At 67.3% G+C, this 55853-nt stretch carries 56 protein-coding genes and 2 tRNA genes (1 of these 58 running past the window's edge); 28 read left to right on the top strand and 30 right to left on the bottom strand.

What is annotated here, in order from left to right:
* The first annotated feature begins 148 nt into the window (after window positions 1-148).
* Both ACZYY4_RS13215 and ACZYY4_RS13220 read left to right on the top strand, forming a co-directional pair.
* A complete protein-coding gene (locus ACZYY4_RS13215) occupies window positions 149-1180 on the top strand; it encodes an ATP-dependent 6-phosphofructokinase (protein WP_463810447.1) in 1032 nt (343 codons plus the stop codon).
* Between the two features lie 104 nt (window positions 1181-1284).
* Window positions 1285-1602: a hypothetical protein gene (locus ACZYY4_RS13220; protein ID WP_463810448.1), complete on the top strand. Its 318-nt coding sequence runs from the start codon at window positions 1285-1287 to the stop codon at window positions 1600-1602.
* 39 nt (window positions 1603-1641) lie between these two features.
* On the opposite strand, the gene ACZYY4_RS13225 is transcribed toward ACZYY4_RS13220, so the two are convergent.
* Complete coding sequence (locus ACZYY4_RS13225) at window positions 1642-2028, bottom strand: DUF2237 family protein (protein ID WP_463810449.1); 387 nt, start codon at window positions 2026-2028, stop codon at window positions 1642-1644.
* A 32-nt stretch (window positions 2029-2060) separates the two neighbouring features.
* On the opposite strand from ACZYY4_RS13225, the gene tenA reads away from it, so the two are divergent.
* Both tenA and gatB read left to right on the top strand, forming a co-directional pair.
* A complete protein-coding gene (tenA, locus tag ACZYY4_RS13230) occupies window positions 2061-2732 on the top strand; it encodes a thiaminase II (RefSeq protein ID WP_463810450.1) in 672 nt (223 codons plus the stop codon).
* Between the two features lie 24 nt (window positions 2733-2756).
* Window positions 2757-4259 carry an Asp-tRNA(Asn)/Glu-tRNA(Gln) amidotransferase subunit GatB gene (gene gatB, locus ACZYY4_RS13235; RefSeq protein WP_463810451.1) on the top strand — a complete coding sequence of 501 codons (1503 nt, stop codon included), beginning with the start codon at window positions 2757-2759 and terminating at the stop codon, window positions 4257-4259.
* 312 nt (window positions 4260-4571) lie between these two features.
* Here gatB and gjpA read toward each other — a convergent pair whose 3' ends face one another.
* Together gjpA and ACZYY4_RS13245 are read right to left on the bottom strand one after the other, a co-directional pair.
* The gene (gjpA, locus tag ACZYY4_RS13240; RefSeq protein ID WP_463810452.1) at window positions 4572-5621 is read right to left on the bottom strand and encodes an outer membrane porin GjpA; all 1050 of its coding nucleotides are present in this window, start codon (window positions 5619-5621) and stop codon (window positions 4572-4574) included.
* 244 nt (window positions 5622-5865) lie between these two features.
* Window positions 5866-6987 carry a PQQ-dependent sugar dehydrogenase gene (locus tag ACZYY4_RS13245; RefSeq protein WP_463810453.1) on the bottom strand — a complete coding sequence of 374 codons (1122 nt, stop codon included), beginning with the start codon at window positions 6985-6987 and terminating at the stop codon, window positions 5866-5868.
* A gap of 147 nt (window positions 6988-7134) precedes the next feature.
* On the opposite strand from ACZYY4_RS13245, the gene ACZYY4_RS13250 reads away from it, so the two are divergent.
* Window positions 7135-7947, top strand: coding sequence for a DoxX family membrane protein (locus ACZYY4_RS13250; protein ID WP_463810454.1), 813 nt, complete (start codon window positions 7135-7137; stop codon window positions 7945-7947).
* Between the two features lie 57 nt (window positions 7948-8004).
* Here the strand turns inward: ACZYY4_RS13250 and ACZYY4_RS13255 are convergent, their stop codons facing one another.
* Complete coding sequence (locus ACZYY4_RS13255; protein ID WP_463810649.1) at window positions 8005-8343, bottom strand: PH domain-containing protein; 339 nt, start codon at window positions 8341-8343, stop codon at window positions 8005-8007.
* 155 nt (window positions 8344-8498) lie between these two features.
* Here ACZYY4_RS13255 and ACZYY4_RS13260 point away from each other — a divergent pair, with 155 nt between their 5' ends.
* The 5 genes from ACZYY4_RS13260 to ilvC all read left to right on the top strand — a co-directional run bounded on the left by ACZYY4_RS13260 (window position 8499) and on the right by ilvC (window position 13666).
* Window positions 8499-9149 carry a TetR/AcrR family transcriptional regulator gene (locus ACZYY4_RS13260; RefSeq protein ID WP_463810455.1) on the top strand — a complete coding sequence of 217 codons (651 nt, stop codon included), beginning with the start codon at window positions 8499-8501 and terminating at the stop codon, window positions 9147-9149.
* Window positions 9146-10021, top strand: a complete 876-nt coding sequence (locus ACZYY4_RS13265) for a metal-dependent hydrolase (RefSeq protein ID WP_463810456.1) — start codon at window positions 9146-9148, stop codon at window positions 10019-10021. Before ACZYY4_RS13260 ends, ACZYY4_RS13265 begins: the two co-directional genes overlap by 4 nt.
* A gap of 211 nt (window positions 10022-10232) precedes the next feature.
* Complete coding sequence (locus ACZYY4_RS13270) at window positions 10233-12098, top strand: acetolactate synthase large subunit (protein ID WP_463810457.1); 1866 nt, start codon at window positions 10233-10235, stop codon at window positions 12096-12098.
* On the top strand, window positions 12098-12604 hold the full coding sequence (ilvN, locus tag ACZYY4_RS13275) for an acetolactate synthase small subunit (RefSeq protein ID WP_463810458.1): 507 nt from the start codon (window positions 12098-12100) through the stop codon (window positions 12602-12604). Before ACZYY4_RS13270 ends, ilvN begins: the two co-directional genes overlap by 1 nt.
* A gap of 60 nt (window positions 12605-12664) precedes the next feature.
* The gene (gene ilvC / locus ACZYY4_RS13280; RefSeq protein ID WP_463810650.1) at window positions 12665-13666 is read left to right on the top strand and encodes a ketol-acid reductoisomerase; all 1002 of its coding nucleotides are present in this window, start codon (window positions 12665-12667) and stop codon (window positions 13664-13666) included.
* Window positions 13667-13839: 173 nt separating this feature from the next.
* Here the strand turns inward: ilvC and ACZYY4_RS13285 are convergent, their stop codons facing one another.
* Entirely contained in the window at window positions 13840-15492 is a 1653-nt protein-coding gene (locus ACZYY4_RS13285) for a hypothetical protein (RefSeq protein WP_463810459.1), read from the bottom strand.
* A 496-nt stretch (window positions 15493-15988) separates the two neighbouring features.
* On the opposite strand from ACZYY4_RS13285, the gene serA reads away from it, so the two are divergent.
* Entirely contained in the window at window positions 15989-17575 is a 1587-nt protein-coding gene (gene serA, locus ACZYY4_RS13290; RefSeq protein ID WP_463810460.1) for a phosphoglycerate dehydrogenase, read from the top strand.
* 2 nt (window positions 17576-17577) lie between these two features.
* Window positions 17578-18588 carry a 3-isopropylmalate dehydrogenase gene (locus ACZYY4_RS13295; RefSeq protein WP_463810651.1) on the top strand — a complete coding sequence of 337 codons (1011 nt, stop codon included), beginning with the start codon at window positions 17578-17580 and terminating at the stop codon, window positions 18586-18588.
* 39 nt (window positions 18589-18627) lie between these two features.
* Here the strand turns inward: ACZYY4_RS13295 and pcaDC are convergent, their stop codons facing one another.
* Genes pcaDC through ACZYY4_RS13340 form a run of 9 tightly spaced genes read right to left on the bottom strand, consistent with a single transcriptional unit; the run spans window position 18628 to window position 26137 of the window.
* Window positions 18628-19791, bottom strand: coding sequence for a bifunctional 3-oxoadipate enol-lactonase/4-carboxymuconolactone decarboxylase PcaDC (gene pcaDC, locus ACZYY4_RS13300; RefSeq protein WP_463810461.1), 1164 nt, complete (start codon window positions 19789-19791; stop codon window positions 18628-18630).
* Window positions 19788-20984: a 3-carboxy-cis,cis-muconate cycloisomerase gene (gene pcaB / locus ACZYY4_RS13305; protein WP_463810462.1), complete on the bottom strand. Its 1197-nt coding sequence runs from the start codon at window positions 20982-20984 to the stop codon at window positions 19788-19790. Before pcaB ends, pcaDC begins: the two co-directional genes overlap by 4 nt.
* The gene (gene pcaG, locus ACZYY4_RS13310; protein WP_463810463.1) at window positions 20981-21532 is read right to left on the bottom strand and encodes a protocatechuate 3,4-dioxygenase subunit alpha; all 552 of its coding nucleotides are present in this window, start codon (window positions 21530-21532) and stop codon (window positions 20981-20983) included. The genes pcaB and pcaG overlap by 4 nt, the downstream gene beginning before the upstream one ends.
* Window positions 21529-22275: a protocatechuate 3,4-dioxygenase subunit beta gene (gene pcaH / locus ACZYY4_RS13315; RefSeq protein WP_463810464.1), complete on the bottom strand. Its 747-nt coding sequence runs from the start codon at window positions 22273-22275 to the stop codon at window positions 21529-21531. The genes pcaG and pcaH overlap by 4 nt, the downstream gene beginning before the upstream one ends.
* The gene (gene phtC / locus ACZYY4_RS13320; RefSeq protein ID WP_463810465.1) at window positions 22272-22997 is read right to left on the bottom strand and encodes a 3,4-dihydroxyphthalate decarboxylase; all 726 of its coding nucleotides are present in this window, start codon (window positions 22995-22997) and stop codon (window positions 22272-22274) included. Before phtC ends, pcaH begins: the two co-directional genes overlap by 4 nt.
* On the bottom strand, window positions 22994-23809 hold the full coding sequence (hcaB, locus tag ACZYY4_RS13325) for a 3-(cis-5,6-dihydroxycyclohexa-1,3-dien-1-yl)propanoate dehydrogenase (protein WP_463810466.1): 816 nt from the start codon (window positions 23807-23809) through the stop codon (window positions 22994-22996). The genes phtC and hcaB overlap by 4 nt, the downstream gene beginning before the upstream one ends.
* The gene (locus ACZYY4_RS13330; protein ID WP_463810467.1) at window positions 23806-24066 is read right to left on the bottom strand and encodes a dihydrodiol dehydrogenase; all 261 of its coding nucleotides are present in this window, start codon (window positions 24064-24066) and stop codon (window positions 23806-23808) included. The genes hcaB and ACZYY4_RS13330 overlap by 4 nt, the downstream gene beginning before the upstream one ends.
* Window positions 24063-24701, bottom strand: coding sequence for a 3-phenylpropionate/cinnamic acid dioxygenase subunit beta (locus ACZYY4_RS13335; protein ID WP_463810468.1), 639 nt, complete (start codon window positions 24699-24701; stop codon window positions 24063-24065). Before ACZYY4_RS13335 ends, ACZYY4_RS13330 begins: the two co-directional genes overlap by 4 nt.
* A complete protein-coding gene (locus tag ACZYY4_RS13340; protein ID WP_463810469.1) occupies window positions 24698-26137 on the bottom strand; it encodes a Rieske 2Fe-2S domain-containing protein in 1440 nt (479 codons plus the stop codon). The genes ACZYY4_RS13335 and ACZYY4_RS13340 overlap by 4 nt, the downstream gene beginning before the upstream one ends.
* Before the next feature lie 111 nt (window positions 26138-26248).
* Between ACZYY4_RS13340 and ACZYY4_RS13345 the strand changes: the two genes are divergently transcribed.
* Window positions 26249-27067: an IclR family transcriptional regulator gene (locus ACZYY4_RS13345; RefSeq protein ID WP_463810470.1), complete on the top strand. Its 819-nt coding sequence runs from the start codon at window positions 26249-26251 to the stop codon at window positions 27065-27067.
* 20 nt (window positions 27068-27087) lie between these two features.
* On the opposite strand, the gene ACZYY4_RS13350 is transcribed toward ACZYY4_RS13345, so the two are convergent.
* The 3 genes from ACZYY4_RS13350 to ACZYY4_RS13360 are packed head-to-tail and all read right to left on the bottom strand — an operon-like array spanning window position 27088 to window position 29251.
* Window positions 27088-27771: a GntR family transcriptional regulator gene (locus ACZYY4_RS13350; RefSeq protein WP_463810471.1), complete on the bottom strand. Its 684-nt coding sequence runs from the start codon at window positions 27769-27771 to the stop codon at window positions 27088-27090.
* On the bottom strand, window positions 27768-28487 hold the full coding sequence (locus tag ACZYY4_RS13355) for a maleate cis-trans isomerase family protein (RefSeq protein ID WP_463810472.1): 720 nt from the start codon (window positions 28485-28487) through the stop codon (window positions 27768-27770). Before ACZYY4_RS13355 ends, ACZYY4_RS13350 begins: the two co-directional genes overlap by 4 nt.
* Complete coding sequence (locus ACZYY4_RS13360) at window positions 28484-29251, bottom strand: maleate cis-trans isomerase family protein (RefSeq protein WP_463810473.1); 768 nt, start codon at window positions 29249-29251, stop codon at window positions 28484-28486. The genes ACZYY4_RS13355 and ACZYY4_RS13360 overlap by 4 nt, the downstream gene beginning before the upstream one ends.
* Before the next feature lie 82 nt (window positions 29252-29333).
* Between ACZYY4_RS13360 and ACZYY4_RS13365 the strand changes: the two genes are divergently transcribed.
* Both ACZYY4_RS13365 and ACZYY4_RS13370 read left to right on the top strand, forming a co-directional pair.
* The gene (locus ACZYY4_RS13365; RefSeq protein WP_463810474.1) at window positions 29334-30326 is read left to right on the top strand and encodes a D-2-hydroxyacid dehydrogenase; all 993 of its coding nucleotides are present in this window, start codon (window positions 29334-29336) and stop codon (window positions 30324-30326) included.
* Window position 30327: 1 nt separating this feature from the next.
* Complete coding sequence (locus ACZYY4_RS13370; protein WP_463810475.1) at window positions 30328-31701, top strand: amidase; 1374 nt, start codon at window positions 30328-30330, stop codon at window positions 31699-31701.
* Window positions 31702-31713: 12 nt separating this feature from the next.
* Here ACZYY4_RS13370 and ACZYY4_RS13375 read toward each other — a convergent pair whose 3' ends face one another.
* From ACZYY4_RS13375 to ACZYY4_RS13400, 6 genes are all read right to left on the bottom strand, one after another.
* Window positions 31714-32205 carry a DUF3830 family protein gene (locus tag ACZYY4_RS13375; protein ID WP_463810476.1) on the bottom strand — a complete coding sequence of 164 codons (492 nt, stop codon included), beginning with the start codon at window positions 32203-32205 and terminating at the stop codon, window positions 31714-31716.
* 27 nt (window positions 32206-32232) lie between these two features.
* A complete protein-coding gene (gene thpD, locus ACZYY4_RS13380; RefSeq protein WP_463810477.1) occupies window positions 32233-33135 on the bottom strand; it encodes an ectoine hydroxylase in 903 nt (300 codons plus the stop codon).
* Window positions 33132-33539, bottom strand: a complete 408-nt coding sequence (locus tag ACZYY4_RS13385) for an ectoine synthase (protein WP_463810478.1) — start codon at window positions 33537-33539, stop codon at window positions 33132-33134. The genes thpD and ACZYY4_RS13385 overlap by 4 nt, the downstream gene beginning before the upstream one ends.
* The gene (gene ectB / locus ACZYY4_RS13390) at window positions 33536-34813 is read right to left on the bottom strand and encodes a diaminobutyrate--2-oxoglutarate transaminase (RefSeq protein WP_463810479.1); all 1278 of its coding nucleotides are present in this window, start codon (window positions 34811-34813) and stop codon (window positions 33536-33538) included. Before ectB ends, ACZYY4_RS13385 begins: the two co-directional genes overlap by 4 nt.
* A gap of 190 nt (window positions 34814-35003) precedes the next feature.
* The gene (ectA, locus tag ACZYY4_RS13395) at window positions 35004-35510 is read right to left on the bottom strand and encodes a diaminobutyrate acetyltransferase (RefSeq protein ID WP_463810480.1); all 507 of its coding nucleotides are present in this window, start codon (window positions 35508-35510) and stop codon (window positions 35004-35006) included.
* A gap of 26 nt (window positions 35511-35536) precedes the next feature.
* A complete protein-coding gene (locus tag ACZYY4_RS13400) occupies window positions 35537-36793 on the bottom strand; it encodes an MFS transporter (protein WP_463810481.1) in 1257 nt (418 codons plus the stop codon).
* Between the two features lie 73 nt (window positions 36794-36866).
* On the opposite strand from ACZYY4_RS13400, the gene ACZYY4_RS13405 reads away from it, so the two are divergent.
* The 4 genes from ACZYY4_RS13405 (at window position 36867) to ACZYY4_RS13420 (ending at window position 39466) form a co-directional block, all read left to right on the top strand.
* The gene (locus ACZYY4_RS13405) at window positions 36867-37655 is read left to right on the top strand and encodes a fumarylacetoacetate hydrolase family protein (protein WP_463810482.1); all 789 of its coding nucleotides are present in this window, start codon (window positions 36867-36869) and stop codon (window positions 37653-37655) included.
* Window positions 37652-39130 (top strand): glutamate--tRNA ligase, encoded by a 1479-nt coding sequence (gltX, locus tag ACZYY4_RS13410; RefSeq protein ID WP_463810483.1) that lies wholly within the window; start codon window positions 37652-37654, stop codon window positions 39128-39130. The genes ACZYY4_RS13405 and gltX overlap by 4 nt, the downstream gene beginning before the upstream one ends.
* A gap of 118 nt (window positions 39131-39248) precedes the next feature.
* A tRNA-Gln gene (locus ACZYY4_RS13415) sits at window positions 39249-39320 on the top strand.
* 73 nt (window positions 39321-39393) lie between these two features.
* A tRNA-Glu gene (locus tag ACZYY4_RS13420) sits at window positions 39394-39466 on the top strand.
* 61 nt (window positions 39467-39527) lie between these two features.
* Here the strand turns inward: ACZYY4_RS13420 and ACZYY4_RS13425 are convergent.
* Both ACZYY4_RS13425 and ACZYY4_RS13430 read right to left on the bottom strand, forming a co-directional pair.
* Window positions 39528-40028 carry a pyridoxamine 5'-phosphate oxidase family protein gene (locus ACZYY4_RS13425; RefSeq protein WP_463810484.1) on the bottom strand — a complete coding sequence of 167 codons (501 nt, stop codon included), beginning with the start codon at window positions 40026-40028 and terminating at the stop codon, window positions 39528-39530.
* Window positions 40029-40072: 44 nt separating this feature from the next.
* Entirely contained in the window at window positions 40073-40774 is a 702-nt protein-coding gene (locus ACZYY4_RS13430) for an IclR family transcriptional regulator (protein ID WP_463810485.1), read from the bottom strand.
* Window positions 40775-40829: 55 nt separating this feature from the next.
* Between ACZYY4_RS13430 and leuC the strand changes: the two genes are divergently transcribed.
* From leuC to ACZYY4_RS13445, 3 genes are all read left to right on the top strand, one after another.
* On the top strand, window positions 40830-42248 hold the full coding sequence (leuC, locus tag ACZYY4_RS13435) for a 3-isopropylmalate dehydratase large subunit (RefSeq protein WP_463810652.1): 1419 nt from the start codon (window positions 40830-40832) through the stop codon (window positions 42246-42248).
* Between the two features lie 28 nt (window positions 42249-42276).
* On the top strand, window positions 42277-42873 hold the full coding sequence (leuD, locus tag ACZYY4_RS13440; RefSeq protein WP_463810486.1) for a 3-isopropylmalate dehydratase small subunit: 597 nt from the start codon (window positions 42277-42279) through the stop codon (window positions 42871-42873).
* 188 nt (window positions 42874-43061) lie between these two features.
* Window positions 43062-43745, top strand: a complete 684-nt coding sequence (locus ACZYY4_RS13445; RefSeq protein WP_463810487.1) for an HU family DNA-binding protein — start codon at window positions 43062-43064, stop codon at window positions 43743-43745.
* A gap of 48 nt (window positions 43746-43793) precedes the next feature.
* Here ACZYY4_RS13445 and mutT1 read toward each other — a convergent pair whose 3' ends face one another.
* From mutT1 to cofC, 3 genes are all read right to left on the bottom strand, one after another.
* Window positions 43794-44726, bottom strand: a complete 933-nt coding sequence (mutT1, locus tag ACZYY4_RS13450) for an 8-oxo-(d)GTP phosphatase MutT1 (protein WP_463810488.1) — start codon at window positions 44724-44726, stop codon at window positions 43794-43796.
* Between the two features lie 62 nt (window positions 44727-44788).
* Window positions 44789-47002, bottom strand: a complete 2214-nt coding sequence (locus tag ACZYY4_RS13455) for an RNA degradosome polyphosphate kinase (RefSeq protein ID WP_463810489.1) — start codon at window positions 47000-47002, stop codon at window positions 44789-44791.
* The gene (gene cofC / locus ACZYY4_RS13460) at window positions 46999-47676 is read right to left on the bottom strand and encodes a 2-phospho-L-lactate guanylyltransferase (protein ID WP_463810490.1); all 678 of its coding nucleotides are present in this window, start codon (window positions 47674-47676) and stop codon (window positions 46999-47001) included. The genes ACZYY4_RS13455 and cofC overlap by 4 nt, the downstream gene beginning before the upstream one ends.
* 112 nt (window positions 47677-47788) lie before the next feature.
* Between cofC and ACZYY4_RS13465 the strand changes: the two genes are divergently transcribed.
* Both ACZYY4_RS13465 and ACZYY4_RS13470 read left to right on the top strand, forming a co-directional pair.
* Window positions 47789-48787, top strand: a complete 999-nt coding sequence (locus ACZYY4_RS13465; RefSeq protein WP_463810653.1) for an NAD(P)H-dependent glycerol-3-phosphate dehydrogenase — start codon at window positions 47789-47791, stop codon at window positions 48785-48787.
* Between the two features lie 27 nt (window positions 48788-48814).
* Window positions 48815-49930 carry a D-alanine--D-alanine ligase family protein gene (locus tag ACZYY4_RS13470; RefSeq protein ID WP_463810491.1) on the top strand — a complete coding sequence of 372 codons (1116 nt, stop codon included), beginning with the start codon at window positions 48815-48817 and terminating at the stop codon, window positions 49928-49930.
* A 26-nt stretch (window positions 49931-49956) separates the two neighbouring features.
* Here the strand turns inward: ACZYY4_RS13470 and ACZYY4_RS13475 are convergent, their stop codons facing one another.
* Window positions 49957-50502, bottom strand: coding sequence for a DUF3515 domain-containing protein (locus ACZYY4_RS13475; RefSeq protein WP_463810492.1), 546 nt, complete (start codon window positions 50500-50502; stop codon window positions 49957-49959).
* Between the two features lie 39 nt (window positions 50503-50541).
* Between ACZYY4_RS13475 and ACZYY4_RS13480 the strand changes: the two genes are divergently transcribed.
* Entirely contained in the window at window positions 50542-51522 is a 981-nt protein-coding gene (locus ACZYY4_RS13480; RefSeq protein ID WP_463810493.1) for a thiamine-phosphate kinase, read from the top strand.
* Between the two features lie 6 nt (window positions 51523-51528).
* Complete coding sequence (locus tag ACZYY4_RS13485; protein ID WP_463810494.1) at window positions 51529-52209, top strand: uracil-DNA glycosylase; 681 nt, start codon at window positions 51529-51531, stop codon at window positions 52207-52209.
* A gap of 83 nt (window positions 52210-52292) precedes the next feature.
* On the opposite strand, the gene rpmB is transcribed toward ACZYY4_RS13485, so the two are convergent.
* The gene (rpmB, locus tag ACZYY4_RS13490) at window positions 52293-52484 is read right to left on the bottom strand and encodes a 50S ribosomal protein L28 (protein WP_085266574.1); all 192 of its coding nucleotides are present in this window, start codon (window positions 52482-52484) and stop codon (window positions 52293-52295) included.
* A gap of 302 nt (window positions 52485-52786) precedes the next feature.
* Here rpmB and ACZYY4_RS13495 point away from each other — a divergent pair, with 302 nt between their 5' ends.
* Together ACZYY4_RS13495 and recG are read left to right on the top strand one after the other, a co-directional pair.
* A complete protein-coding gene (locus tag ACZYY4_RS13495; RefSeq protein WP_463810495.1) occupies window positions 52787-54442 on the top strand; it encodes a DAK2 domain-containing protein in 1656 nt (551 codons plus the stop codon).
* Between the two features lie 2 nt (window positions 54443-54444).
* Window positions 54445-55853, top strand: partial view of an ATP-dependent DNA helicase RecG gene (gene recG / locus ACZYY4_RS13500; RefSeq protein WP_463810496.1) — the 5' portion only. The gene runs 820 nt beyond the window's last position; only the first 1409 of its 2229 coding nucleotides appear in the window; the start codon lies at window positions 54445-54447; its stop codon lies off the right edge, out of view.

Raw genomic sequence — 55853 nt, forward strand, 5'->3', positions numbered from 1 at the left:
CCCTGCACTGATCGACAACGACCACTCCCTCCACTGAATGCGAGCCGACTGACTCACAACCAGACTGGCAAAGAGGGGATGCGGCCCATTTTGGGGGCTTTTGCGTCTGCTCGCCGCGGGAAGGCGACCCGCCCGGCAAGATGGGGGCATGCGGATCGGAGTGCTCACCGGCGGCGGTGACTGTCCCGGGCTGAACGCGGTGATCAGGGCGGTGGTGCGCACCTGTGATTCCCGCTACGGCTCGACGGTGGTCGGATTTGAGGACGGTTGGCGCGGCCTGCTGGAGAATCGGCGCGTCCAGTTGGCCAACGACGACCGCAACGACCGGCTGCTGGCCAAGGGCGGCACCATGCTGGGCACCGCTCGGGTCAACCCGGACAAGCTGCGCGCCGGCCTGGACCAGGTCAAGGCGACCCTCGATGACAACGGCATCGACGTGCTCATCCCGATCGGCGGGGAGGGCACCCTGACCGCGGCGCACTGGCTGTCGCAGGAGAACGTCCCGGTGGTCGGGGTGCCCAAGACCATCGACAACGACATCGATTGCACCGACGTCACTTTCGGCCACGACACCGCGCTGCAGGTCGCCACCGAGGCGATCGACCGGTTGCATTCCACTGCCGAATCCCACCAGCGGGTCATGCTGGTCGAGGTGATGGGCCGTCACGCCGGCTGGATCGCACTGAACGCCGGCCTGGCCAGCGGTGCGCACATGACGCTGATCCCCGAGCAGCCGTTCGACGTCGAAGAGGTGTGTCGGCTGGTCAAGCAGCGCTTCCAGCACGGTTCGTCGCACTTCATCTGCGTCGTCGCTGAAGGGGCCAAGCCCGCGGCCGGGTCGATGGAGCTGCGGTCGGGCGGTATCGACGAGTTCGGCCACGAACGATTCACCGGGGTAGCCGCCCAACTGGCCGTCGAGATCGAGCGGCGGGTCAAAAAGGATGTGCGCACCACCGTGCTGGGCCACGTGCAGCGTGGCGGCACCCCGACCGCCTACGATCGGGTGCTGGCCACCCGGTTCGGCGTGAACGCCGCCGATGCCGCCCACGCCGGCGAATACGGCATGATGGTGTCGCTGCGCGGCCAGGAGATCGGCAGGGTGGCGCTGGCCGACGCGGTGCGCCAGCTCAAGGTGGTGCCGCAGAGCCGCTACGACGATGCGGCGGCATTCTTCGGCTAGCTCGCGTTTGTACACGGCGAATTCGGGCAATAGTCACCGATGGTCGACGCACGTTCGGCGGACTGCGGTTCGCTTGCCGAGTAGACGAAGGTTGGGGGGCGGGAATGGGAAAGCTGTCACGATCGGCCGCGGCGCTGTGCGCTCTGCCGATTGGCCTTGTTCTCGCCGGACCGGCCCACGGTAGCGGCGACGCGGTCAGCGATTACGTCGCCGATCACGGCGGCGAGGTCTGCGCTTTCATGAGCGACCAGCCGAATCTTGCCGGGGTCAAACACGCGGTCAACCACATCCTGGCTACCAGCGGCCTGCCGGAAGATCAGACCGGACGACTGCTGGCCGGTTCGGTCACCGCAGACTGCCCCGAATACGGTGCACTGGTCGAGGAATTCGTTCGCTACGTCCATCACCGCCAGCAGCCGTAGAACGGCGGTGTCGGCGCCGTGCTCGGCTCGTAGCCGTCGTCACAGCTCGCTCGCGTCATCGGGCACGTCGACGGCGTAGTCCGCCAGCACCTCCAGGCTCACCACATCCAGGGTGCGTTCATGGGTGGCGGCCAGTACCACCGGAGCCGCACACCCGTCGCGGTGTGCCCGCACCCAGTTCACCGCGGTGACACACCAGCGGTCACCGGGGGTCAGCCCGGGGAACCGGTAGGCCGGCATCGGCGTGGAAAGGTCGTTGCCGATCGAGCGCTGATGCTCAAGGAATTCGCCGGTGACCACCGCGCAGATGGTGTGCAGTCCGATGTCCTCAGGCCCGGACGAACAACAGCCATCGCGATAGAAGCCGGTCACGGGGTCGCTGCCGCACGGCTGCAGTGGGCCGCCCAGTACGTTGCGCTCAGCCATGGCCAAACGGTACCGCCCGGTTAGCCTGGGGCATGGCAGACGGTATGCGCGATGTGCTCTGGGCTGATATCGCGGCGATCTACCGGCGGATCTGCGAACACCCGTTCATCACCGGACTGACCGACGGTTCGTTGGGGCACGACCGATTTCGCCATTACATCGCTCAGGACGCCCACTACCTGCGGGCCTATGCGCGGGCGTTGGCGGGTTGCGCGGCCAAGGCGCCGGTAGAGGCCGAGCTGACGATGTTCATCGAGCATGCCGGTGTGGCGATCGGCGCCGAAGCCGAACTGCACGCCGGGCTGCTCACCGATCTGGGACTGGGCGCCCACCAAGCCGCGGCGCTGCCGATCACCCCGACAACGCAGGCTTACGCCAGTTACCTGCTGGCCGTCACCGCATCCGGTTCCTACGCCGAAGCCGTCGCCGCGGTGCTGCCGTGCTACTGGATCTACGCCAGGGTCGGCGAACATCTGCAGCGCCATGGTTCACCGGAGCCGCTGTTCCAACGCTGGATCGACACCTATGCCGGCGCGGACTACCAGGCGGTGGTCGATGCGGTGCTTGCGGTGGCTGACCGGGTCGGTGAGCGCGCGTCGCCGGGCGAGCGGGAATTGATGCGCCGGCATTTCCACGCCACCGCACGCTATGAGTGGATGTTCTTCGACGCCGCCTACCGGATGGAGGACTGGCCGGTGGAGTAGGGCGGTCACCTAGAATTTGCTCCCATGACCGCTGCTGTCGCCGAACTGCTCGACTACGACGACGTTCTTGCCCGCTTCGACCCTGTATTGGGCCTGGAGGTGCACGTAGAACTGTCCACGGCCACCAAGATGTTCTGCGGCTGCTCGACTGAGTTCGGCGCCGAACCCAACACCCAGGTGTGCCCGGTCTGCCTCGGGCTGCCCGGTTCGCTGCCGGTGCTCAACGCGGTCGCGGTGGAGTCGGCGATCCGGATCGGTTTGGCGCTCAACTGTGAGATCGCCTCCTGGTGCCGGTTCGCCCGCAAGAACTACTTCTACCCCGACCAGCCGAAGAACTACCAGATCTCCCAGTATGACGAGCCGATCGCGTTCAACGGCTACTTGGACGTGCCACTGGACGACGGGAGCACCTGGCGGGTCGACATCGAACGCGCCCACATGGAGGAGGACACCGGCAAACTCACCCACGTGGGCAGCGACACCGGCCGCATCGAGGGCGCCGTGGAATCCCTGGTCGACTACAACCGTGCCGGCGTTCCGCTGATCGAGATCGTCACCAAACCGATCATCGGCACCGGCGAGCGTGCCCCGCAGATCGCGCGGGCGTATGTCACCGCGCTGCGCGATCTGCTGCGCTCCCTGGATGTCTCCGACGTGCGGATGGATCAGGGATCGATGCGCTGCGACGCCAACGTATCGCTGAAGCCTACCGGCGCAACCGAATTCGGCACCCGCACCGAGACCAAGAACGTCAACTCTCTCAAAAGCGTCGAGGTGGCGGTCACCTACGAGATGCGCCGCCAGGGCGCGGTGCTCACCGGCGGCGGTACCGTGACCCAGGAGACCCGGCACTTCCACGAGGCCGGTTACACCAGCCCGGGGCGGGTCAAGGAGACCGCCGAGGATTACCGCTATTTTCCCGAACCCGATCTGGAGCCGGTGGCGCCGAGTGCCGAGCTGGTGGAGCGGCTGCGTGGCACCATCCCCGAGCTTCCGTGGTTGACCCGCAAGAAGATCCAAGACGAATGGGCCGTCTCCGACGAGGTGATGCGCGACCTGGTCAACGCGGGTGCGGTCGAGCTGGTCGCGGCCACCGTGACGGCCGGAGCATCCAGCGAGGCGGCCCGGGCCTGGTGGGGAAACTTCTTGGTGCAGAAGGCCAACGAGGCAGGCGTCGAACTCGACGCCCTGGCGATCACGCCCAAGCAGGTCGCCGAGGTGGTGGCGCTGGTCGACTCGGGCGAGCTGTCCAACAAGCTGGCCCGTCAGGTGATCGACGGGGTGCTCGCAGGCGAGGGGGAGCCCGCCCAGGTGATGGCCGACCGCGGTTTGGTCATGGTGCGTGACGACTCGGTGATCCAAGCCGCAATCGACGAAGCGCTGGCCGCCAATCCCGATGTGGCCGAGAAGATCCGGGGCGGCAAGCTACAGGCCGCGGGTGCCATTGTGGGTGCGGTGATGAAAGCCACCAAGGGTCAGGCCGACGCCGCCCGGGTACGTGAGCTGGTGCTGGCCGCCTGCGAGTAGCTCGCCCGGCTCAGCCGGAGGCGGCGCCGTGAATCTGCGGGAGGCGTCGGGCTTGCTGGTGGCCCCAGTGGTCGAGCACGAACTGCAGCCACCGAACGTCGATCAACATCGTGTCGTCATCTCTTTTCGCTCAGCGGTCGCGGTCACTGCTGCCGGCCTCTTGATCCGAGTTCCAAGGTAAGCCGCATATCTAAGGCGGTCGGGCGGAGTCGGTAATGCTTCTGTGAGAACCCGTTGCCGACCGGCAGCGCCGGAGACGACAGTGACCCCCTTCGCCAAGCGAAGGGGGTCACCTCGTGATCTGCGGACGGGTTACGCGCCGAGCGAACCCACCAGCTCGGCGAGCAAGTCGCCGGCGGCGGCGCCGCCGCTGCCGGCCACGTCGTCCAGCGGGTTGCCCACACCATCCCAGCCGAGGGTCATGGCGATGATCTCCTGCAGGCTCTCCCACGCACCCAGCAGTCCGACACCCTGGCCGTCAATCTCCAACGGGAAGCCCATGAGACCGGTGGTCAGCCCCAGCCCGTTGAGGATCGAGCCGCCGATGCCCGGGGTGCTGCCATCGGCGATGCCGTTGACAAAGCCCTCGACGTCGTTTCCGGTGAGACCCGGCGACAGCAGCCCACCGAAGGTGTAGCTCAGCGCGGTGACGTCCATACTCTCGGGCAGCAGGCCGGCGTCCGTCAGCGTCGGGATCAGGCCGGCCAGGTCGAGGGTGGCACCGTTGAGGAACCCGCCGAGCATGTTGGCCGGGATGTTGGCCATCTCCTGCAGCGCCGTCGTCCAGTCCGCATTGTCGCCGGACAGCGCGTCGCCGATCTCGCCGAAGCTGTTGCTCAGCGCGACCAAGGGCGCGATGGACGGGCCCAGCGCGCCCATCATGACACCGCTCAGTGGCGACGCCAGGAACGACAGGATCGGGGTGAGCTGGTCGGTGGTGAGAGGGAAGTCGTCGGGCAGATACTGCGGCAGCACCAGCGCGACCAGTGTCTGCAGGCCGTCGTTGCTCAGCGTCAGCGGAGAGGGCGAGAGGATGGAGTCGGTGTCGGGCTGTGCGATGGCATCGATAACCGCCTTCGGATCGACCGACTCACCGTTCATCAGGTTCGCGATCAGCTGCTGCATTGCCACCATGGGGGTGGCGGACATCGAGTCCCACAGCGTGGTGGCGTTGGTCTTGGCGGTGTCGAACACGTCCTGCCATGCGCCGAACGGGTCGAAGTCGGCGGTCAGCGCGACAGCGGACGAGGCCGCGGCCGGCAGGCCCGGGAGCGGCGCGACGACCGGGGTGGCGGCGATGGCTCCGGCGCCGACGAGTGCGACACCAGCGGCAATCCAGGGGCGGGGGGCGATCTGTTGCATTGGTCTCCTTATTACGTAACCGTGGCGGGAGCCACCGGCGCGGGTAATGTTACCTGACAGTAGGTTAGGAGTCCATAAGTCAACTTATCGCGGCGAAACCGCAGGTCGTCTCGATTGTTTGGACATCTGACGGGGTGTTGTCCAGCCGGGATAGCCACGGTGTTGCGGCATTCGCTCAGCGTCCTCGTCGGAGACTTCCGACCGCACTCGGGCGGCGACGCCGGCCGGCGGGTTACCGACGCACTCAGTCCTTGTCGTCGTTGGCGCGCGGGAACCCGCCGCCGGATGGGAACAGCGGGAACACCACGTCGTCGAGTTTCTCGGCATCACCGGCGGTCTTGTTCACGGTGGCGCCCCACACGTTGCCGTCCGGCGACATCTTGACGGCCCAGACGTGGCCGTGGGTGTCCTGGCGCATCACTTCGGGTTCACTGGTGACCGAACCGGTACCGGCGGCCAGCCGAACGGCCACGGTCTGCTTGGTGTTGACCAGGTTGACCAGGACGATCCCATCCATGGCGGCGCAACCGGCGACTCCCGGCTTGTCCGGCCAGGTCCACACCGTAGAAACCTGCGAGTCCTTGGTGATGCGCTGCAGGCGGTCGCCGCTCGGGCTCCGGTCGGTGACGTAGAGCGAGCCGTCGACATGGTCGATGCACAGCCCGCCGCCGGCCCCCAGCCCGCTCAGCGCGGTGGTGGGGGCGGCCTGCCCGATCGTCGTCGGTTGCTCGATGCGCAGCACCTTGCCGGCCGTCGATCCGGGGTCCGCGGCCGCGGCCGGGTTCCCGGCGTCGCCGGTCAGTACCACCAGCGTGGTGGGGCTGGTGAAGATCAGCGCGCCGGTGTTGCCGGTTGCGCCCTTGGGGATCCCGGTGAGGATGTCCTTCGGCACGTCGCCGTCGGCGACCCGGATCACCCGGTTGTCGGTGGGGGTGCTGATGTAGGCGTACATCAGCCGGTCCTGGGTGTAGGTCGGCGACAGCACGATGTCCATCAGCCCCCCGTCGCCGGCCGGATCGACGCCGATGACGGTCTTCACCTTGGGCTCGGCGCTCAGTGAAACCTCCTTGACCGCGCCGGTGGTCCGCTCGGCGACCAGCGCCGATTTACTGTCGCCATGCATGATCAGGCCGCTGGTGCTCTCGAGGCAGCCCTGCATCACCCCGGGGGCCGGGCATTGCTTGGGGAACGGGTTGGCCGGCAGCGGCGGGGGAGGCGGGGGCGTCGTCGTGGGTGCCATCCCACGGCGCGGCACGGTGGTGAAGGGCTGTGACTGAGCATCGTTGAAGTGCGCGCAGCCCGTCAGAACCAGTAGGGCCGCGCACAGCACGACAGGCACCCGGTGAATCGCCCCGCGCATCCGCATGCCCGTCAGGTTACGGACACCGGGTTCGGTTTCGCCACGATGCCCGCTGCGGCGCGGCTCGTTGCGGGCTGCACCGGGCCGGAATCGATTCGCTAACGAAGCCATTCAAATCCCCAATCCCGCCGATGTTGCCCTTACCCTTGCAGGGTGAAGAGTCAAGGTGAGGGCTCACACTGGCGTCGGCCGGGTGATGCTGGCGACGCAGGCAAAGGACGTCCCAAATCGGCACGTCTGGTAGATCCGGAGGACGACATGCCATCGCCGACCTATACCGGTGATTTCGAGACTGCTGCAATCCCGCCCTACGACCCGACCGGTTCCCGCGCCGCGGGCGACTACAACCCGCTGCCGTATGCCGAACCGCAGGCCACCGGCGGGCGCCTGGCCGTGCCCGTCGGTGCTGACGCGGACGCCGACGACCCGTTCCGGACCGTGGACCGGCGCGGCACCCAGGATCTGGGGTTGCTGATTCTGCGACTGGGTCTGGGCGTGTCGTTGGTGGCCCATGGGCTGCGCCAGCTGTTCGGATGGTGGGGTGGTCAAGGCCTGACCGGATTCAAGAGCTCGATTTCCGACGCCGGCTACCAGCACGCGGACATCCTGACCTACGCCGCCGGCGGTGGGCAGATCGCCGCCGGCCTGCTGTTGGTGCTCGGGCTGTTCACCCCGCTGGCTGCCGCCGGAGCATTGGCCTACCTGATCAACGGCGTGCTCGCCGGTGTCTCGTCGCAGAGCCAGGGCCGCTTCGACTACTTCCTGCCGGACGGCCACGAGTACCACATCATGCTGATCGTGGTGGCGGTGACGATCGTGCTGGTCGGGCCCGGCCGCTACGGGCTCGACGGCGACCGCGGCTGGGCCCGGCGCCCCTTCATCGGGTCGGTTGCGGCATTGCTGCTCGGAATCGCCGGCGGCGTGGCGATGTGGGTGTTCCTCAACGGGGCCAACCCGCTCGGCTGAGCGGCGATCGCAAGCGCGGCGGAGCCGGGCGCAGTGGGTCGCAGTTAGGGACACCGATCAGCGATACGGGTTGGGCACCCGCCCCCCGCTCGCCTCGGTGAGCAGCGGCAGGGTGGCGAAGCTGACCGCGGGCAGGCGCAGCCGCTCACCGTCGTGCAGGTGCGCCCGCGCCCACGATCCTCGACTGAATCCCAGGCCGGCGATCTCGTCCCAGCCCACCGAGCGGCTGCCGAGCAGGGTCCGCACCGTGACCTGCCGCGCGTCGGCGACCGTCCGCCACCGGACGATCAGCGCCGAGAGCAGCACCGGCAGCGCCAACAGCGGCGTGGTGAGCGGCCAGGCCAGCGCTGGAATCAGCAAGCCCAACGCCAGGAAGCCGACCGCGATGTGGGCCATCGGCGAGATTCGGATCACCAGCGGTGCGGGATCGGGGGAGTGGGAGGCCACCCTCAAATGATGTCACCGCCGGTACCGTCGCCGTGGATCGGCGGGTGCCAGAAGCCGCCACAAAAAATATTGACTACTTATTTTAAGTAGCCCATCATGGGTGCATGCCCTCGACCAAACTCCGCCGCACCCAGGCGGAGCGGACCGCGGAGACGCGGCATGCGCTGTTGAACGCGACGCTTGGCGCACTGGTCGAGGTCGGCTTCAAGGGGACCACCACTACCGAGGTGGCCCGTCGCGCCGGCGTGTCGGTGGGGGCGCTACAAGGTCATTTCCCGACGAAGATCGGGCTGCTGACCGCCGCTGTCGAGTTCTCGCTGAACCGCCGCATCGAGGAGTTCGAGGTGTTGATGGCGGGACTCGATCCATCCGCCGACAAGCTGGACGAGGCCTTCGACCTGCTGTGGTCGATGTTTTCCGGCCCGACTTTCACCGCAACGCACGAACTGTGGGTGGCGGCGCGCACCGACCCGGACTTGGCGCCGGCCGTCATCGAAACGGATCGGCAGTTCGCGGATGCCTGCGAGCGGGTCTACGACCAGTTGCTCGGCCCGGCCGGCCCGGCTGGCGCCGCCACCGGGCACCCGCGCATCGGTCTGCAGATGGCTTTCGTGCTGATGAACGGCCTGGCGATGTCGCGGTCGATCGAGGGCTACGAACCGGTGGCCACCAACGACATCCTCGACACTTTCAAGACCATGGCCCGGCCGCTGGTGACCGACCCGGCGGATCAACAACCAGAGGGGACGCAATGACTGCCGGCGAAAATGGAGTGAACGGCCACCCTCTCGCGCAGCCGCCGGTGCAGCCGCGTCGCATCCGGTTCAACTATCCGGTGGCCGCACTGCAACGCCACTTCGTCGAGGGCGATCTGGTGATGAGCCACATGATCGCGCACCTGTCTGCGGTGTTCCCCGAGGGCGAGGACTTCTTCATCCGGTCGGTGCGCCACTACGCCGGCCAGATCACCGACCCCGTCTTGAAGGACCAGGTCAAGGGGTTCATCGGTCAGGAGGTCACCCACGGCCGCGAGCACCGTGCGCTCAATGAGCGCCTGCAGCAGATGAGCTACCCAACCCGCAAAATCGACCGACTCGTGCACCGCCGCCTGAAGGCAGCCGAACGACGCTTCTCCCCGCTGACCTGCCTTGCCATCACGGCCGCACTCGAACATTTCACCGCGGTGTTCGCCGAGACGCTGCTCACTGATGAGCGGGCGCAGGCATTGCTCGGCACGACGGAGGTGCGCTCCATGCTGCTGTGGCATGCGATCGAGGAGTCCGAGCACCGTTCGGTGGCGTTCGACGTCTACCGTGCGGTCGGCGGTGACGAGATCCGGCGCATCCGCACGATGCGTGTCATCCGATTCAGCTTTCCCTTCGCCGTCTTGCTCAACACCATCGTCTCCCTCTTCGGGGACCGGGCTGCCTACCATCCGGTGCGCCTGGCCCGCAGCTTTGCCGCCCTGCGGCGTTCGCCGTTTTTGACCCGCGCGGTGTTCCGCCGGCTTGGCGACTACCTCCGGCCGGGCTTTCACCCCGACGACCACGACAACGCGGCGCTGCTGGAGCACTGGGAGTCAGAGCTTTTCGGCGAACAGGGTTCGTTGGTCGATCACCTGCACTGAGGATCCCGACCTGTCATTTGACCCTGGTCGGTCCAGCGACTACCGTCATTCGCTATGGACAACGGCATGCTCGTAGTAATCTCCTGCGCGTTGGTTGTTGCCTGAGCTTTCAACCACCAACGCGCAACCCTCGTACAGCAGCTGAGCTGGCGGGGGTTTTTTGTTGCCACCAGTCCCCAAAGACACAGTCGTCGAAGACAAAGAGGAAACAGTGAGCGCACCCACCACGCGACCGCCCGAGCGGCCGGCCTCAACAGACGGCCCGCAGCCGGCCAATGGGGCCCCCGCCGACGAAAAGGCCAAACCGGCCGCGAAGCGCGTCGCACCCGAGCAGGTGACCGGTGCCCAGTCGGTGATCCGGTCGCTGGAGGAGCTTGACGTCGACGTCATCTTCGGCATCCCCGGCGGTGCAGTGCTGCCGGTCTATGACCCGCTGTTCGACTCGAAGAAGCTGCGCCACGTGCTGGTCCGCCATGAGCAGGGCGCCGGGCACGCCGCCAGCGGGTACGCGCATGCCACCGGGCGGGTGGGAGTGTGCATGGCCACCTCCGGTCCCGGTGCCACCAACCTGGTCACCCCGCTGGCCGACGCGCAGATGGACTCCATCCCGGTGGTCGCGATCACCGGGCAGGTCGGTCGGGCGCTGATCGGCACCGATGCCTTCCAAGAGGCCGACATCTCCGGCATCACCATGCCGATCACCAAGCACAACTTCCTGGTTCGCAACGGCGACGACATCCCGCGGGTGATGGCCGAGGCGTTCCACATCGCGGCAAGCGGACGGCCGGGAGCAGTTCTTGTTGATATCCCCAAGGACATTTTGCAGGGCCAGTGCACCTTCGCCTGGCCGCCGAAGCTGGACCTGCCCGGCTATAAGCCGACCACCAAACCGCACAGCCGGCAGATCCGCGAGGCCGCCAAACTGATCGCCGCGGCGCGCAGGCCGGTGCTCTACACCGGCGGCGGTGTGATCCGCGGCGACGCTTGCGAGGAGCTGGCCGAGCTGGCCGAACTGACCGGCATCCCGGTGGTCACCACGTTGATGGCCCGCGGTGCGTTCCCGGACAGTCACCGTCAGCACCTGGGCATGCCCGGCATGCACGGCACCGTCGCGGCGGTCGCCGGCCTGCAGCGATCCGATCTGCTGATCACCCTGGGCGCCCGCTTCGACGACCGGGTCACCGGTCAGCTGGACTCGTTCGCCCCGGACGCCAAGATCATCCACGCCGACATCGACCCGGCCGAGATCGGCAAGAACCGGCACGCCGACGTGCCGATCGTCGGCGATGTCAAGGCCGTCATCACCGAGCTGATCGGCGCGCTGCGCCAAGAGAAGCTCTCGCTTGATCTGGCTGACTGGTGGACCTACCTCGACGACGTGCGCTCGACCTACCCGCTGAGCTACGGCCCGCAAAGCGACGGCAGCCTGTCCCCGGAATTCGTGATCGAGACCCTGGGCCGAATCGCCGGACCAGACGCGGTGTATGTCGCCGGCGTGGGCCAGCACCAGATGTGGGCCGCGCAGTTCGTCCACTACGAGAAGCCGCGCACCTGGCTGAACTCGGGCGGTCTGGGCACCATGGGCTTCGCGATCCCGGCGGCGATGGGCGCCAAGATGGGCCGCCCGGACGCCGAGGTGTGGGCGATCGATGGCGATGGCTGTTTTCAGATGACCAATCAGGAACTGGCCACCTGTGCCATCGAGGGCATGCCGATCAAGGTCGCGCTGATCAACAACGGCAACCTGGGCATGGTGCGCCAGTGGCAGACCCTGTTCTACGGGGAGCGTTACTCGCAGACCGACCTGTCCACCCACTCCCACCGAATTCCCGATTTCGTCATGCTCGCCGAGGCGCTGGGCTGTGTCGGATTGCGTTGCGAGCGTGAGGAAGACGTCGAAGACGTGATCAACCAGGCGCGGGCGGTCACCGACCGTCCGGTGGTGATCGACTTCATCGTCGGCGCGGACGCGCAGGTGTGGCCGATGGTGGCCGCCGGCACCAGCAACGACGAGATCCAGGCCGCCCACGGCATCCGGCCGCTGTTCGACGACGACAACAACGAGGGGCACGCCTGATGTCTTGGAAGACCCATACGCTCTCGGTGCTCGTCGAGGACAAGCCGGGTGTGCTGGCCCGGGTGGCGGCGCTGTTCTCCCGGCGCGGCTTCAACATCGAGTCGCTGGCCGTCGGCGCCACCGAGACCAAGAACATGTCGCGGATGACGATCGTCGTCTCGGTGGAGGACACCCCGCTCGAGCAGATCACCAAGCAGCTCAACAAACTGATCAACGTCATCAAGATCGTCGAGCAGGAGGACGACAACTCGGTCTCGCGTGAGATCGCGCTGATCAAAGTCCGCGCCGACGCCGGCACCCGCGGCCAGATCGTCGAGGCGGTGAACCTGTTCCGCGCCAGGGTGATCGACGTCTCGCCGGAGTCGCTGATCATCGAGGCCACCGGCACCCCGGCCAAGTTCGAGGCGCTGCTGCGGGTGCTGGAGCCCTATGGCATCCGCGAGATCGTTCAATCGGGTCTCGTATCGTTGTCGCGCGGTCCGCGCGGCATCGGCACGGCCAAGTAACCACCGCAAATACTTCATCGAAGATCGAATAGAAAGAAGTGACACAAAGTGGCAATTGAGATGTTCTACGACGACGACGCCGACCTGTCGATCATCCAGGGCCGCAAGGTCGGCGTGATCGGCTACGGCAGCCAGGGGCATGCACACTCGCTGAGCCTGCGTGACTCCGGCGTGCAGGTGAAGGTGGGCCTCAAGGAGGGCTCGAAGTCGCGCGCCAAGGTGACCGAGCAGGGCCTCGAGGTCGACACGCCCGCCGAGGTCGCCAAGTGGGCCGACGTGATCATGCTGCTGGCGCCCGACACCGCGCAGGCCGAGATCTTCACAGGCGACATCGAGCCGAACCTGGTCGCGGGCAACGCGTTGTTCTTCGGCCACGGCCTCAACATCCACTTCGGCCTGATCAAGCCGGCCGCCGACATCACCGTCGGGATGGTGGCGCCCAAGGGCCCGGGGCACCTGGTGCGCCGCCAGTTCGTCGACGGCAAGGGCGTGCCCGCGCTGATCGCGGTCGCCCAGGACCCGCGCGGCGAGGGGGAGGCGCTGGCGCTCTCGTACGCCAAGGGCATCGGCGGCGCCCGGGCCGGCGTCATCAAGACCACCTTCAAAGAGGAGACCGAGACCGACCTGTTCGGTGAGCAGGCCGTGTTGTGCGGTGGCACCGAGGAACTGGTCAAGGCCGGCTTCGAGGTCATGGTCGAGGCCGGCTACGCCCCGGAGATGGCCTACTTCGAGGTGCTGCACGAGCTCAAGCTGATCGTGGACCTGATGTATGAGGGCGGCATCGCCCGGATGAACTACTCGGTTTCCGACACCGCGGAGTTCGGCGGCTACCTGTCCGGGCCGCGGGTGATCGACGCCGACACCAAGCAGCGCATGCGCGACATCCTGTCCGACATCCAGGACGGGACCTTCGTCAAGCGCCTGGTCGCCAACGTCGAGGGCGGCAACAAGGAACTCGAGGGGCTGCGCAAGGAGAACGCCGAGCACCCCATCGAGGTCACCGGCAAGAAGCTGCGCGACCTGATGAGCTGGGTGGACCGGCCCATCACCGAGACGGCTTAGCCTGCGTCACCTACCTCTCGCGCGAGCGTGCGCGTCCCCGGTCGCCACGCCGGTGAAATTCCCGGGACTACGCACGCTCGCGCGCACTAGGTGACCGGCACGAAAAACCCCCTGGCGGATTTCCCGCCAGGGGGTTTTTCGTTGCCGAGGCGTTCAGCCCGGCCCGGGACCGCTCACAGGTCGCCGAGGTCGAGACCGGCGAGGATGTCGCCCGGGTCGAAGGCCGCCGTGGCGTCAAAGCCACTGAACATCCAGCTCAGATCCATGTTGCCGAACGGGGTCGCCAACACATCGGAGATGGTCGCCGCACCGCCGTCGACGCCCGGGATGGCCTGGTAGATGTTCGTCAAGCCGAAGAGGTCGGTCACCGAGTAGACCGTGCCCTCTCCCGGCAGCCCGGCGTCCACACCGTCGGCGATCTCGCCACTGGTGATGGTGAACTGGGTGGTCTCAATCATGCCGAACAAGTTCGTGACGTTCATCGAGGTCTCGACCGACCCGAGCAGGCTGCCGGTGCTGCCATATACGTCGAGATCCTGAGGCGCCAACGGAACGCCGGCAAGGGTGCCGCCGCCGATCGCCAGCAACGGCGCGACACCGAACATCGGGCTGATGCCGGCGAAGCCGTCGGCACCCGGGTCGAAGGTGACGCCGTTGATGGTGAAGGCGTCTTCGCCGAGGTCTCCGGCACCGCCGTCCAGGCCCGACAGAGCCGCGCCCGGGTCGAGGGGCGCGGTGGCGTCGAAGCCGGCGAACGCCGAACTCAGGTCGGTGTTGCCCCACGGTGTCACCAAGGTGTCGGTAATGGTGGCGGGCCCGCCGTCGGCGCCGGGGGTGGCGGTATAGATGTTCATGATTCCGGCACCGAGATTGGCGACGGAATAGACCGTCCCGTTTGCCGGCAGCAGGTCCACGTCACCACCGGTGACAACTTTGCTGCCGGTCACGGCGAACTGGGTGGCGTCGATGCCCAGAATGTTCAGGGTGTTGACCGAGGTGTGCACCGTCCCGAGTTCGTTGCCGTCGGCGCCGAACATGGCGAGGTCCTGCTTGTACAGCGGGAGCTGGAAACTGCCCAACACGGCGACGCCGCCGCCGAGGTTCATCAACGGCGCGATCCCGAAGAGCTCGTTGGCGTCGGCGAACCCGGTGGCGCCGGGGTCGAAGGTCGCGCCGTCGATGGTGAAGGCGTGCTCGCTGAAGTCGCCGGTGCCCGCGCCGAGCCCGGCGAAGGCGTCGCCGGGGTTGAGCCCGTGGGTGGCGTCATAGCCCCCGAAGAGTGAGTCCAGGTTGATGTGGCCCAGCGGTGTCACCAAGGTGTCGGTGATGGTGGCATTGCCGCCGTCGACGCCGGGGGTGGCGATGTAGACGTTCTGGATGCCGCCGCCGAGGTCGGTGACGCTGTAGACCGTCCCGACTGCCGGCAGGCCCGCGGCGCCGGCGCCGCCGTCGGCTTCGATGACCCGGAGTTGGATCGACTCGATGCCCAGCAGGTTCTGGACGTTGACGTTGGTGTTGACGGTTCCCAGTTCGGTGCCGTCCTTGCCGTATACGTCGAACTCTTGCCGGGCAAGTCCGGCCGCGGTCAGCGCTTTGCTGATCGACGCGCCACCGATGCTCAGCAGCGGTGCGGAGCCAGACAGCGCGTCGATCGGCGTGAATCCGTCGGCGCCCGGGTCGAAAGTGAAGTTGCCGATGGTGAAGGCATTGTCGGTGGTAGCGCTGTCGGTGACGGTATCGGCGACGGCGACAGCCGCCGACAGGAACGCGGTGGCCAGCAGACCCCCGCTGGTGGCGCCTGCCGCCCAAAGGGTGCGACGTTGCATTTCGGAACTCCTCTTCCGGTCTGTCATAAACTTGGATACATTGCTTGGAGTGGCTCAGGGGGAACCTAACATACCCGTGGGTAACTTAGGAATAGAATTATGAAATTTCGTCACCGTTAGAAAACGGGTCGAGTGTCTGGAGCCCCGAATTCGGAGCGGCGACGGGCACCTGCTGTCCTCTCAATGCCGACAAAAAGCGGGATGTGCCAGTGCAAAACCGGCCATCGGTCAGTCCGGCGCGCCCTCGCTGCAAGCGACGGACGCTGCCGTTGCTGAGCGCGGGGCGCCATGATCGAGATGCTCGCCTGAACCCACGGTCACAGCTTCCAGCCAGATCCCATGATGTATTCGCCAGGCATCGGTCGTCCGGCACTCCTCGACGGTGCCGGTGCCCCCGCGCCCGGCTACGCCGCCCCGGCGGCCGCTGCGGCTCTGATTGCGGCGACCCGCAGCGCCCGGCTCCGTCGCGCTGATCAATGCCCACTACGCTGTTCGCGTGACTCTGCCCGTGGTTCTGATCGCTGACAAACTCGCTCAATCCACCGTCGCGGCCCTGGGTGACCAGGTCGAAGTTCGCTGGGTGGACGGCCCGGACCGGGAGAAGCTGCTGGCCGCGGTCCCGGACGCGGACGCACTGCTCGTGCGCTCGGCCACCACCGTCGACGCCGAGGTGCTCGCGGCGGGGACCAAGCTCAAGATCGTGGCCCGCGCCGGGGTCGGCCTGGACAACGTCGATGTCGATGCCGCCACCGCGCGGGGGGTGCTGGTGGTCAACGCCCCGACCTCGAACATCCACAGCGCCGCCGAGCACGCGATCGCGCTGATGCTCGCCGCAGCGCGGGAGATCCCGGCCGCCGACGCCTCGCTGCACGGCAAGGAGTGGAAGCGCTCGTCGTTCTCCGGCACCGAGATCTTCGACCACACCGTCGGCGTGGTGGGGTTGGGCCGCATCGGCCAACTGGTCGCGGCGCGCCTGGCCGCTTTCGGCGCCCACATCGTCGCCTATGACCCGTACGTGTCGGCGGCCCGGGCCGCGCAGCTGGGCATCGAGCTGCTGTCCCTCGACGAGCTGCTGGGGCGCGCCGACTTCATCTCGGTGCACCTGCCGAAGACCCCCGAGACCGCGGGGCTGATCGGCAAGGACGCATTGGCCAAGACCAAGCCGGGCGTGATCATCGTCAATGCGGCCCGCGGCGGTCTGATCGACGAGGCGGCGCTGGCCGACGCGATCACCAGCGGCCATGTCCGGGCCGCCGGGCTCGACGTGTTCGCCACCGAACCGTGCACCGACTCCCCGCTGTTCGATCTGCCGCAGGTGGTGGTGACCCCACACCTGGGCGCCTCGACCGCCGAGGCTCAAGACCGGGCCGGCACCGACGTCGCCAAGAGCGTGAAGCTGGCGCTGGCCGGCGAATTCGTGCCCGACGCGGTCAATGTGGGCGGCGGCGCGGTCAACGAGGAAGTCGCGCCCTGGCTGGACCTGGTGCGCAAACTCGGCCTGCTGGCCGGCGTGCTCTCCGACGGGCTGCCGGTCTCGTTGTCGGTGCAGGTGCTCGGCGAGCTTGCCGCTGAAGACGTGGAGATCCTGCGGCTCTCGGCGTTGCGCGGCCTGTTCTCGGCTGTCATCGAAGACCCGGTGACCTTCGTCAACGCGCCGGCGCTGGCTGCTGATCGCGGGGTGGCCGCCGAGATCGGCACCGCCACCGAAAGTCCCAACCACCGCAGTGTCGTCGAACTCCGGGCTGTCACCGCCGACGGGGCGGTCGTCACGGTGGCTGGCACCCTGTCCGGCCCGCACCAGGTGGAGAAGATCGTCACGATCAACGGCCGGAACTTCGACCTGCGGGCCGAGGGCGTCAACCTGATCATCAACTACTCCGACCAGCCCGGCGCGCTGGGCAAGATCGGCACCCTGCTGGGGTCGGCCGGCATCAACATCCACGCCGCGCAACTCTCCGAAGACGCCGAGGGTCCCGCGGCGACGGTCCTGCTGCGGGTGGACCGCCCGGTGCCCGCGGACGTGCAGTCGGCGATCAGCGCAGCGGTCAACGCCAACAAGATTGAAGAGGTCGACCTCGCATGAGCCTGAAACTCGCGGTAATCCCCGGCGACGGCATCGGCCCGGAGGTCATCGCCGAAGCCGTCAAGGTGCTCGACGCGGTGCTGCCCGGCACCGAGAAGACCGCCTATGACCTAGGGGCCAAGCGCTATCACGCCACCGGCGAGGTCCTGCCGGATTCGGTGCTCGACGAAATCCGCGGCCACGACGTGATCCTGCTCGGCGCGATCGGCGACCCGTCGGTGCCGTCCGGCGTACTCGAACGCGGCCTGCTACTCAAAGCGCGCTTCGAGCTGGATCACCACGTCAATCTGCGCCCCGCCCGGCTGTATCCCGGGGTCAGCGGCCCGCTCGTCGGCAACCCGCAGATCGACCTGGTGGTGGTGCGTGAAGGCACCGAGGGGCCCTACGCCGGAACCGGTGGTTTCTTGCGGCGCGGTACTCCGCACGAGATCGCTTCCGAGGTCAGCGTCAATACCGCATACGGGGTGCGCCGCGTCGTGCACGATGCGTTCGGCCGGGCCCAGCGCCGACGCAAACACCTGACCTTGTTGCACAAGACCAACGTGCTCAACTTCGCCGGGGATCTGTGGTGGCGCACGGTGCAGGAGATTGCGACCGAATACCCCGATGTCGAGATCGCTTACTGTCACACCGACGCCGCGACCATCTATCTGGTCACCGACCCCGGCCGGTTCGATGTGATCGTCACCGACAACCTGTTCGGTGACATCGTCACCGACCTGGCTGCCGCGGTGTGCGGCGGTATCGGATTGGCGGCCAGCGGCAACATCGACGCCACTCACACCAACCCGTCGATGTTCGAGCCGGTGCACGGCAGCGCTCCCGATATCGCGGGCCAGGGCGTCGCCGACCCGACCGCGGCGATCATGTCGGTGGCGTTGCTGCTGGCCCACGTCGGCGAGGCCGCCGCAGCCGAGAAGGTCGATGAGGCCGTCGCCCAGCACCTGGCCACCCGGGGGGAGCAGAAGCTGTCCACGGTCGCGACCGGCGATCGGATTCTGGGCCTGCTCTGACGCTGGGGAAGCGGCCTGATCCCGTTGGGCCGCTTCAGGTTATCGGCAGAATCCGTCCGGAGTGCTGTCGTGGTCGGCGAGCACCTGCGCGGCGATGCGGAACGCGGCATTGGCATCGGGCACGCCGCAATAGATGGCGGTCTGCAACAGCACCTCTTTGATCTCCTCGTTGCTGAGGCCGTTGCGGCGCGCCGCGTGCAGATGCATTGCCAACTCTTCATGGTGGCCTCGGGCCACCAGGGCGGTCAGCGTGACGATCGACCGGCTGCGTCGGTCGAGGCCGTCTCGAGTCCAGATGTTGCCCCACGCGTAGCGAGTGATCAGGTCCTGGAAGTCGGCGCTGAACTCGGTGGTGTGCGCGACCGCGCGGTCGACGTGTGCGTCGCCGAGAACCTGTCGTCGCATCGACATGCCCGCGGTGTAGTCCGGATCCCGCACCATCAGATGGTCGAGAATCAGGTTGACGGTCGACCTGGGCGCCTCGACAGGGGCAAGGTGCCCTACGTCGTCGAGTACCACCAGCCGGCCGTGTTGAACACCGGAAGCGATGCGCCTCAGCGATTCTGGCGGAGTGGCGACATCTTGGGAGCCGGCAATGGCGAGCACGGGCGCAGCGATTTCAGCGAGTCGTGCGGTGACGTCGAAATCGGCCAGCGCCTCACAAGCCTGGGCATACGATTCGTCGTCGGTGAGACGCAGCGCATCCACCAGCGCGGCGACGAGTTCCGGCCGGCGGTCGACGAAGCCGGGCGCGAACCAGCGCCGGGTGGAAAGCTCGATGATCGCGCCGGTGCCCGATGTGCGCACCGTGGTGGCACGGGTGGCCCAGTCCTCGGTCCGGCCGATGGTGGCGCCGGTGCACAGGAGTATGGCGCTCGACAACCGCTCGGGGGCGTCGAGCAGCAGCTGCAAACCGACCGCACCGCCGATGGAGTCACCGGCGTAGTGGAAGGCAGTCCCCGGCACGATGTCATCGGCCAGGGCCAGCACGCCTGCCGCCAGGTCCGCTATCGCGAACGGTTCTGCCGGACTGCGACCGTGGCCGGGAAGATCCCACCCGATGACGCGCAGATGCTCGGCGAGTTGTTCAGCGGCCGGACCCCAGAGGGCGGTTGCCGAGGTGCCCAGGGATGGCCCGAGCAGCAGTAGGTCTGCGTCCGGCGGCCCGCCGAAATCGGTGCCGACAAGCCGCGGCACGCTCATGTCGCCTCCATTTTGTGGGCTCGTCGCAGCGCAGCATCGATGAGATGGCCTGCCGCGCCGGTGTAGTCAGGGCGCGCTGTACGGCCGGTCAACTCGGTCATCGACCGCTGCTCACCGAGCAGGTCACCGGCGGCAGCCAGGTTCGCCGCGGCGCGATCGGTATCGACGGTCAGCCTGGCGAGCAGTTCGGTGGTCTGGGCTGCGGCCACCACGGTGTGACGGGACAGTGTTCGCAGCGTGGTCCATTCGGCGTGCCAGCCGCCGTCGGAGCGCTCATCGACACTGGCGGCCGACGCGGCGTGCAGGGCCGCGCCCAGCGACGGCGTGACGAACGCCGCGCGGCGGATCAGCACGGATAACACCGGGTTGTTCTTGTGCGGCATCGTCGACGAACTGCCGCCGCGGCCTTCGGTCAATTCCCCGATCTCGGGTCTGCTGCTCACGGCAATGTCGGTGGCGATGTGGCCCCACGCGTCGCAGCATGTCACCAACGTGTCGCCCACGCGGGTGATGACCGACCGGGTGGTGTGCCACGGTGGGCTGTCGGCGAGATCGAGCACTGCGGCCAGTCGCCCGGCCAGGGTGACGGCATCGGTCGGCGTTCCGGTCAATTCGGTGGCAGCGGCCATAGTTCCTGCGGCACCGCCGGCCTGCACCGGAAGTGCCGGCAAGGCGGCGATGCAGTCGGCGCCGTCCAGAAGCCCGGTAAGCCAGTGTGCGATCTTCATGCCGATCGTTGTGGGCAGGGCGGGTTGGGTCAAAGTACGGGCAAGCATCGGGCTGTCACGGTGGGCCTCGGCCAGCACGGTCAATGTGCCTACCTGCGTGCTGAGTTCGCGGCGAATGCGGTCCAGTGTGTCGCGCAGGCAGAGCATCAGCGCGGTGTCGATAACGTCCTGGCTGGTCAGGCCGCGGTGCATCCAGCGCGCCGGTTCGCCGCCGGTGCGTTCACGGAGCAATTCGAGCACGCCGAGCACCGGGTTGCCGGTCGCCTCTGCCGCTACCGCCACCGCTTCGGCGTCAGTTGCCGAGAGCACCGCGGTCAGGTCGGCTCGCGCCGAAGCCGGAGCGATGCCGGCGTCGACAAGCACACCGAGCCAAGCGTTTTCAACCCCCACCATTGCGGTCAGGTACGCCGCATCGCTGAAGGTGGGCCCTGCCCGGTGGTCGCCGGGCCACAACAAGTCGGTCACGGTTGCCCCCGGTAACGCAGGAATACCGTCTCCTCGGCACCCTGCAGCCTGATGTCGAAGCGAAACCCCTGTTCGTCAGCCACTGCGACGAGCGTATGTCGACGGTCAGCAGGAACGGAGCTCAGCAGCCGGTCGGGGTAGAGGTGATCGCCGGGAAGGTAGGCCCGGGTGAACAACCGGTTCAGCAGGCCGCGCGCGAACACGGTGACGGCGATGAATGGCGTCGACGGCCGGGGCGCTCCAGGTTTCACGGTCGTGAAGCGGTAATGGCCGTGCGCGTCGGTCTCGGCGCGTCCCCAGCCGGTGAAGGGCGCGCCGTCGCGGCGAAATGATCCGGTGGCCGTTGGTAGGGCGCCGTCCGTGTCGGCCTGCCAGATCTCCAGCAGCGCATCGGGAACGGGCGCCCCGGCGCCGTCGGTGACGGTGCCGTGCAGCCGGATGGCATCAGGTGAGGTGGGGGAGACGAGTTCATCGCCACCGACGAACGGCAGAGCGTAACCGAAGAAGGGACCGATGGTCTGCCCCGGCGTGGCCGTCAGCTTGTTCATCGAGGCTCCTCGAATGGTGTTGCGGCGCCGCCGGTGAGCACGACATCCCACCGGTAGCCGGTTGCCCATTCGGGACTGGTGATGTCGTGGTCGTAGACCGCGACGAGCCGGTCGCGGGCCTTCTGGTCGGTGATCGACTGGTAGATCGGGTCCAATGCGAACAGTGGGTCGCCTGGAAAATACATCTGGGTGATCATCCGTTGGGTGAAATCGTTGCCGAACAAGGAAAAATGGATATGCGCGGGGCGCCATGCGTTGTGGTGGTTGCGCCAGGGGTAGGGGCCAGGTTTGATCGTGGTGAACCGGTAGAACCCGTCGTCGTCGGTGAGACAACGCCCCACACCGGTGAAATTGGGGTCCAACGGCGCAGGGTGTTGATCCCGCTGGTGGATGTAGCGCCCGCTGGCGTTGGCTTGCCAGATCTCGACGAGTTGCCGGCGCACCGGCCTGCCATCACCGTCGACGACGCGCCCGGTCACCACTGTGCGCTCACCGATCGGCGAGCCCGCGTGCTGGGCAGTCAGATCAGCGTCGAGTGCAGCGACGTCGGCCTCGCCGAAACGGGGAGCCCGTAGCTCGACGGCCTCTGGATCGGTGAGCTGCAATGCGCTCCGGGGATGGCGAAGCACGCTGCTGCGGTACGGCGGATAGTCCAGCTTCGGCTGGCTTTCCTCGCGGTCTGCCCGCCAGTACTCGGCCTGGATTGCCGTGATCTCTGCGCTGATCTCCGCCTGGCCGGTCATCGCCACGCCAACCGGGCGAGTTCATGGCGCCAGGCGGCGTCCGCTGTGAAGGATGGACCGAGGTCAGGCAGATCCTGCCAATCTGATTCGTCGATCGGCTTGCACGTGCCGCCCGCGGAGCGGATCCGCAGCGACAGGGAAGCCAATTGGTCGAGGCTCATCGCTTGCAGGACAGTCTGGGCCACCGTGGCAGCGGCGCTGGTGATTCCATGCCCGCGGCAGATCACCACCGGCTTCCCCTGCATGGCGGCGACCATCTCTTTGCCGAGTTCCGCAGTGCGGATCAGCACGGCCCTCTTGTACACCGGAACACCATGTCGTGCCAGCCAGGCGCCCGGGATGTCGAAGGCACCGTAGATGGGTTCGAGAGTGATACCGGCGAGGTCGGCTGCCACCACGGCCGGCGGATGCAGGTGGGCTACGGCGCGGTGCTCGGGATGTGCCAGCAGTGTCTCGACGTGGATCGGCAACTCGTTGGGTACCCGATATCCGTCCAATTGCCCAGCCGTCCCCGTTCCGTCGAAGTGGATGAGCCGGATGTCGTCGGGACGAGTGAATGCCACACCGTTGTCGGAGTCGCTGCGGCACCGCACGAGTAGGTGTTCGTCGTCGACGCGGGCACTGATGTGTCCGAGAATTCCGTCCACCAGGCCACGGGCTGCGGCGACTCGGCACGCTTGGGCCACCTCGGCCCGCAATACCGCCAGCGCGTCTGTGTTCACGCGTCATCCCCGGTTGGCGCTGCCGCTGTACCCATGCCGAACCCGCCGTCGGGGCGGGTGCTTTCGCCGGTGATTCCGCGGGACCGGTCTGATGCCAGGAAGACGTAGCTCCAGGCGTGGTCCTGCGGGGTGAGTGCGACATTCAGCGGGGTGCGTGCCGCAAGGTCGCGTGCACGGTCGGGGGTGTCGTCAAGGCGGATGTCGTCGAGCGACAGGCTGTGCAGGCCGCGCAGGTCGGTGTTCAGGGTTCCACCCGGTGCAACGCCGTTGACACGGATATGAGGGGCGAGTTCATAGGCGAGGGTGGTGACCAGACCGCGGACCGCGAACTTCGACGCGACGTAGAGTACGCCGCCGCGGCCGGGATAGAACGACGATGCAGACTCCGTGAGAACAATGGAGGACCGCTCCTGGGCTCGTAGAGCGGGCACAGCGGCTTTCACCGACTGCAGATGACTCAACACATTCGTCTTGAACATTTCGTCGAAAGCCGGTGTCAGCTCGTCGGTCGAGATGTCGGTGATTCCCTTGTAGAAGTCGAAGATCCCGACGCAGTTGACCAAGGTGTCGAGGCCGCCGTAAGCCGCTACGGCTGCTGCGACAGCGAGTTCGTTCGCCTCGGCGGTCGTCGCGTCGCCCTGCGTGACCGGCAGCCCCGGCAGTTGGCTCTCCAGGGCAGCGCATTTCGACCGATCGCGCTCCAGGACCGCGACTTGCGCACCCTCTTCGAGGAATGCGTCGACGACTGCTCGGCCGATGCCCGAGCCGGCACCGACGATCAGCGCCCGTTTGCCGTCGAGCCATCGTGTCATGGCAGCTCGCTGTCGTCTGAAAGCAGTGGTTCACGCATTTTGCCGACCATAGCGGCCAGTGTGTAGGCGTTCTGCCACGTCAATGCTTCAACCTCCAGGGCGTCGAGACTGATCCACTGTCCCGATTTGGGTGAGGTGATAAGCAGCCGCGAACCGTTGCGGGTGTCAACCCGGCGCAATGTTATTTCGGTGAATTCGTTTGCGATAGTTATGGGTTCACCCACCGATCGGGCGATGAGGTCGTCGAGTTCGCTCACAGGAATACCGCCAGGTTTTGCATGCGCAGAACTGACTCGTCGAGATAGATCGTGCGGCGGGCCAACTTCCACCCTTGGTCGGTCGCACGCAGCAGGTCTTCACGGCCGCAGGAGATCAGCGCAGCCTCGTTCACGTCGCCACGGCTGCGGAAGAGCAACTCGGCCGACTCGACGACGAGGTGGATGTCATCATCGCAGGCAAAGGTGCGGACGTTGGTGATGTGATGGCGCAGCCGCGACGGCGGGTCCTCGGTCCAGGCGTGTTCGGTCGCAAAGCGCGCGACGCGCCGATTGAGGGAGTACTTGTTCTCATCGAAGTGGGCCATGCCGGGTGACGTGTCGAATCCAGCACCTGCTGCGGTGGTCACGCGAACGGGCATGAAGTAGTGGATATCCTCGGTGAGGGTGTCGAGCCATTCGGGGTATTGCTGTGCGTCGAGCAGGTAGGCCTCATCGACCAGGAACTGGTGTGCCTGCAGGTGTCGGACGTCGTTGAACGGCAGGGGATTGCCGGTACGGACTTGCTGTGGCGCGTGATCACCCAGAACGGCCAGCTGCCAGGGGCCGCGGGCATCGTGCGGCCTGGGAAACGGCCTGGGAAACCCCGCACGCGCGGTCTGTTCGGCGGATGTCATGCCTGCGCCTCCTCGTAGGCGCCCTCGCATGCAGAAGTGCCGTTGGTCTGTGCCAGAGGGGTGATTCCATTGAGCTGCGTGCCCATCACCGCCGGAGTCGTCGCCACCGGGGGCATCTCCAGGTGATCGGCCCACATCCGAAGGATGGCGCGCTGATTGTTCTCGTTATAGCCGACTTGGGCGACACCCGGCCCATGGAATTGTTCCGGCGGCAGCGGATCAACGACCGGGGTCCCGTCAGCGAGCAGGCCCATCCGGCCATTGAGCAGTAGTTGGCGGGCCATCGATCCGGCAGCGGTATTGGTCAGCGAGACCCAGTTCTCCACGTCATCCTGTTCGAACATGCCCGTGGAGCCGAAGCACATCAGGTAGGCCTTGTAGGAGTCCTTCTTGTACTGGTCGGGGGCGGCTGCGTCGACCGCGAACCATGAGTACACCTCGGTTTCGTTCTGGCTGATCGGTTGCCAGGTGCGAATCGATATGAACGGCAACACATCGTCGCTGTCTTGGATCTTCGGCCAGTTGTGCACCAGGCTCATGTTGGGAAAACAGGATGCCGCCGAGAACATGAAGCCGTCGTCAGCAACCACGCGCTGGTGCTGGGGCGACCACACTTGTTTGATTCGTTCCACCATGTCGTCGGGGTAGCCCACGTAGCGCATCCGTTCGGCGAAGGTGCCCGGCGGCAGCTTGTAGGTGGTACCTCCTCCGCACGTCGCCCAATACGTCGCGCCGTCTTTGCGCTTCTGCGCCTTCGGCTCACGAAACAGCCCGATGTCGACGACCGAGGCGTGGGTATGAGGTGTGTGGTACATGTCGCCGGCAAAGTTCTCGACGCCGATCTTCCAATTCGCCTTGATGCGCCAGCGTTGCGGGCCGCGTACCTGCAGACCGCTGCGGCTTTGCTTGGTGTAGAAGTCAAGGTAGAACCTGAAATCGCCGAGAAATTCTTCGAGCGGAGGTGCCTGCGCGTCGAGGCTGATGAAGATCATGCCGTTGTAGCTGGCCAGGTTTGGTGCCGGTAACAGGGTCTGGCCGCGCTTCTGGAAGCCGGCCTCGCCGCCGTAGGCCTCCTGGTGGAACGGCAGGCCGGTGAGTCGCCCGTCGTTGCGATACGACCAGCCGTGGTAGGGGCACCGGAAGTTGGAGGCGTTACCCATCTCGGCGCGGCAAATCTGCATCCCGCGATGCAGACACATGTTGAACATGGCCCGCACGTCGCCCTTGGAGTCGCGCGCAATGATGAAGGAGTCGTTGAGTAGCCGTCGCACGACGTAGTCGCCGTCTTGGGGGATCTCCGATTCATGCGCCACGAACATCCAGGCGCGGCGGAACAGTCGCTCCTTCTCGAGTTCGAAGATTTCGGCGTCGTTGTAGATGTGCGCCGGGATCATTCCCCGCCGGACCTCATCGAGGACTTGCCGGTGAGCACTCATCGATGCGACTCCAGTCTCGCGAATCCATAATATCTGTTCTGCAGAGAGTTATAGGGGAAACTCTGCCAGCAGGACGGTTTGAAGGTCAATAAAGCAGGTATCCTTTCTGGTATGCAGAGCGATGCGTCTCTCGCGCCGGCGGGTGACGCGACCGGACCCGCGGCCGCCGGCGGGGATGTGCCGCAGTATCCGATCGGGTCGGTGGATAGGGCACTGAAGCTCATCCTGCTGCTGGGAGAACAGCCGCGAATCCGTTTGACTGACGCGGCCAAACACCTGGGCGTCGCATCATCGACGGCGCATCGTCTGTTGGCGATGCTGCAATACCGGGGCTTCGTGCGCCAGGATCCGGTATCCAAGGCGTACTACCCCGGGCCCGCGTTGATGAGCGTGGCGTTTTCGGTGTTCAACCGCATCGATATAGAGGGTGCGGCGACGCCGGTCCTGCGCCGCCTCAGTGAACGCCTCGAGGAATCGGTGCATATCGGAATGATCGAGGGCACCAACGTTCGTTTCATCGCTGCCGCCGAGGGCCCGACTGCCGTTCGGGTTGCATCACGGCTCGGACGGACCATGCCTGCGCACTGCACCTCGACCGGCAAGGCGCTGCTGGCGCGGCTGTCCGATGCCGACATTGTCCAGCTGTACCCGGATGAAGAGCTGGAGCGCGTTACGGCGCATTCGGTTGGCAGCAGAACCGAGCTGCAGCGTGAGCTCGGTCGTATACGGCAACAGGGGTACGCGGTGAACCGGGAGGGGAGCGAGGACGGTGTCGCCTCAGTTGCAGTTCCGATTCCAACGCGTGCAGCCGGAGTGCTGCTGGCGCTCAATGCCGCCGCGCCAGTTCACCGACTGAGCAGTTCGCAGTACCGAACGGTGGCAGCTCTGTTGGTGGAGGCCGCCAAAGAGATCGGCGACCGGATCGGCTAGTGGCGGCGGCTACAGAACGCTCATCCGGTGATCGTCGCGCGCCGTGCCAACAGCCGGCGGACCGCATCGTCCATGTGCTCGTCGATCAGCCGGACCACGACGGCCTCGTCGCCGGCGCCGATCGCCTTGCGCAGCACCACATGTTCGGTGACCTGCTCACGCAGATCCGGGTAGGCCTCTTCGAGTTCACCGAGCAGGATCCGGGTCTCCGACAGCAGCGTCCGCATCGCCCGGTGCAGCCGTGGGCTTCCCGCACACTCGACCAGCACCTCATGGAACTCCTGATCGGCATCGGCCGTCGCGGCCCCGTCGTGCAGGGAGGCGGCGAGGCGCATGGCCTCCACCGGCCCCCGCAGCCGAGCGGCCGCGGCAGCGGGGTCACCGCGCAGCACCTCGGTCACGGCGGCCCGCTCGATGGCTTTGCGTGCCTGGTAGACGTCGCGGACATCGTCATCGGTGAGTTCGACGACGAAGATGCCCCGGTTGCGTTCGCTGCGTAGCAGCCCCTCGGCCACCAGGCGCTGCATCGCTTCGCGCAACGGGCCGCGGGACACCTCGAACTGCGCGGCCAGGCTCGCCTCGCCGAGTTGTTGGCCGGGCGTCAGGCGGCCGCGGGTGATCGCCTCCCGAAGCCGCTCGGCGATCAGCTCGGGAGTCGAGGGTCTGCTCAACGGCTCGAACGCGGCGTCGCGTGAGATCGTCATCGGCCGTCCTCGAACAATGCGCCGAGCCCGGTCGCGCGGCGCGCTATCCCGGCGATGCGCAAACCCTCCCATACCGTCACCGCGTTGGCGGTCAGCACCGGCTTGCCGAGCAGCCGCTCGAGCTCGTCGACCTGGGCGATGGTGTGCATGGCGGTGTCGGGAATCAACAGTGCCTCGGCCCCGGGTGCGTCATTGCGCACTGCGAGTTCACGGACTTGAGCCGGGGTGAGGCGGCCGACCTCGGCGGCGGTCGGGATGCCGGCGTCTCCCATTGCCTCGACGGTGACACCGTGGGCGGCAACGAAACTCGCGAACAGTTCGGCGATGTCGTGCGGATAGCTGGCGGCGACCGCGACGCGGCGGCAGCCCAGCGCGGCCAGGGCGTGCACGAAGCCGAACGAGGTGCTCGAGGCGGGCACGCCGGCTTGCGCGGCCAATCGGTCGACCTGCTCGGTGGCGCCGTCGGGACCGAACACGAAACTGCCCGAGGTACAGGCCCACACCACGGCGGCCGGCCGCTGCGGCGCCAGCAGCGCCACTCCCTCGGCGAGCTTGGCCGGGCTGCCGAGATCCATCAGCTCCGGCACGGCGTGCAGGTCGGTGCCGTAGACGTGCACCACGGGCAGGCTCACCCCCAGCAGCCGGGCGGCCCACGGGTAGTCGGACTCGGCGGCGTGGTCGGGATAGATAAAACCGACGCAGCCGGTGCGGCTCACTGCGGGGCTCCGGTGAAGACGTCCCGAAGCCAGCGGCCGGGACCCATCATCGGTAGGTTCATCCGACCGAGGCACGCCCACATCGTCAGTTGGTTCGCCGTGAGGATCGGCTTGCCGAGCATCTCCTCCAGTGGGGCGATGATGTCGTAGGTGCGTAAGTTGGTGCAGCTGACGAAGATCGCCTGGGCGTCCGGGCGGTCGGCGGCGAGGATCCGTTCGGCCACGGTGCGGTAGTTGACCTTCCAGATGCCGCCGCCGAGGCCCAGGTGATCCGAGTGCAGCACGGTCACCCCGAGCTGGTTCAGAAACACCACCAGCAGATCGGTGAGCTCGGCGTCGTAGGGGGTCAGCACGCACACCCGCGAGATGTCCAGCGCGATGATCGCTTCGGCGAGTGCCCCCGACGTGGTGACCGCCGCCTTGGCGCCCGCCGCTTCGATCGCGGTGACCAGGGTCTTCTCGTAGTCGACGCCGTGGATGAAGCTGCCCGATGCGCACAGGTAGGCGACCACCTCCGGTTCGACGTGCAGCACGTCTCGGGTGGCGGCCTGCAGGTGGTTGGTATCGGAGACCAGTTCGGCCATCGCCCGGCTGACGGGTACGGGTTCGTAGTGGGTGCGGGCCAGGTGCAGCGCCACTTCCGCGGGAATCCAGCGCCACAGCTCACGCTCGATCGCCAGATCAAAGGGCGCGATGATGCCGATATCGCGCTGATCGATCGGCCCGTCGAAGTCCGGCAGCTCCGGAAACAGGGACAGATCCATGGGGCTTCCCCATACCGACGTTCCACCCCCAGGCCAGCCCTGGATTGTTGACAATCATACGATCAGTTTTTACGGTGTCAATGTGGACACGCGTCCAGTGGTGACTGTCCAGCACGGTGAGTCGGTTCCCGCCCAACTCGATGCGATCAGCGCTGACGCTGAGCTGCGATTGGTTCCGTCCTCGCGGTTGGCCGAGGCGATTCCCGGTTCCGACGTGCTGTTCTTGTACGACTTCTCCTCCAGCGCCCTGGAATCGGTGTGGGCGGCCGCCGACGCGCTGCGCTGGGTTCAGGTCGCCGCCATCGGGGTGGACGCGGTGTTGTTCGACCAGTTGATCGCCAGCGACGTCGTGGTCACCAATTCCCGCGGCATCTTCGAGGAGCCCATCGCCGAGTACGTGCTGGGTCAGATCCTGTTCTTCGCCAAAGATTTCCGGCGTTCCTGGGATGCCCAGTGCGCCCAGCTCTGGCAACACTTCGACACCGAGCCGATCGCCGGCGCGTCGGTCACCGTCATCGGCCCCGGGCCGGTCGGCCGGGCCATCGCGCGGTTGCTGCGTGCGGTCGGCATGTCGGTGCGCGGCGTCGGGCGCTCAGCGCGCGAGGATCCCGACTTCGGCGCGATCACCACCGATGTGCGCGCCGCGGTCGCCGACGCCGACTATGTGGTGCTGGCCGCACCACTGACACCGCAGACCCGGGGCATCATCGATGCCGGCGTACTGGATGCGATGCGCTCTACCGCGCGATTGATCAACGTCGGTCGTGGCGAGCTGGTGGACACCGATGCCCTGGTGTCGGCCCTGCAGGCCGGGGCCATCGCCGGTGCGGCGCTCGATGTCGTCGATCCCGAGCCATTGCCGGCGGACCACCCGCTGTGGAGTGCTCCCAACGTGCGCCTGACTCCGCACAACAGTGGTGACATCAAGGGTTGGCGAATCGTGTTGCAGCAGCAGTTCATTGCGAACTTCCGGCGGTACGTGTCCGGTCGACCGCTGGCGAACGTCATCGACAAGCACCGCGGGTACGCACCGTCGACGACTGAACCGAGCGGAACCGGTCGAGGAGGCGCGTGACATGACCCACCCCACCGAACTGACAGCGCTGCAACTGGTCGCCGCCTATACCTCCGGCGAACTTTCGCCGGTTGAAGCGACCGCGGCCGTGATCTCGGCGATCGCCGAACGCGATGGCGACGTCAACGCCTTCTGTCTGATCGACGAGGACGCTGCGCTGTCCGCGGCCCGAAAGTCTGAAGCCCGCTGGAGCGGCAACTACACCAAGGGCCTGCTCGACGGGGTACCGGTCGCCGTCAAAGACGTGTTCCGCACCGCTGGTTGGCCCACCCTGCGCGGATCGCTGCTCGCCGACGCCGCCGGGCCGTGGCCCGAGGACAGCCCGGCGGTCGGCAAAATGCGCGACGACGGCATGGTGCTGCTGGGTAAGACCACCACGCCGGAGCTGGCGTGGAAGGGCGTCACCGACAGCCCGCGAACCGGTATCACCCGCAACCCGGCTGACACGGCCTGCACCGCGGGCGGTTCCTCGGGAGGCAGCGCCGCCGCGGTGGCCGCCGGGATGGCGCCTTTGGCGATCGGCACCGACGGCGGGGGAAGCATCCGCATCCCGGCGAGTTTCTGCGGGGTGGTCGGCTTCAAGCCCACCCACGGGCGGGTTCCGATGTATCCGATCAGCCCGTTCGGGCCACTGGCGCACGGCGGTCCGATCACCCGGACCGTCGAGGACGCAGCAGTGCTGCTGGACATCATCGCGCTGCCCGATCACCGCGACCCGACGTCGTTGCCTCCGACGCTGACCACCTACCGCGGCGAAGTCCGGCGCGAGGTGGTGGGTCTGGATGTCGCCTACTCGCCGACCCTGGGCTATGTCGACGTCGACCCGCAGATCGAGGTTGCGGTCGCCGCGGCGGTCCAGGCGCTGGCCGACGCCGGACTGAACGTGTTGGTGGCCGATCCCGGTTTCTCCGATCCGATCGATGCGTTCGAGGTGCTGTGGGCGACCGGGGCGGCAGGCAGCCTGCGCGGCCACGAGAACGACCGCGGGCTCGTCGACCCCGGACTCGCCGACATGTGGGACCGGGGCCTGGCGGTTTCGGCGGTCGACTATCTGGCCGCCCGCCAGGTCAGTGTCGAGTTGGGGTTGGTCATGGGGCGGTTCCATGAACGCCACAACCTGCTGATCACGCCGACCACACCGATCCCGGCATTCGCCGCCGGCCACGACGTGCCGATCGGTTCCGGCATGCGCTGGTGGGCCCAGTGGACGCCGTTCACCTACCCGTTCAACATGACTCAGCAACCGGCGCTGAGCATCCCGATCGGTAAGACCTCGCAGGGTCTGCCGATCGGCATGCAGATCATCGGTCCGCGGCACAGCGACGATCTGGTGCTGGCGGCCGGCCTGTTCGCCGAGCGGGTGTTGGGTTCCTGACGGCTCGGCGACTCAGGCGCGGGCGAAGGACAATTTCTCGCCGACCGCGCCGGCCATCCACAGATCGTTGCAAGCGGCCGCCATCTCGGCCAAACCGTCTTCTATCGTCGCGAACACATTGCCGGGCACCCAACCGACGTCGCCGTTGAGCAGCAGGTTGTTGCGGCCGTAGAAGATCGCCAGGTCGGTAGCGCCGACCGGTGAATTCGCTTGCGCACCTTCGTCGTAACCGTACGCCGGATTGCCGATATCGCCGGCGTCGAAGCTGAAGAAGCAGACGTCGCCGGGGATCGGTGTCACGGTGGTGTTCTCCCGGCCCGGCGTGCCCATCGGCGGCAACAGGGTGTAGACCTCATTGCGGGCGTACTTGCCGTGGTAGGCCTGACCGGCGACCGGCAACGCATTCCAGACCACCGCGCAGGTCCGGGGAGCCTCATCCTCGAGTAGCCGCGCTCGGCATGACACACCACGGCTGCTCAGCGTGATGGACAGGAAACGCGCCACATCAACCCCTTCCGCGGGCCGAGCGTTCTACACCGGATCGAAAGTGCGGCTGGCGATGAACGTCGGCCGCGGAGCGGCGGCGCCGAACGGCCCCACCAGGGTGTTCTCCACGCTGTTGTAGACGATGAAGACGTTCGAGCGCGGGTAGGGCGTGATGTTGCTGCTCGAACCGTGCATGCAGTTGCTGTCGAAGAACACCGCCGACCCGGCCGGGCCGGTTATCTGACGGATCCCGTGCTGGTCGGCCATCCAGATCAGGCTGTCGTCGTCGGGTGTGCCGACCTCCTGCCTTTTCAGCGACGAGCGGTAATGATCCGGCGGGGTCTCGTCCGGGCATGACACGAACCAGCGGTGCGAGCCGGGCATGATCATCAGCGAACCGTTGCTGTCCAGGTTCTCGGTGAGGGCCACCGAGACGCTGACCGCGCGCGGGGTGGGCATACCGTCCTCGGCGTGCCAGGTCTCGAAGTCGGAGTGCCAGTAGAACTCCCGGCCGTTGAAACCCGGCTTGAAATTGACTCGGCTCTGGTGCACGTACACGTCTGAGCCGAGCAATTGGCGGACCGGGCCGACCAGGCGGGGGTCCGCGACGAGTGCGGCGAATGCCGGGCTGATCCGGTGCACTTCGAAGATCGACCGGATCTGCCCGCTGTCCTGCTCACATATCGAACGCTCGTCGGCTGCCAGCACGGGGTCGGCGCGCAGGTTGTCCAGCTCGTTGCGCAGGTCCGCGACGACATCGCCGTCCACCAGGGCGTCGACGGCCAGGAACCCGTCGGTGTCGAATGCTGCGACACTGCCGGGTCTCAACGGACCGCTGTTGCCCTCCGGCGTCCACACCACCGGGTCACACCGCGGTTCGATGCCGATCGTGACGTTGTTGCGAGTGGGGTAGCGATCGGTGACTGCCTTGGCCGTGAGGGGAGTCACGACGCTGTCTCCTGGGATTCCTCGGTGAGCAGGGGATATGCGCCGGTCTCGTCGTGCACCTCCTGACCGGTGACCGGCGGGTCGAACACACACACCATGCGCAGGTCGGTGTGGGCCGAAACGCGGTGGTGCTCATGTCCGTCGAGCAGGTACAAGGTGCCGTCGCTCAGCGGGTGCACCTCACCGGTCTCCTCGTTGGTCAACTCACCTTCGCCGCCGACGCAATACACCGCCTCGACGTGGTTGGCGTACCACATCGAGGTTTCAGTACCGGCGTACAAGATGGTCTCGTGCATGGAGAACCGCTGCCCGTCGCGGGCCAGCAACAGTCGCTGGCTGTTCCAGGTCTTGGATTGGACGTCGCGGTCGGTGCCCTTGATCTCGGTGAGGGTACGGACGATCATCGGTTGGCTCCTGGGTTAGTGCTGACGAGTTCGCGACCTGCGACGGCCTCGATCGACTCGGCCGCGATCCGCAGGCCTTCGGCCAAGTCGTCGTCGTCGATGACCAGCGATGGCATCATTTTTACCACCTCGCCTTCCGGTCCCGAGGTCTCCAGAAGCAGGCCGCGGGCGAACGCCTCCTTCTGCACGGCGGCGGCCAACTCGGGTTGATCGAAAGCCACGCCGCGGATCAGGCCGCGGCCACGGGCCTCGACCCCGTCGAAGGGCTCGATCACCTCGCGCAGCGCCTGGTCGATCTGTTCGCCCTTGCGGAGCACCTGCTTTTCCAGCAGGTTGTCGGTCCAGAAGTTCAGCGCCGCGGTGGCGGTGACGAACGACGGGTTCTGGCCGCGGAAGGTGCCGTTGTGCTCACCGGGCTCCCACACATCGAGTTCGGGTTTGAACAGGGTCAGTGCCATCGGCAGCCCGTAGCCGCTGATCGATTTGGACATGCAGACGATGTCCGGCTGGATGTCGGCCGCCTCGAAGCTGAAGAACGGCCCGGTGCGCCCGCAGCCCATCTGCACATCGTCGACGATCAGCAGCAGCTCGTTACGTTTGCAGAGTTCGGCCAGCCCCCGCAGCCATTCCAGCCGGGCCACGTTGATCCCGCCTTCGCCCTGCACCGTCTCGACGATCACCGCGGCCGGTTCGTTGAGGCCGCTACCGCTGTCCTGCAACAGACGCTCGAACCAGATGAAGTCCGGGGTGACACCATCGAGGTAGTTGTCGTAGGGCATCGGGGTGGCGTGCACCAGCGGGATGCCGGCGCCGCCGCGCTTCATCGAGTTGCCGGTGACGCTCAGCGAGCCCAGCGTCATGCCGTGGAAGGCGTTGGTGAAGCTGATGATGCTTTCCTTGCCGGTGACCTTGCGCGCCAGCTTGAGCGCCGCCTCGACCGCGTTGGTGCCGGTGGGGCCGGGGAACTGGACTTTGTAGTTCAGGCCGCGCGGCTTGAGGATCACCTCGTTGAATCGCTCCAGGAAATCACCCTTGGCCACGGTGTTCATGTCCAGGCTGTGCACCACTCGGTCCGAACTCAGGTACTCCAGCAGTGGCCCCCGCAGGTCCGGGTGGTTGTGGCCGTAATTCAAGGCGCCGGCGCCCGCGAAGAAGTCCACGTATTCGTTGCCGTCTACGTCCCACATCCGGGACCCGCTGGCCCGGTCGAATGTCACCGGCCAAGACCGGCAATAACTCCGCACTTCGGATTCAAGGGTTTCAAAAATAGTCATGGTTTCCTCCGTCCGTCGGTCACATACAACGGAACGGAACGACAGGTCGACTTCAAACTCGTGCCGCGGGTGATCTCGGCTCGACCCACCACCCCGCTCGGATGCCCCCGGCTAGGTCTGTCGGGGCTCACTTTGCGCGGTCGTGACCTTACCGAGACCGTTTTGTGATCTCAACCTTGCCACGCTCTCCTCAATGGTCGGCGATTACCCGCAGAGGCCCTATTCGAAACAGCTCCTCGGCAAGATGGGACTCGGGAAACAACCCGGCCCCGAACAGCTCCGAGCACTCCAGCGCGGCGTCCCATCGGCGGGCGAATGCGGTGAAAAGCCGGCGACTGGCGGCGTTGTCCGGTGTGATCGACGTCTCAAGGTGTGTGCCACCGTCGGCCACCAGCGCGGCCGCCAGATGATCGAGCATCCGGCCGGCCAGCCCCATCCCGCGGTGCGCGTCGTTCACCGCGACCTGCCAGACCATCAGGGTCTCCGGCTGCGGCGGGCGGCGGTAGCCGGTGACGAAGCCGGCCGGCTCGCCGCTGACCTCGGCGATCACCGAGCTGGCGGCGAAGTCACGGCACCAGAGTAGATAGGCATAAGGGGCGTTGACGTCGAGCGTGACGCTGTCGAGGGCCATCTTCCACAAGGCGGGGCCGTCGGCCACGTTCGGCGTCCGCAGATGAATGTCAGCCGGGTCGGTCATCTCATCGACGGTACGTGGCGACCGGCTCACGGCTTTGCGGGCGGGTCGGGTGGCGGCCCCGGCGGCACCCGCAGTGTGCGCAGCGCCTCGAGCACCGAGCGGCCTTCGGGCTCAGCGCTGACCGGCACCAACCGCAACGCCACCAGGGGGAACAGCCCGCACAGCGCAAAGGCCAGCGGATAGCCGACGGCGCCGATCAGCGCACCGAAAGCCGGGGGAGCGATCCCGGCGGTCAGTCGCTGGGTGGTGTTCTGCGTGCCGAGCGCACGCCCGCTCCAGTACGGCCCGGCGATCTCGGCGACTGCGGTGGACGACAGCCCGTTGTCGAGCACGCTGATCACCACTGCGACGACCATCGCGGTCTCCGCGAAGTGGGAGTGCAGATGATCGGTCACCCCGAGCACCAGCATCGCCACCGCCCCGGCCACAGCGATGCTGCGGATCGGTCGTAGCCGCGACCGCACCCGGTCGGACCACCGGCCGGCCATTACGCGCCCGGCCGCGCCGATCAGCTGCGACACGGTCACCAGACCGCCGGCGGCGGCGATCGACCAGTCGGTGTCGACGATCAGCCACACCAGCATGAAGGTGGCGAGCACACACTGCGGAACCATCAGCAACGCCGAGGACAAATGAATGCGCCACAGCACCTTCGAACCGCGGTAGGGGTTGGCCAACTCCGCACTGGTTGCCGTCGACCGTGGTCTGATGGGCGGATCGACCACCCCGATGGCACACGCCACCGCCGCCACCGCGCACAGCGTCGCCGGGAACATCAGCGCCCGTGCCAGGCCGTGCTCGGCCAGTTCCGGAATCACCTCCGCCCCCAACGCGATTCCCAGCGGCTGCGCTGTCTGTCGGATCCCCATCACCAACCCGCGCTGGTGCGGCGGGAACCAGCCGGTCACCAACCGGCCACTGGCACTGTTGGCACTGGCGGCGGCCATGCCGCCCAGGAACAGGAAGGCGCCCACCGCAACCAGGGAGTGCATCGACGCCGCACCGAAGGCGGCCAGCGCGGTCAGCGCGGAGCCGACGGTCAACACGATCCGCTCGCCGATACGGTCCAGCAGGGCGCCCCACGCGAACAGGGTCAGCACCATGCCGAAGCTGGGCATCGACGCCAGCAGACCCGCCAGCGCCAGGTTGGTGTCCCGTCTGGTCTCCAGCATCGGGATGACGAAGGCGATGCCGTTGATGAACACGAACGAGCACAACGTCGCAGCCAGCGCCACGATCATGACCGACCAGCGTGCAGCGGTGCTGATGGGCTCCGTGGACATTCGGTCATGGTTCCACAGGCACACCAGCCGGGGCGGCACATCTGTCCGGCAAATCGCTACTAGGCTTGCACGAATGCGCCTAGGCCGAATTGCCAGCCCGGACGGTGTCGCCTTCGTCAGCCTGGAGGGCGATCCGAACCGGTCTCATGAGATGACTGCCCGCGAGATCGCCGAGCACCCGTTCGGCACACCGGAGTTCACCGGCCGGTCCTGGCCACTGGCCGACGTGCGCCTGCTGGCCCCGATCCTCGCCAGCAAGGTGGTCTGCATCGGGAAGAACTACGCCGCGCACATCGCCGAGATGGGCGGTGCGCCGCCGGCCAACCCGACGATGTTCCTCAAACCCAACACCGCGATCGTCGGGCCGAACGTGCCGATTCAGCTGCCCGCCAATGCTTCCCCGGTCCACTACGAAGGCGAGCTGGCGGTGGTGATCTCGCGGCCGTGCAAAGACGTTCCGGCTGCCCGGGCCAAGGACAACATCCTGGGCTACACCATCGGCAATGACGTGTCGGCCCGCGACCAGCAGCAAGCCGACGGGCAGTGGACCCGAGCCAAGGGGCACGACACCTTCTGCCCGATCGGCCCGTGGATCGTCACCGACCTCGACCCGACGGATCTGGCGATCCGAACCGAGGTCAACGGGTCCGTCAAACAGGACAGCCGGACCTCGTTGATGATCCACGACATCGGCGCCATCGTGGAGTGGATCTCCGCGGTGATGACCTTGCTGCCCGGCGACCTCATCTTGACCGGCACCCCCGACGGCGTCGGCCCGATCGAGCACGGTGACACCGTGTCAGTCTCCGTCGAAGGCATCGGCACCCTCACCAACCCGGTTATCCGCAAAGGAAAGTCGTGACTGAAAGCTTCCAGGCTGACTCGCCTGTGCGGGTCCGGTTCTGCCCGTCACCGACCGGCACCCCGCACGTCGGGCTGATCCGTACCGCCCTGTTCAACTGGGCCTACGCCCGACACACGGGCGGCACCTTGGTGTTCCGGGTGGAAGACACCGACGCCGAACGCGACAGCGAAGAAAGCTATCTGGCATTGCTCGACGCGTTGCGCTGGCTTCATCTGGACTGGGACGAGGGGCCAGAAGTGGGCGGGCCCTACGGCCCGTACCGGCAGTCGCAACGCGCCGACCTTCACCGTGACGTCGTGGCGCAGCTGTTGGCGGCGGGGGAGGCCTACCAGGCGTTCTCGACCCCGCAGGAGGTCGAGGCACGCCACCTGGCCGCCGGCCGCAACCCCAAACTGGGCTACGACAATTTCGACCGTGAACTGACCGCCGAACAGCGGGCGGGTTATCTGGCCGAGGGCCGCAAGCCCGTGCTGCGGCTGCGGATGCCCGACGCCGAGCTCGGCTGGGACGACCTGGTGCGCGGGCGGACGTCCTTTCCGGCGGGCACCGTTCCCGACTTCGCGCTGACCCGCGGCAACGGGGATCCGCTGTACACGTTGGTCAACCCGGTCGACGACGCCATGATGAAGATCACCCATGTGCTGCGCGGCGAGGACCTGTTGCCGTCCACGCCACGCCAGATCGCGCTGTACCAGGCGTTGATCCGCATCGGCGTCGCCGATCGAATCCCGGAATTCGGCCACCTGCCAACCGTTTTGGGCGAGGGCACCAAGAAGCTGTCCAAGCGCGACCCACAGTCGAATCTGTTCGCGCACCGTGACCGGGGCTTCATCCCCGAGGGGTTGCTGAACTACCTGGCGCTGCTGGGCTGGTCGATCGCCGACGACCACGACGTGTTCAGCCTCGATGAGATGGTCGCCGCGTTCGACGTGGTGAACGTCAACTCCAATCCGGCCCGGTTCGACCAGAAGAAGGCCGATGCCCTCAACGCCGAGCACATCCGGTTACTGGACGCCGACGACTTCACCACGCGACTGCGTGCCTACCTCGACACCCACGGGCACGACACCGGCCTGGACGACGCCGGTTTCGCGGCCGCTGCGGCGCTGGTGCAGACCCGCATCGTGGTGCTCGGCGACGCCTGGGGATTGCTGAAATTCTTCAACGACGACGAATACGCGCTGGACCCGCGCGCGACGGCCAAGGAGTTGGGTCCCGACGCAGTGCCCACCCTGGACGCGGCCATTCTCGCGCTGGAGAACGCAGGGGACTGGACCACCGCGAACATCGAGGCTGCGTTGAAGGCCGCGTTGATCGACGGGCTGGAGCTCAAACCGCGCAAGGCCTTCGGTCCGATCCGGGTCGCCGTCACCGGCGGGCCGATCAGCCCGCCGCTGTTCGAGTCGCTGGAGTTGCTGGGTTCGGCGCGCAGCCTGGCGCGGTTGCGGGCCGCCCGAACCGGCGCCGGGTGAGCGCGATGAGAACTTCGCGATGGAAGTTTGATAGTCTGCACGTCGGCCCACAGCGGCTGGCCATCAGTGCCCAACCGGCACTCTGACCAGCGGTTATGGCACGGCCTTTGTTGGTCCTTGGGGTATGGTGTAATTGGCAACACAGCGGTTTCTGGTACCGCCATTCTAGGTTCGAGTCCTGGTACCCCAGCAAAACCGGTCCGCCGCAAGCGATTAGGCGGGCCGTTTGGGTTGGGCTATGCTGACAACCCGGAAATGTTCTAGCCCCCGTCGTCTAGCGGCCTAGGACGCCGCCCTCTCACGGCGGTAGCGTGGGTTCGAATCCCATCGGGGGTACACACCTCACCAAGGCCCGCACCTCATCGCAGGCGCGGGCCTTTGTGGTTCCTGGACGGGCTCAGGCGTCCGTCGGCGCGGTCGACCCGGACAGCGGCATCGCCGGCAATCCCAGCTTGCGGTGGTCCCAGGACCGGGTGCGTCGTGTGACGATGCGCACAGCCACCCGGTTGTTCATCATCGCGTCGACGCCCGGCTTCATCTCGTCGGTGTAGGGACCGGTGTAGCGCTCCCAGACGCTGACCCCCACCCGGAAGATGGTGTCCGGGTCGTCGACGATCTCCGCGACGCCTTCGAAGGATGCCCCGCGCAGCGTGTCGTAGGTCTGGCCGGCCTCCAGCAGGAAGCTGACCCGCGGATCGCGGCGCACGTTGACCGCCTTCTGCGACTTGGCTTTGGTTTCGAGCCAGATCTCGCCGTCGAGCACCGCGTACCACATCGCGGTCAGGTGGGGCTGGCCGTCGGGCCCGATGGTGGCCAGCGTCCCGGTGCGGTGGGTGGTGACGAAGTCGGCGACCTCGGCCTCGGTCATGACGATCTGCGCGCGCTGCTTGGTTCCCATGCCAGCAGTCTGGCAGGTGGGCGGGCAACGGCTCGCGCCGCTGTCTACAGCCGGGCGGTGAGCGCATCGGCGGCCGCGAGCAGGTCGGCGGCCCAGCGCGCCCCGGGGCGTCGCCCCATCCGGTCGATCGGACCCGACACCGAGATGGCCGCCACCACCGTGCCGCGCTGATCACGCACCGGCGCCGAGACGCTGGCCACGCCCGGCTCGCGCTCGGCGACGCTCTGCGCCCAGCCCCGGCGGCGCACCTCCGAGAGGGCGCGGCTGGTGAACTTGGCCTGCGCCAGCACTTCCTGCTGGAGCGCCGGATCGGCGTAAGCCAGCAGGACCTTGGCGCCGGAACCGGCCGTCATCGGCAGCAGAGTGCCGACGGGAACAGTGTCACGCAGCCCCGCAGGGGGTTCCAACGCCGCGACGCAGACCCGTGCGGAGCCCTCGCGGCGATACAGCTGTGTGCTCTCGCCGGTGAGCTCGCGCAGCCGTGGCAGCACCGTCGCGCCGGCTGCCCGCAGCGGATCGTCGGCGCGGGCCGCCAGTTCGCTGACCGCGGGACCGATCTGCCACCGTCCGTCTTCGTCGCGGCCCAGCAGCCGGTGGACCTCCAGCCCGGCGGCCAGTCGGTGTGCGGTCGCACGGGGCAGGCCGGTGCGATCGCACAGTTCGGCCAGCCCGCACGGCGATTCAGCGACCGTGTGGAGAACCGCCAGGGCTTTGTCCAGAACGCCGATGCCGCTATGCTGTCCCATATACAGATACTAGCGTCTCAGAATGTGAGACCGTTCAGATTTGGGGATGGCAGCAATGTCCAAGGCGCAGCAGCCTCGCACCCTGGCCGAAAAGGTCTGGGCCGACCACGTCGTGGTCTCCGGCGGCGGGACCGAACCCGACCTGATTTATATCGATCTGCACCTCGTCCACGAGGTCACCAGCCCGCAGGCCTTCGAGGGCCTGCGCCTGGCCGGCCGTGGAGTGCGGCGCCCGGACCTGACCATCGCCACCGAGGACCACAACGTCCCGACGGTCGACATCGACAAGCCGATCGCCGACCCGGTATCGCGCACCCAGGTCGAGACACTGCGGCACAACTGCGCCGAGTTCGGCATCCGGCTGCACCCGATGGGCGACATCGAACAGGGGATCGTGCACATCATCGGGCCGCAACTGGGCCTCACCCAACCGGGCACCACCGTGGTCTGCGGCGACAGTCACACCTCCACCCACGGCGCATTCGGTGCGCTGGCGATGGGCATCGGGACCTCGGAGGTCGAGCACGTGCTGGCCACCCAGACGTTGCCGCTGCGGCCGTTCAAGACGATGGCGGTCACCGTAGAAGGGCAGCTGGCCGAGGGGGTGACGGCCAAGGACGTCATCTTGGCGGTGATCGCTCAGATCGGAACCGGAGGCGGCCAGGGCTACGTCATCGAGTACCGGGGCGACGCCATCGAGGCGATGTCGATGGAGGCGCGGATGACGATCTGCAACATGAGCATTGAGGCGGGCGCCAGGGCGGGCATGGTCGCTCCCGATGCGACCACCTACGAGTATCTGCGAGGTCGGTCGCATGCGCCGGTCGGCTCGGACTGGGATGCCGCCGTGGCCTACTGGGACAGCCTGCGCACCGATCCCGGTGCGGCGTTCGACGCCGAGGTCTATCTGGACGCGGCTGCACTGACGCCGTTCGTCACCTGGGGAACCAATCCCGGCCAGGGCGTGCCGCTGGGAGCGGCGGTACCCGATCCGGAGGCCATCAGCGACGAGGCTCAGCGGCGGGCCGCGGAGAAGGCGTTGGCCTACATGGACCTTCGCCCGGGCACTCCGATGCGTGACATCTCGGTCGACACGGTGTTCGTCGGGTCGTGCACCAACGGACGCATCGAGGATCTGCGCGCGGTGGCCGACGTGCTGCGCGGACGGCGGGTCTCCGAGAACGTGCGGATGCTCGTCGTGCCGGGGTCGATGCGGGTGCGCAACCAGGCCGAAGCCGAAGGCCTCGCCGAGGTTTTCACCGCCGCCGGCGCCGAATGGCGTCAACCCGGGTGCTCGATGTGTCTGGGGATGAACCCCGATCAGCTCGAGCCGGGCCAGCGGTGTGCGTCGACCTCCAACCGCAATTTCGAGGGCCGGCAGGGCAAGGGCGGGCGTACCCACCTGGTCTCTCCGGTCGTCGCTGCCGCCACCGCGGTCCGCGGGACGCTGTCGGCCCCCGCCGACTTGAACTGACCGCCAGGGTATTTAAAGGAGTTTAGTCATGGAAGCTTTCCGCACCCATACCGGAATCGGAGTCCCGCTGCGGCGGTCCAATGTCGACACCGACCAGATCATTCCCGCGGTCTATTTGAAGCGCATCACCCGGACGGGATTCGAGGACGGCCTGTTCGCCACCTGGCGCACCGACCCGTCGTTCGTCTTGAATCTCAAGCCGTTCGACCAAGGTTCGGTGCTGGTGGCGGGGCCGGACTTCGGCACCGGTTCATCGCGGGAGCACGCGGTGTGGGCGCTGCTCGACTACGGCTTCCGGGTGGTGATCTCCTCACGCTTCGCCGACATCTTCCGCGGCAACGCCGGCAAGTCGGGGTTGCTGGCGGCCCAGGTGGCTCAGGACGACGTGGAACTGCTCTGGAAACTCATCGAGGAGAGCCCGGGGCTGGAAATCACTGTCAATCTTCAAGATCGGAATATCACCGCCGGAACGGCGGTGGTGGCGTTCACGATTGATGACTACACCGCCTGGCGGCTGTCCGAGGGGCTTGACGATATAGGCCTTACGCTGCGGAAACTCGATGAAATCGATTCCTTCGAAGCGGACCGTCCGAGCTGGAAACCGCGCACTCTGCCCGCTTCCTGACGGCTCATCCGGAGACGAATTCTGGCGGATTGACCGCCGCTCGTCAGCACCCAAGGGCGGTAACCGGATTGCGGAATTCGCCGATAATCTCATCTGAAATTGCGCGTGGCTCTTGGATATCAGTGGTATCAGGGTTTACCGTGTGCTCTAGTCGGCTCAAGTAGGGCCACTGGTCTCGGAGGGATTGGATGAATAAAGCAGAGCTCATCGAGGTGCTCACAAAGGAATTGGACACCGACCGTAGGTCGGCGACCGAAGCCGTGGAGCATTTCGTCAATGCCATTGTGCGCGCCGTCCACAAGGGTGAGAGCGTCACCATCACCGGGTTCGGCGTGTTCGAGCGCCGTCGTCGCGCCGCGCGCGTGGCCCGCAATCCCCGCACCGGTGAAACGGTCAAGGTGAAGCCGACATCTGTCCCCGCATTCCGTCCGGGCGCGCAGTTCAAGGCGATTGTTTCTGGCGCGCAGCGCGTCCCGTCCGAAGGACTCGCGGTCAAACGCGGTGCCGGCGCCGGGGGCACGGCGGCCAAGAAGGCGGCGAAGAAGTCGCCTGCCAAGAAGGCCACCAAGGCCGCCGCCAAGAAGACGGCGGCCAAGGCTCCGGCCCGCAAGGCCGCAGTCAAGAAGGCTCCGGCCAAGAAGGTGACCGCCAAGAAGACGGCGGCCAAGAAGGTGACCGCCAAGAAGACGGCGGCCAAGAAGGCTCCGGCCAAGAAGGTGACCGCCAAGAAGACGGCGGCCAAGAAGGCTCCGGCCAAGAAGGTCACCGCCAAGAAGGCTCCGGCCAAGAAGGTGACCGCCAAGAAGACGGCGGCCAAGAAGGCTCCGGCCAAGAAGGCCACCAAGGCCACCGCACGAAAAGGCCGTAAGTAACCACGAATAGCCGAGCGCCGCGGGGTCAGCCCCGCGGCGCTCGGTTGTTCACACCAGGAGTTGTGTCGCCAGCGGACTGCCCATGTGGTCCGCGGCGATCAGTCGGCCGGCCGACAGCGACAGCACCCAGGTGCTGCCCTTGCGGTTGCGGGACTTGTCCGGACTCACGCCGTCGCGGGCACACCACCATGCGATCAGGTCCGGAATCACCTTGCCCTGTGTACAGATAACCGGTGTGCCGCCCAGTCGGGCGATCTCCAGTACCCTGCGGCGCGCTTTCTTCACCGCGTGGGAGTAGGCCTCTTCGGTCAGCGTCGGCTCGTTGTGCACGACCACGCCGAGTTCGGCGGCCAACGGTTCGACGGTCTGATGACAGCGCACCCGATCGGCTGCGTACACGTCGGTGGCGCCGAAGGCCAACAGCTGACCGGTGAGCGCCTCAGCCTGTGCGCGGCCCTTCTTGTCCAGCGGCCGCAGGGTGTCATCGCCGGAGAACCGGGACCGGCGCCCGGCGGTGCCGTGCCGCACGATCAACACCGTCTGGGTGTCGGCGGGAGCCTTGGTGAACCGCCGCAATACCTTCCGGTCGTAGGGGTAATGCAGTTCTTTCATCGCGGCCGCAACCGGTAGCCAGACCAGATCGTCGACCTCGTGGTTGGGCACGAAGTCACCGCCCAGTGCCCGCGCGCTCCAATACCGCACTTTTTTCACGCCCTGGGCGACCGGGTAGCTGACCGAGCCCAGTCGACGACCCAGGTGGGCACGCTGGCCGGTCTCCTCGAGAATCTCCCGTACCGCCGTCACCGGTTCGGTCTCCCCGGGATCGACTTTGCCTTTGGGCAGTGACCAGTCGTCGTAGCGGGGTCGGTGGATCAGCGCCACCTCGACGGCCTTACGCCGCTTCCGCCAGAGCACCGCACCGGCCGCGTAGACGGTTCTCTCCGCCGGCACGGAGCCGTTCGACGAGGTCTTTGTGGGCACCTTCACTCCTGCAGGTCAATTCGGGCCTCTTGGATGGCAGTTGCCGGCCGTCGGGTGAGGTATCAGGGATTGCGGTGTCGCTCCATCAACGACACCTGGTGGTCACGCACCGTCGCACCGTCCTGCGGTGCCGCGATCCACTGGCGGTCCGGCCGGAGTTCCCAGCAGCGGGTGGCCGGGTCCATCGCGGAGTCGAAGACGTCGTTCAGCTGCGCGCACAGTCGCGGATCCTTCACCTGCACCATCACCTCGACCCGACGGTCCAGGTTGCGGTGCATCATGTCGGCGCTGCCGATCCAGAATTCGTCGATGGCGCGGCATTCGATGATGCGGGAATGCTCCAGGAAACGGCCGAGAATCGATCGAACGACGATGTTTTCGGAGAATCCTTCTACTCCGGGCCGCAGTGCGCAGATCCCGCGCACCACCAGCTCGACCTGCACACCGGCGCGCGAGGCATGGTAGAGCGCATCGATCACCTGTTCATCGACCAGTGAGTTGAGCTTGAGCCGGATCCGGCCCCCTCCGCCGCTGTCGCGATGCGCGGCGATCTCGCGTTCGATGCGTTCGATGATCCCGGCCCGCACGCCGTGCGGGGCCACCAAGAGATTGCGGTAGGCGACTTTCCGCGAATAGCCGGTCAGTGAGTTGAACAAGTCGGTGACGTCGGCGCCGATGTCCGGGTCGGCGGTCAGCAGCCCGACGTCCTCGTAGAGGCGCGCGGTCTTGCTGTTGTAGTTGCCGGTGCCGATATGGCAGTAACGCCGGATCGCTGAGCCCTCACGACGCACCACCAGCGCGACCTTGCAGTGCGTCTTCAGTCCGATCAGCCCGTACACCACGTGCACGCCGGCCTGTTCCAACTTGCGCGCCCACTTGATGTTGGCCTGCTCGTCGAATCGCGCCTTGATCTCCACCAGAGCCACCACCTGTTTCCCGGCCTCGGCGGCGTCGATCAACGCGGTGACGATCGGTGAATCGCCGGAGGTGCGATACAGCGTCTGCTTGATCGCCAGCACCCCCGGGTCGGCGGCGGCCTGTTCGAGGAATCGCTGCACGCTGGTGGCGAACGAGTCATAGGGATGGTGCACCAGGACATCGCCCTCCCGCAGGGTGGCGAAAATGCTTTTGGGGGTTTCCCGTTCGGCGAATGCCGGGTGCGTGGCCGGCACGAAGGTGCGGTCCTTGAGGTCCGGACGGTCCTGGCGATACACCTGCCACAACGCCGACAGATCCAGCAGTCCGGGCACCTCGATGACGTCGCCGGGGTGTACGTCGAGCTCTCGCAGCAGCAGCTCCAACATGTTCTCGGTCATGTCGTCGGCGACCTCGAGGCGCACCGGCGACCCGAACCGCCGTCGTGCCAACTCCCGTTCCAACGCCTGGAGCAGGTCCTCGTCGCGGTCCTCCTCGACTTCGAAATCGGCGTTGCGGGTGATGCGGAAAGCGTGGTGCTCGACGATCTCCATGCCCGGGAACAGCGCCGGCAGGAACGCCGCGATCAATTCCTCCATCGGCAGGAAGCGGATCTCGCCGTGTCCTTCACCGCCGCTGGCGCCGGCATCGAGTTCGACGAAACGGTCCACGTTGTCGGGAACCTTGACCCGCGCGAAGTGATTTCCGCCGTCCTCGGGGCGCTTGACCGTCACCGCCAGGTTCAGGCTGAGCCCGCTGACGAACGGGAACGGGTGTGCCGGGTCGACTGCCAACGGCGTCAGGACCGGGAACACCTGTTCCTGGAAGTACTCCGACAGCTGGTCGCGTTCGCCCGGTTGCAGGTCGGTCCAGTTGACGATATGGATGCCTTCGTCGGCGAGGGCCGGCCGCACCGATTCCAGGAACACCCGCGCGTGGCGGGTGGCGATCTGCTGGGTCTGTTCGCCGATCCGGCGCAGTTGCTCGCGTGGCGTCAGACCGTCGGCCGAGCGCACCGATAGGCCCATCTCGTCGCGGCGTTTGAGCCCGGCGACCCGGACCATGTAGAACTCATCGAGATTGGAGGCGAAGATCGCCAGAAATTTGGCCCGCTCCAGCAACGGCAGCGAGGTGTCGGCGGCCAGTGCCAGCACCCGTGCGTTGAAGTCCAGCCAGCTCAGCTCCCGATTCAGGTAGCGGTGTGCGGGCAGTTCGTCGCTGTCCTCGGTCGGTGGAATCGCGGTGGCGGCCGGTGGAGCGGTCGGGGTGCCGTCATTCGGGCGCCAGTCCGTTTCGTCGCCGCGCGGTTCGGTGAGTTGGCCGACCTCGATTTCATCCACCCCGAAATCATTACTCATCAACGGGTGGTGCTGCCACCGGACTTGGATTGTGCGAGCGCGCGCGTCGTCGCGGGGCCGACCCCGAGACGCCGCGCCACGGCGAGATCCTCGGGGGTGTCGATGTCGCAGCGCAGGCCCGGCCAGGCTCCGGTCAGCTCTAATGCGCCGGACTGGCGATGCCGCGTCGACGAATCCCGGCCGAACCGAGGGTCCAGGGCGCTGCCGAACGCGAACAGCGCCGCGGTGCCCATCCCGTGTCGATCGGCGACGAAGCTGCGCTGGTGGGCACGGGCTGCGGCGATTGCCTCGTCGAGCTCGTAGGGCTGCAATGCCGGCAAATCGCCCTGCAACACAACGATATTGCGCACCGATCCGGCCACCGCGCGTTCGGCGGCGGCGAGTGCGTTGTTGAGCGGGTCATCGTGACCGTCCGGGGTCGGATCCTCCAGCACCTCGGCGCCCAGGTCGGTTGCGGCCGCGGCGGCGGCCTCGTCGGGGGTGACCACGGTGATGTGCTCCAGGCCCCCGGCGGCCGACGCCGCGGTGATGGTGTCGATCAACATGGCCAGCACCACGGCTTCCCGCAGCGGCGCCGGAAACGCCGGCGCCAGCCTGGTCTTGGCCACGCTGAGCCGCTTGACGGCGATGATCAGGCCGATACCGGATTCCTCGGCCACGGAGTTCACAACCGACATCCTGCCAGCGTCGGGTTCGGCGACCGGCGCGTCGTACCCATTAGGTTGAAGGCGGAGATCCGCTTAAGGGAGGTGTTGTGAGGTGGTCGGGACCGAGGGCACTGTCACGGTGATGGGAGCAGGGGCGTGGGGCACCGCCCTGGCCAAGGTGCTCGCCGACGCCGGTAGCCAGGTCAGGCTGTGGGCGCGCCGAGCCGACATCGCCGCGCAGATCAACGAGACGCGCCGCAACCCCGACTATCTGCCGGGTTTCGCCGTGCCGGAAGCGGTGCGCGCCACGACCGACCCGGCAGAGGCGCTGGACGGGCTGACCACGGTGGTGCTCGCCGTGCCGGCGCAGACCATGCGTGCCAACCTCGAGGTGTGGACGCCGCACGTGGCCGACGGCGCCACCCTGGTCAGCGTCGCCAAAGGCATCGAACTGGGCACCCTGATGCGGATGAGCCAGGTGGTCGCGTCGGTGACCGGCGTCGACCCCGGACAGGTCGCCGTGGTGTCGGGCCCGAACCTGGCGGCGGAGATCGCCGCCGAACAGCCCGCCGCAACGGTGGTCGCCTGCACCGACTCCGGGCGTGCGGTGGCGCTGCAGCGAATGCTCAGCACCGGTTACTTCCGCCCGTACACCAACGCCGACATTATCGGCACCGAGATCGGCGGCGCCTGCAAGAACGTCATCGCCCTGGCCTGCGGGATGGCGGCAGGGATGGGCCTGGGCGAGAACACCGCGGCGACGATCATCACCCGGGGTCTGGCCGAAATCATCCGCCTGGGCGTCGCGCTGGGCGCCAAGGGCGCCACGCTGGCCGGTCTGGCCGGGGTGGGCGATCTGGTGGCCACCTGCACGTCGCCGCAATCGCGCAACCGGTCGTTCGGCGAGCGGCTCGGCCGGGGTGAGGTGATGCTGCCGGTGCCGGGGTCGACGGGGCTGCCGAGCACCACCGACGGTCACGTCGTCGAAGGGGTGACGTCCTGCCAGTCGGTATTGGCGCTGGCGTCGAGCTATGACGTGGAGATGCCACTGACCGACGCCGTGCACCGGGTCTGCCACAAGGGCTCATCGGTCACCGAGGCGGTCGCCCTGCTGCTGGGACGCAGCACCAAACCGGAGTGAGGAGCCACGGCCGGTAGCCTCTGGCGTGTGAATTCCCACGAACGCACCCGGGTGGCCGTCGTGTTCGGCGGCCGCAGCAGCGAGCACGCGATCTCCTGCGTGTCGGCGGGCAGCATCCTGCGCAACCTGGATCCGCGCCGTTTCGAGGTCATCGCGGTGGGAATCACTCCGGAGGGTTCGTGGGTGCTCACCGACGGTGACCCGGACGCGCTCGCGATCAGCGGCCGGCAGCTGCCCGCGGTGAGCAAGGCCTCGGGCGCCGAACTGACGCTGCCCGTCGACCCGCAGCGAGCCGGCCAACTGGTCGCTTTGTCTGCCGGGGCGCCCAGCGAGCTGCTGGGATCGGTCGACGTGGTCTTCCCGGTGCTGCACGGCCCCTACGGCGAGGACGGCACCGTGCAGGGCCTGCTGGAGCTGGCCGGGCTGCCCTACGTGGGGGCTGGGGTGCTGGCCAGCGCCGCCGGTATGGACAAGGAGTTCACCAAGAAGCTGCTGGCGGCCGAGGGCCTGCCGATCGGCCCGTACGCGGTATTGCGGGCCACACAGCCGACGCTGTCGCTCGACGACCGGGAGCGGTTGGGGTTGCCGGTGTTCGTCAAACCTGCGCGCGGCGGGTCGTCCATCGGGGTCAGCCGGGTGACGTCTTACGACGCGCTGCCCGCCGCGATCGCCGAGGCACGCCGGCACGACCCGAAGGTCATCATCGAGGCCGCCATCGCCGGCCGTGAGCTCGAGTGCGGGGTACTCGAATTCCCGGACGGCACGGTGGCCGCGAGCACGGTCGGGGAGATCCGGGTGGCCGGGGTGCGCGAGGCCGACGACTCCTTCTACGACTTCGCCACCAAGTACCTCGATGACTCCGTCGCCGAGCTCGACGTGCCCGCCAAAATCGACGACGACGTCGCGGATACGGTGCGGCAGTTGGCGATTCGCGCGTTCAGTGCGCTGGACTGCCAGGGCCTGGCGCGGGTGGACTTCTTCCACACCGAGGACGGTCCGTTGATCAACGAGATCAACACCATGCCCGGATTCACCACCATCTCGATGTACCCGCGGATGTGGGCGGCCAGCGGTGTCGACTACCCGACGCTGCTGGCGACGATGGTCGACACCGCACTGGCCCGCGGAGTGGGCTTGCGCTGAGCGGTGGTAGCCATTCCTCGGCGCAGTCAGGCGGGCGGGCCCGGCCTGATCGGCACCGCGCCGAGAGTGTCATCGATCAGATCGGACAGCTCCTGAATCGGCGTCGGCCCGGATCCCGGGGGCAGCGTCAGCGCCAGGTAGACCGGCCGGTCGACGGCATACCAGGTGGCTCGCTCTCCCTCGCGGACCTCGAACCACTGCACACGATCGACCACCTGGATGGGCGAACCCACCACGAAGTCGGCCGGCCGATGCAGCCCGCAGCGCAACACCACCGAACCGTCGGGGCCGGCCGTCCAGGCCGCCACACCGTCGGGCGCCGGAGCCGCGATCTCAGCGCGCCGATAGTCGCCCAGCTGCTGCGGCAGCGCGTCCAGCACGGCAGCGCAGTCGGTGCCGGCGGCCTCCGGGGCGGGCACCGTCGCGACCCGCAGCGGTTCGTCCGGTGGCCTGCTCGGCTGGCGCACCGCGGCGACCGCCAGCGCGGCGCCCACCGCGGCGACGGCGACCACCAGCGCGGCGATCAGCGCGATGCGCGGCGGCCCGTCGGCGTCGTTCCCCGGATTGATCAAGCCCCGTCTACCGTTCTGTTCGCATCTACACTCCAGGCTGTGCGCGGTAATGAGCCCACGCTGGGTCAGCTTGGAGAGTTTCCCATGATCGACCGGCTGGTGGCCGGTCGCCGTCAGCCCAGCACTACCGAGCTGGGGCCCGGTGACGACGCGGCGGTGGTGCGTTGCGTCGACGGCCGGGCCGTGGTGTCCACCGACATGCTGGTGGAAGGCCGGCATTTCCGGCTGGATTGGTCGGCTCCGCACGACGTCGGGCGCAAGGCGATCGCACAGAACGCAGCCGACATCGAGGCGATGGGCGCCCGCCCCACCGCCTTCGTCGTGGGCTTCGGCGCCCCGGCGCAGACTCGGGCCGCTGACGCCACCGCTCTGGCCGACGGCATGTGGAATGAAGCCGAGCGGTTCGGCGCGGGCGTGATCGGCGGCGATCTGGTGCAGGCCGATTCCTGGGTGGTGTCGGTGACGGTGCTCGGCGATCTGGCCGGCCGGACGCCGGTGCTGCGGTCCGGGGCGCGGCCCGGGGCGGTTCTGGCGGTGGCCGGCGAGCTGGGTCGCTCGGCGGCGGGCTATCGGCTGTGGGACGACGACGTGGCCGGTGCGGGGATCTTCGATGAGCTGCGACGACGGCACCTGGTCCCAGAGCCGCCCTATGGGCAGGGCGTGGCGGCCGCCGACGCCGGGGCGCAGGCAATGACCGACGTCTCCGACGGCCTGATCGCCGATCTGGGACACCTGGCCGCCGCGTCGCAGGTGACGATCGAGGTGTCCACCGTGGCGCTGGCGGCCGATCATCAGGCGCTGGCCCCGGCCGCCGCCGCAGTCGGCGCCGACGCCTGGTCATGGGTGCTGGGCGGGGGAGAGGACCACGCGCTGGTCGCCACGTTTCCCGGTCCGGTGCCGGCCGGCTGGCGGGTCATCGGACGTGTGCTCGACGGGCCGGGCCGGGTGCTGGTGGACGGGTCGCCGTGGGGCGGGGACGCGGGCTGGCAGTCCTACGGTTCGGGTGCCCAGATACGTTGAGACACCATGAGCGCGCGTCCACTTCCTGAACTCGTCGAGAGCGGTTGGGCCACCGCGCTGGCGCCGGTGACCGACCAGGTCGCCACCATGGGGCAGTTCCTGCGGGAGGAGACGGCGGCCGGGCGTCATTCTCTGCCTGCCGGGCAGAACGTACTGCGCGCCTTCAGCTTTCCGTTCGACGCCGTGCGGGTCTTGATCGTCGGGCAGGACCCGTACCCGACTCCCGGGCACGCGGTGGGGCTCAGCTTCTCGGTGGCGCCGGAGGTACGGCCGTTGCCGCGCAGCCTGGCGAACATCTTCACCGAGTACACCGCCGACCTCGGCTATCCCCAGCCGTCCAACGGTGATCTGTCCGCGTGGGCGCAGCGCGGCGTGCTGCTGCTCAACAGGGTGCTCACCGTGCGGCCGGGCACTCCGGCGTCGCACCGCGGCAAGGGCTGGGAGGCGGTCACCGAGTGCGCGATCCGCGCGCTGGTGGCCCGCAGTCAGCCGATGGTGGCGATCTTGTGGGGCCGCGACGCGGGGACACTCAAACCGATGCTGTCCGACAGGTGTGTGGCTATCGAGTCACCGCACCCGTCGCCGCTGTCGGCGTCGCGCGGGTTCTTCGGATCCCGGCCCTTCAGCCGGGCCAACGAGTTGCTGGTGCAACTGGGAGCCGAGCCGATCGATTGGCGGCTGGAGTAGCGCCGAGCACGCGAGCGTGCGCAGAAACGGGACCTCGCTCGGTGTGGCGGTGGGGGACGCGCACACTCGCGGAGCAAGCGGACCTAGCCGCGGGTGACCTTGCCGGCCTTGATGCACGACGTGCAGGCGTTGAGGCGCTGCTTGTTACCGCCGGGACGGGCGGCGTGCACGACCTGGATGTTCGGGTCCCACCGACGGCTGGTCCGACGGTGCGAGTGGGACACCGACTTGCCGAAGCCGGGGCCCTTTCCGCAGATATCGCACACGGCAGCCATATGTGACACTCCTCAAAACGTCTGCTTGAGGGCCAACAACCTCAGCGAGGGTGACCCGACAACCTGATCAGGATACCCGCCGGGCCAGACAACCACAAAACGCCGCCGGTTCCCTTCCGCGCGCTGCGCCACACCGCCAGATTCATACGCCTGTTCCTACAGCACACCACCGACAACTACCGACCACTCAACCTGCAACAACTGGCAACCCCACCCCGGTTGTCGACGCGGTGTGAGCTGTGATGTCGCGCGCAGTGATTAGGCTTGCAGCCACCGGAGGTGCGGCAGGAAGGTGCGTGGAGGTGGGCAACCCCGATCGTCGGCTGGATGCGGCCACCTTGCGGGACTGGGCGCACACCGCTGTCGGCGATCTGATCACCCACACCGACGAGATCAACCAGCTCAACGTCTTCCCGGTCGCCGATTCCGACACCGGCACCAACATGCTGTTCACCATGCGCTCGGCGCTGGCCGAGGCCAACACCGAGGCCGCCTCCGGTGAGGTGGCCCGGGTCGCGGCTGCGCTGTCGTCCGGCGCGTTGCACGGGGCGCGCGGCAATTCCGGGGTGATCTTGTCGCAGATCTTGCGCGGCCTGGCCGATGTGACCGCCGCCGACGGCGCCGGAACGGCCGGCGCCGTCGATGCCGCGCTGCTGGGCGCCGGCCTGCGGCATGGCGTCGAGTTGGTGGTCACCTCGATGGGCGGTCGCGAGGTGCCGGGCACCATCGTGTCGGTGCTGCAGGCTGCGGCCGCGGCTGTCGAGCGGTGCGTGGCCCGGGGGGCAGAGCTGGGCATGGCGGTCGCCGCCGCCACGGATGCCGCAGCCGACGCGCTGGAGAAGACCACCGAGCAACTCGACGTGCTCGCGCAGGCCGGTGTGGTCGACGCCGGCGGCCGCGGTCTGCTGGTGTTGCTCGACGCGCTGCGCTCAACGATCACCGGGCAGGCGCCTGTTCGGGCCGTTTACCAGCCGTCCCCGCGGCCGCGTCTGCCAGAAGCCGTCACCGAGCAACCCGCGCCGCAATTCGAGGTGATGTACCTGCTCGGCGAGTGCGCCCCCGAAGACATCGAGGCCTTGCGTGAACGACTGACACACCTCGGCGAATCGGTGGCGATCGCGACGTCGGGGGTGGTCGGCGGCTATTCGGTGCACGTGCACACCGACGACGCCGGCGCCGCCGTCGAGGCGGGCCTGGTGTTCGGCCGGCCGAGGCGCATCCAGATCTCGGCGCTGGCCGGAGCCACCGGCCTGCCGCCGGGCAGTTGGGCCCGGGAACGCGCGGTACTGGCCGTGGTCGACGGCGAGGGTGCGCAGGCGTTGTTCGACTCCGAGGGCGCCTGCGTGCTGCGGCCCGACCCGCACAGCGCCGACCCGGCCATGATGGTCACCGCCCAGCAACTGCTGCGGGCGGTGGTCGACACCGGCGCTGCGCAGGTGATGCTGCTGCCCAATGGCTATGTCGCTGCCGAGGAACTGGTGGCCGGGTGCACGGCGGCCATCGGCTGGGGTATCGAAGTGGTCCCGGTCCCGACCGGGTCGATGGTGCAGGGGTTGTCGGCGCTGGCGGTACACGATCCGGGCCGGCCGGTGGTCGACGACGGCTACACCATGGCGCGGGTTGCGGGCACCACCCGCCACGGTTCGGTGCGGGTTGCCACCGAGCAGGCACTGACCTGGGCCGGCGCCTGCCGGCCCGGCGACGGGCTGGGCATCGTCGGGGACGAGGTGCTGATCGTGGCCGGTGATGTCGGCGCGGCGGCGATCGGCCTGATCGACCTGCTGCTGGTGGCCGGCGGTGAGCTGGTCACGGTGCTGGTGGGGGCCGGCCACGACGGCTTCGACGTCGATGTGGTCGATGTGCTGGCCAAGCACGTGCACGATCGGCACCCGGGAATCGAATTGGCGACCTATTGCACCGGGCATCGGGGTGACGCGCTGCTGATCGGGGTCGAGTAGCGATGGTCACGTTGGCTGACCGGCTGGATTTCATCGTCGGCTCCGATGCCGCGGGAAAGCTCGACGATGCGTTCGGTATCCGCACCGTCGGTGACCTGCTCGGGCACTACCCGCGCAGCTACGTCGAGGGCACCGGGGTGCGCGGTGCGGCGGACAGCCGCCCCGCCGAAGGGGACCACATCACCATCGTCGACACCATCGGCTCTGCGGTGCTCAAGGACATGCAGCGCCGCAGCGGCAAGTATCTCGTCGTCACTGTCGGTAGCGGCCGCAACAAGGTCGGTGCGACGTTCTTCAACCCCAAGGGTCTGCGCTGGCGGCTCACCCCCGGGACCCGGGTGATGCTGTCCGGGGAGGTCAAGCTGTACCGAGGCGCGATTCAACTCACCCATCCGGACTTCCTGGTGCTCAAGGAGGCCGACGGTGCAGCGCAGGAACGCAACTTCGGCAGCAGTTCACTGCGCAACATCGCCGAGGCATCTCAAAAGGTCAGCGGGCAGATCGATCAGTCGGACTTCGAGCGCAGCTGCTACCCGATCTATCCCGCCACCGCGAAACTGCAGAGCTGGGACATCTTCGCCTGCGTCCGACAGGTTCTCGCGGTGCTCGATCCGGTTCCCGACCCGCTGCCGGCTGTGGTCCGCACCGAACGGGGTCTGCTCGGCGAGGACGAAGCGTTGCGGGCGATCCATCTGTCGGAGAACGCCGCCGAACGGGACCGCGCCCGCGATCGGCTGGCCGCCGACGAAGCCTTCGGCCTGCAGTGGGCGTTGGCGATGCGCCGGCACGGTGAACTGTCCGAATCCGGCCCACCCGCTCCGCGCCGCGAAAACGGAATGGCCGCAGCACTACTGCAGCGACTGCCCTTCGAGCTGACAGGCGGACAATGCGAGGTGCTTGGCGTGTTCGAAGCCGAGCTGGCCGCCAGCCGTCCGATGAACCGGCTGCTGCAGGGTGAGGTCGGCTCGGGCAAGACGATCTTGGCGCTGCTGGCGATGCTGCAGCTGGTCGATGCCGGATATCAGTGCGCGCTGTTGGCGCCCACCGAAGTCCTTGCGGCCCAACATGTCCGATCCATTCGCGATATGCTCGGACCGCTGGCGCTGGCCGGTCAGCTGGGTGGGGCGGATGACGCCACCGCGGTGGTGCTGCTTACCGGTTCGATGTCGGCGGCCGCCAAGAAGCAGGCCCGTGCCGAGATCGCCGCCGGTCGGGCCGGCATCGTCGTCGGCACTCACGCCCTGCTGGTCGACGCGGTTGAATTTCACAATCTCGGCCTGGTCGTGGTCGACGAACAGCACCGGTTCGGCGTCGAACAGCGAGATCGGTTGCGCGCCAAAGCCCCGGCGGGCATCACACCGCACCTGCTGGTGATGACCGCCACCCCGATTCCGCGTACGGTGGCGCTCAC

The organism is Mycobacterium sp. IDUB_21, assembly GCF_055419425.1.

Excerpts from the sequence above, each read along its gene's own strand:
- ACZYY4_RS13215 (WP_463810447.1), top strand. The coding sequence starts at position 149 with ATGCGGATCGGAGTGCTCACCGGCGGCGGTGACTGTCCCGGGCTGAAC.
- ACZYY4_RS13220 (WP_463810448.1), top strand. The coding sequence starts at position 1,285 with ATGGGAAAGCTGTCACGATCGGCCGCGGCGCTGTGCGCTCTGCCGATT.
- ACZYY4_RS13225 (WP_463810449.1), bottom strand. The coding sequence starts at position 2,028 with ATGGCTGAGCGCAACGTACTGGGCGGCCCACTGCAGCCGTGCGGCAGC.
- tenA (WP_463810450.1), top strand. The coding sequence starts at position 2,061 with ATGGCAGACGGTATGCGCGATGTGCTCTGGGCTGATATCGCGGCGATC.
- gatB (WP_463810451.1), top strand. The coding sequence starts at position 2,757 with ATGACCGCTGCTGTCGCCGAACTGCTCGACTACGACGACGTTCTTGCC.
- gjpA (WP_463810452.1), bottom strand. The coding sequence starts at position 5,621 with ATGCAACAGATCGCCCCCCGCCCCTGGATTGCCGCTGGTGTCGCACTC.
- ACZYY4_RS13245 (WP_463810453.1), bottom strand. The coding sequence starts at position 6,987 with ATGCGGATGCGCGGGGCGATTCACCGGGTGCCTGTCGTGCTGTGCGCG.
- ACZYY4_RS13255 (WP_463810649.1), bottom strand. The coding sequence starts at position 8,343 with ATGGCCCACATCGCGGTCGGCTTCCTGGCGTTGGGCTTGCTGATTCCA.
- ACZYY4_RS13260 (WP_463810455.1), top strand. The coding sequence starts at position 8,499 with ATGCCCTCGACCAAACTCCGCCGCACCCAGGCGGAGCGGACCGCGGAG.
- ACZYY4_RS13265 (WP_463810456.1), top strand. The coding sequence starts at position 9,146 with ATGACTGCCGGCGAAAATGGAGTGAACGGCCACCCTCTCGCGCAGCCG.
- ilvN (WP_463810458.1), top strand. The coding sequence starts at position 12,098 with ATGTCTTGGAAGACCCATACGCTCTCGGTGCTCGTCGAGGACAAGCCG.
- ilvC (WP_463810650.1), top strand. The coding sequence starts at position 12,665 with ATGTTCTACGACGACGACGCCGACCTGTCGATCATCCAGGGCCGCAAG.
- ACZYY4_RS13285 (WP_463810459.1), bottom strand. The coding sequence starts at position 15,492 with ATGCAACGTCGCACCCTTTGGGCGGCAGGCGCCACCAGCGGGGGTCTG.
- pcaDC (WP_463810461.1), bottom strand. The coding sequence starts at position 19,791 with ATGAGCGTGCCGCGGCTTGTCGGCACCGATTTCGGCGGGCCGCCGGAC.
- pcaG (WP_463810463.1), bottom strand. The coding sequence starts at position 21,532 with ATGAACAAGCTGACGGCCACGCCGGGGCAGACCATCGGTCCCTTCTTC.
- pcaH (WP_463810464.1), bottom strand. The coding sequence starts at position 22,275 with ATGACCGGCCAGGCGGAGATCAGCGCAGAGATCACGGCAATCCAGGCC.
- hcaB (WP_463810466.1), bottom strand. The coding sequence starts at position 23,809 with ATGACACGATGGCTCGACGGCAAACGGGCGCTGATCGTCGGTGCCGGC.
- ACZYY4_RS13335 (WP_463810468.1), bottom strand. The coding sequence starts at position 24,701 with ATGACATCCGCCGAACAGACCGCGCGTGCGGGGTTTCCCAGGCCGTTT.
- ACZYY4_RS13340 (WP_463810469.1), bottom strand. The coding sequence starts at position 26,137 with ATGAGTGCTCACCGGCAAGTCCTCGATGAGGTCCGGCGGGGAATGATC.
- ACZYY4_RS13345 (WP_463810470.1), top strand. The coding sequence starts at position 26,249 with ATGCAGAGCGATGCGTCTCTCGCGCCGGCGGGTGACGCGACCGGACCC.
- ACZYY4_RS13350 (WP_463810471.1), bottom strand. The coding sequence starts at position 27,771 with ATGACGATCTCACGCGACGCCGCGTTCGAGCCGTTGAGCAGACCCTCG.
- ACZYY4_RS13360 (WP_463810473.1), bottom strand. The coding sequence starts at position 29,251 with ATGGATCTGTCCCTGTTTCCGGAGCTGCCGGACTTCGACGGGCCGATC.
- ACZYY4_RS13370 (WP_463810475.1), top strand. The coding sequence starts at position 30,328 with ATGACCCACCCCACCGAACTGACAGCGCTGCAACTGGTCGCCGCCTAT.
- ACZYY4_RS13385 (WP_463810478.1), bottom strand. The coding sequence starts at position 33,539 with ATGATCGTCCGTACCCTCACCGAGATCAAGGGCACCGACCGCGACGTC.
- ectB (WP_463810479.1), bottom strand. The coding sequence starts at position 34,813 with ATGACTATTTTTGAAACCCTTGAATCCGAAGTGCGGAGTTATTGCCGG.
- ectA (WP_463810480.1), bottom strand. The coding sequence starts at position 35,510 with ATGACCGACCCGGCTGACATTCATCTGCGGACGCCGAACGTGGCCGAC.
- ACZYY4_RS13400 (WP_463810481.1), bottom strand. The coding sequence starts at position 36,793 with ATGTCCACGGAGCCCATCAGCACCGCTGCACGCTGGTCGGTCATGATC.
- ACZYY4_RS13405 (WP_463810482.1), top strand. The coding sequence starts at position 36,867 with ATGCGCCTAGGCCGAATTGCCAGCCCGGACGGTGTCGCCTTCGTCAGC.
- ACZYY4_RS13425 (WP_463810484.1), bottom strand. The coding sequence starts at position 40,028 with ATGGGAACCAAGCAGCGCGCGCAGATCGTCATGACCGAGGCCGAGGTC.
- ACZYY4_RS13430 (WP_463810485.1), bottom strand. The coding sequence starts at position 40,774 with ATGGGACAGCATAGCGGCATCGGCGTTCTGGACAAAGCCCTGGCGGTT.
- leuC (WP_463810652.1), top strand. The coding sequence starts at position 40,830 with ATGTCCAAGGCGCAGCAGCCTCGCACCCTGGCCGAAAAGGTCTGGGCC.
- leuD (WP_463810486.1), top strand. The coding sequence starts at position 42,277 with ATGGAAGCTTTCCGCACCCATACCGGAATCGGAGTCCCGCTGCGGCGG.
- ACZYY4_RS13445 (WP_463810487.1), top strand. The coding sequence starts at position 43,062 with ATGAATAAAGCAGAGCTCATCGAGGTGCTCACAAAGGAATTGGACACC.
- cofC (WP_463810490.1), bottom strand. The coding sequence starts at position 47,676 with ATGTCGGTTGTGAACTCCGTGGCCGAGGAATCCGGTATCGGCCTGATC.
- ACZYY4_RS13465 (WP_463810653.1), top strand. The coding sequence starts at position 47,789 with ATGGGAGCAGGGGCGTGGGGCACCGCCCTGGCCAAGGTGCTCGCCGAC.
- ACZYY4_RS13485 (WP_463810494.1), top strand. The coding sequence starts at position 51,529 with ATGAGCGCGCGTCCACTTCCTGAACTCGTCGAGAGCGGTTGGGCCACC.
- rpmB (WP_085266574.1), bottom strand. The coding sequence starts at position 52,484 with ATGGCTGCCGTGTGCGATATCTGCGGAAAGGGCCCCGGCTTCGGCAAG.